Below are 57671 nucleotides of genomic sequence, written 5' to 3' on the forward strand. Positions count from 1 at the left end.
TAAGAATGGTTTGTTTTTACAAGCGCTAACTGAAACGATTCCTGCTTTTAAACAGGAAATTATCCCTGAATTCAAAGGGATAATCCGTACATTACTAAAGAAATATAAAACTAAAAAATCAATCGGTGTGATTGAAGGCGGTATTGGAAAGTACTGTGCGTCTTCTCACGCTCTGGGACAGTTGGCTAAAGCACTAAAATAAAGAGAGTTTAAGGCTGTTTACTGAGGGAGAAAGGCTCAAAGAGCCCATATCCCTCAGTAAACAGCGAAAAACAATAACAGGAAAAAGTGATTCTAGAGATTTCCTACAACAACTTGACACACACGAAAAATAATGCAAATACGCAATTTGGAATTATTTGATATACTTAAATGGAATATAAAATAGGAGGTATATATGACTAGCAAAAAAAGTTCAAGTAATAAAATTGAAGAAGGCTTTGGATTAGCTATCGCCTTTATTATAATTTCTTTAATTTTATTGCTAGACATTGTAAGTTATGATTCCCAAACCCTGAAGTTTGTAATTTCTGCTATTACTGGATCGATAGGCGTAGTTGGATTAGGAGGTCTTGAAATTAATAATTTTACTGGGAAAAGTTTTAATATTGATAATATTACCATTGGATTGTTTTTTGTTGCTCTTTATATATCAGCTTCAAACTTTTTTGATGGTGACATATACCAAACTCTAATCTTGATTTTACTTTTATTTGGTATATACGGATTAGCCACGGGTTGTATAAATTTATTAATGCATCTTGTAAACTCAGAAAATAGTATGAAAAGAAATGTTTATAACTTTACACTTTTTATCATTGAAATTATAGGTGGAATTTCAGCAATCGTCAGCATCGCTGAAATCTTTATTTAAATTTAATTAAAAAATCCCTCATCCAATTAATGGCGAGGGATTTTGAATATTAACTTATCTTTTCTAAAAATTCTAAATAATGTGTTGTCCCCTTTAAAAAATAGTTCAAAAAGAGCTCACTTAATAAGTGAACTCAAAAGATTCATTTTGAAAGAGACTCAAATTTTGAAATCAATTTTTTTTGATATTCTTTAATACCTATTACATTTGGCTTAATAATAAATTTAATCGTTTCGTCTCTTGTTATAATACTGACTCTTCTTATACTTCGACCCGTTACTTTTATGCTCCTAATTTTCTTTAAAGGAATCACTTCTACTGTTTTTTCATCCAACTTAATATCTAACTGAGATAAAGTTAGATTATATTTATCTAGTACTACTATATAATATTTAGGCAGTGGTAAAAAAAACTTTTTATCTTCTTCTACATAACCAGAAAAAGGTTGGAAATTTCCGTATTTGCTTTTTGCTTCCTCTAATGCAGATTTGGTAATCGCAATTTTCATTATATAAACTCCTTCTCTTACTCTCGTTTAGCTCAGATAAATTCTACATCAGCAATTTAAAAAAGTAGGAAATCCGTTTATCCTGACTTTTTTAGCTAATCTTTACTCTGAATAAAAGCGATCAATCCTTTATCAAACGAAGCTGTTCCCTTTTCCATAACAAATTCATTGCTGATCAACGCGATAGGGTACTCAAAACTTTCTTTATCTAAAGTATACTTGAAGCTATTGTCTAATGTTAAATTGCTTAAAGCAGTCAGTCCAATAAAAGAACAGTATTTTTTATCCTGTTCTTTATACAGTGTATAGCTTCCAGGTAAATAAAAACTCACTGTATTGGTTTGGTTAATAAATGATAACTTTGCTATGATTCCTTCAAATCTTGGTTGCAAAACAATCATTATAATACTCAATAGATGGTCCAGCCTTCCTCCTGACCATCCGTATAAAATAATTTGCTCGGCCTCAAATATCTCTGTAGCATATACTAAACTCAATTCTGCATCTGTGTCATCTTTTTCAGGCTCAAAACTGATTATTTTCTTGGAAACTTTTTCTATTATCTTTTTTTCATCTTCTGTTATAGAATCAAAGTCACCCAATGATAGATCGATAGAATAATTATTTTGAGCTAGCAATAATGCTCCTCTATCCACACCGATGTAGTGATCTTGCTCTTTCATCGGAGGCATCGAACGTTGACGATGATCCGGACTACCTAACATAATATGAACATTACTCATTTAATTCACCGCATGCTGCAATTTAGCAATCTGTTCTACAGGGTTTTCTGCTCCATAAATATATGATCCAGCAACAAAAACTTCAGCTCCTGCTTCTTTACAGATTTTTGCTGTTTCAGGTTCAATACCACCATCCACTTCAATCATATATTCGTAATGGTGTTTCTGAATTAATTGGTGCAACTCTCTAATTTTTGCAACCGTTTCGGTTAGAAAACTTTGTCCGCCAAAACCAGGATTGACTGTCATAACGAGCACTAAATCCACCATGTGTAAGACAGGTTTTATCATCTCAATTGATGTTCCAGGATTAATTACAATTCCTGCTTTAACTCCATTTTTACGAATAAGTTGTAGTGCCCCGTGAATGTGATTTGTACTTTCGAAATGAATAGAAATATAGTCCGCTCCTGCTTTAGCAAAATTCTCGATAAAATTTTCAGGATTTTCAATCATAAGATGACAATCAAGCGGTAATGATGTATGAGGTCTTATTGCATCTACGACATTATAGCCGAATGTTAAATTAGGAACGAAGTGACCATCCATAACATCTATATGGATCCAATCAGCCCCCCCTTGTTCCACTAGTGATACCTGTTCTTTGAGTATTGCAAAATCTGCACTTAATATTGACGGAGCTATTTTCATTAAGATTCTCCTTTTCTTCTATATTTTGGTTTCCTCTTTTTTATTTCTTCTAAAAATAACCGATAATTATCGTATCTGTATTCTGGTATCTCACCTTCTAATATTGCTTTTTTCACAGCACAACCTGGTTCGGTCAAATGAAGACAACCACTAAATTTACAATCTGATCTTAATCTCCACATCTCAGGGAAGTATTCTGACAGTGATTCCTGCTCTATTTCATCAAAGGCTAGCAAACTAAATCCAGGAGTATCCGCAATAAGGCTCTCTAATAAAGGAACCAGTTCAACATGACGAGTCGTATGCTTACCTCTACCTAACGATTGAGATGTTTCTCCAGTTTTCAGTTCCAATTCAGGATTTAATACATTCAATAACGTTGATTTACCAGCACCAGACTGTCCCATGAAGACAATCAGGTTATTTTTAAATTGTTCATTAAATAGAATTTCCAACTGTTTCTTTTTTTCTTTATCAGTTTTTTCTATTAGAACCATTTGATAACCAATCTTATTATAATCTTTTTGATATTTCTTGATTTTTATTGTTTCATCATGATCTAACAAGTCCATCTTAGTAATAAATATAATTGGTTTAATATGCTTGGACTCTAACATTATTAAGAACCTATCCAATAATTGGTTAGAAAATTTGGGATCCGCTGCAGACATAATAATGATGCCTATATCTACATTGGCAACTTGGGGTCTAGTGAGTTCATTTTTTCTTTCTAAAAGTTTTTGGATGACGCCTTCATCTTGATTTCCACTTTCAAATTCTACATAATCTCCTACTAGAGGCGTAATCTTTTGTTTTCGAAAAACACCTCTTGCTCTAGTCTGATAGATCGTATTCGATCTATCTGTGACATAGTAAAATCCACTAAGGGCTTTAGTTATCTGACCTTTTTGCAATTACGCCCATCCTTTCTTACCATTATCCTTATTCAGTGAGCCCGGATTCTTCTAGGATTACTTCTCCATCTCTTTCAACTCTGTAGCTTGCAGAATTACCCTCTTCAACAGTGAAAGTAAGAATTTCAGGAGTATTTTCAGTAACTTCATATTCTTTATAAACTGAGTCTAAATCATTTTCTGCATCACCAATGAATATCTTTATCTGATTTGGTATCGGCTTTTGTGTCTCTTCGTCTGCATCACTATCAGGATCTTCAGAATCATCAGGTTTTACATAAGGAATAATGATTCCTTTATCAAATGAACTTACCTTGACTTCTGCAGGTCCTGTTGAAAAGACAACTGAAATTCTACTACCATCGTACACAGTTGTTCCTGCTTCTGGAGATTGCCTACTTACTTGTCCAGCTGGAACTTCTTCATTTGGTTCACTTGTACTAGAGACGGATAAGCCAATATCATTTGCATAGTCAGTTACTCCTGCTTCTGAATATCCACTAAGATCTCTTAAGGTAAAACCTTCCTGTCCCGTGCTTACTGTAAAAGTAATTATCGTTTCACTCGGAACGACTTCTTCCCCGGCGTCAACATCTTGTGCTATTATATTCCCTACTGCTATTGTATCACTACTTTGTTCTTCGCTCTCAACTGTAAAACCAAGTGTAGTTAACTCCGCTCTAATATCTTCGTAAACTTCATTTTCATAATTTTCAACTTTAAAAGGTTCACTCCCACTACTAATAAAAAGTTTAACAGAAGCTTCTTCTCTTAAGGTAGACCCTGAGGATGGGTCTGAACGAATAACTAAACCTTCCTCAACTTCTTCATTATTTTCTTCTTTCACTTCTCCTAGCACAAGATTACGGCTAGACAATTCTTCTATAGCTTCTTCTTGAGTTAGGCCTACAAGATTTGGAACCTCAACTTCTTTTGGTCTGTTGAATAGGAAAATCCCACTGCCAATAAGAATAAGTACAAATATCCCTAGAAATATCCATAACCATTTCCTTTTTTTCTTTTTCTCTTTTGGTTTATTCTTTTTGCCTTTAGCCTGATCCGCTATATCTTGGGACTCTTTAGGAGTATCTTTAGTAGAATGCGAGTCTAATGGTACTGCAATCGGTTCGATTACTCTCGTTTCTTCTTTAGTTGTATCTATCGGTACAAACTTTGCTTCTCCTGCTCGCTCAGGTGACAAAGCTGTCTCCAGATCTTCTTTCATTTCATCTATTGTTTGATAGCGTTGACTTGATTCTTTTGCCGTTGCTTTTAAAACCACATTTTCAAGTGGTTGGGGCATTCGACTATCAATATTTCTGATTGATGGTAATTCCTGTTGGAAATGCTTTAGTGCAATTGAGACCGCGGACTCGCCATCAAATGGCACGTCTCCTGTGAGTAATTCGTAAAGCAATATCCCTAGAGAATAAATATCAGATTGTTTAGTAGCCATACTACCTCTTGCTTGTTCTGGAGATAAATAATGAACAGAGCCCAAAAGAGAATTTGTTTGTGTTATAGAGTTTTGAGAAAGCGCGACCGCAATTCCAAAGTCTGTAATCTTAACATTATCATGAGCATCAATCAATATATTTTGAGGCTTGATATCCCTATGAATAATATGATGCTGATGAGCATAACTAACAGCTGCTAATATCTGTTTCATAATCTCAATTGATTTTTTGTATGGGATTGGATGATAATCGTGAATATATTGTTTCAGATCCGTTCCTTCTACATACTCCATTACAATATAAGGATTTTCATTTTCTCCGACATCATAAATGTTTACAATATTTGGATGAACGAGTTCTGTAGTAGCAAGTGCTTCTCTTTTAAAACGTCTGATACTATTTTCATCATTATGGAAATTATAAGCCATTAATTTAACGGCAACATCACGCTCTAAAATTAGATCGCGCGCTAAATAAACTTTTGCCATTCCACCTGAACCAATACTTCTTATGATTTTATATCTTCCGTTGATTCTCTCACCTGTTTCCATCTGAAGAACCACCTTCCCCAATCGTACTTTCCATATCAATACTTTCTGATGAATTATATTCAATTAAACAGACTGTAATATTATCTGACGCTCCTTGGCTAAGCGCATTTTTGACTAAAAGTTCAACTTTATCCAAGTCAGTTAGTCTTTGAGATAATAATGTTTGAATTTCAGTCTCATTGATTGCATTTGTCAACCCATCAGAACATAAAAGCAAGTTTTGTATTCTAGTATTAGACAAATAAAAGAAATCAATAATTACATTTGATCCTATTCCTAGAGATCGAGTAAGTGTGTTTCTTTTTTCATGTATTAATGCTTCTTCTTCTGTTATTTGACCATTCAATTTTAATTCATTTGCAAATGAGTGGTCTTCAGTTACTTTGTTTAAGGTAGATGCTTCAAGAACATAAGCTCGACTATCTCCTACATTAGCAACCAGAGTTGAATCCTCAAAAATTACCGCTGCTACTAAAGTTGTTCCCATTCCATTTAAATCCTGAAAAACTGTAGCTGCATCATAAATTCTTTTATTTTCTTTGTTTATGTGTTCTCTAAGCCACTGCTCTGCTGAATGGATTTCTTGTTCATTAAATTCAGACTTTTTCCAACTGTTGCCTAACTGCAGCACTGCCATTTCACTTGCAATATCTCCTGCATTATGACCGCCCATTCCATCACAAAGAATAGCTAAAATTTGATTGCTCAAATTTGTAAAAGTAGCAACGAAATCTTGATTTGTCTCCCTTTTACCAATATGAGATTTAATGGTAGCTTTCAGTTTTCCTCACTCCTGATATACAATTAAATATATTTTTATTTCTTAATTGCTATGTACCTGTCGCAGTGACAGGCTCTTATAACTAATAGTATGTCTTATTTTCTTATGATGTACAAGTCTCATTTTGCTTTTGTTAAAGAACAGATAAAGAATCCATCAGTACCATACTGATGTGGATAAAGTCTTAACATATCATCTTCATCTAAATCGATATTATTACTTTCCAGGTAAACAGGTTCGGTAGTATACTCAGGATGGTTACTTAAAAAAGTTTGGATGACTTCTTCATTTTCTTCATGAGTAATCGTACAAGTGCTATAAACTAGGCGACCACCTTTTTTCAAAAGTGATGCTACGTTCACTAAAATATCTAATTGGATTTTTTTAAGCGAAATTAAATCTTCAGGCGTTTTAGAGTAACGAATTTCAGGTTTTCTCTTCATTAAACCCAGACCTGAACAAGGTGCGTCTACTAGTATTTTATGGAATGTTTCATCAGACACTAATTCTTTTATCTTTCTTGCATCAATATTTTGGGTTTTTACAACGCCTTCCACATGCTGTCTTTTTGCATTCTGTTCAATTAGTTTAATTTTATGTGCGTGTAGATCTAAAGCCAAAACTTCCCCACCCTGACTCTGATCAAGATAAGTAGCCATATGAGTTGTTTTGCCACCGGGGGCAGCACAAGCATCCAATATTTTGTCTCCAGGATTAATTTTAAGTGCTGGGGCTACAAGCATTGAACTTTCATCTTGGATAGTAATCATTCCGGTTTTAAAAAGGCTGGATCTAGCTGGTAATCCACTCTTACTAATTAAACCGTAAGGAGAAACTTTACTTTTTTCTACACTATATCCTTCATCCATTAACTGTTCTATAGCCTTTTCAACAGTGATCTGCTTTGCATTAACTCTTAAACTAACTTTAGATTTTTCCAATAAAGACTGTGCATATTTCTCTGTCTCTTCTATACCGATATTTTTTATACTTTGGTCAATGATCCAATCAGGGAGGCTATACATCGTTCCTAACCTAACAATCGGATCTTTTATTTTAGAATAGTCGGGTTTTTCACTACGCAGGACATTTCTCAATACTCCATTGGTCAATCCTGCTATTCCTTTATGACCTCTAACTTTTGCAATATTCACCGCTTCGTTCAATACTGCATGATCTGGCACTCTTTCTAGATAATACAATTGGTATACTGATAAACGTAAAAGCTGTAACACCCAATTTTGGATCTTCTTTTTATTATTTAAATAAGGGTCAAGTATATAATCGAGTGTACGTTTTCTTTGTATAACCCCATATACGATTTCTGTCAACAAGTTACTTTCTTCTTTTGAAAGATTTTCTTTTTCAATTGTCTGACTTAATACAATATTACTAAATGCACCTTTTGAATTTACTTTCTCTAATATCGTCATAGCTAAATATCGGCTGCTTTTTCTAATAGAATTATTCTCCAAATCGTATTCCTCTCTCTAAATGACTACCAGCGCCCGTCAGATAATTCAAACTTTTCATTCTTTGTTTTCCTGACGGCTGGATTTCATATAATGCTAATAAAGTATTCCCTCCACAGGCTACAATAATTGCATCTTTTCTGATTTCTTCAATAACTCCTGGATTTTCCGTGGCTTTTTGTTCAAGGGGTTCAACTGACCATACTTTAAATCGTTTTCCTTCAAGAATTGTATGCGCACCTGGAAAAGGTCTTAATCCTCTTACCATATTATCGATCTGTGAAGCTGTCTTGCTCCAGTTTATTTTTTCTTGTTCAGAATCAATCATTGGTGCGTATGTTACTTCTTCTGTATTTTGAGGTATAGAGTCATTCGATTGATCGAATATAGAAGGAAGTGTTTCAATCAGGCAATCTCTTCCTAAGATACTAAGCTTTTCAAACATTGTACCTACGTCATCTTGTCTAAAGATTGGTATAGAACATTGTGCGATGATATTACCCGCATCCATCTCTTTTTCCATATACATTATTGTGACTCCTGTTTCTTTATCTCCATTGATAATTGCTGAATGGATCGGAGCCGCACCACGATATTTCGGAAGTAAAGATGCATGAACATTAATTGCTTTTAAAGTAGGCGCTTTTAGGAGCTTTGTTGGGACATATTGACCATATGCTGCAGTGACGATAAGATCTGGCTTTAAATCTAAGAGCTCTTTCATCTCTTCAGAACCAGATAGTTTTTCAGGTTGAAATAGAGGCAATTCCAATTCTATAGCTGCTTGTTTAACTGGCGGTGGGGTTACAATCTTTTTACGCCCCACTTTTCGGTCTGGTTGAGTGACTACAGCAACAATCGCTACTTGTTCAAGTGCCGCTAACGCTTCTAATATTGGTACTGAAAAATGTGGTGTTCCCATAAATATTATTTTATACACGTTATCTCTCCTTTAACAAATTATATGAAGTTCATTGGCTGTGAATCAATCGAAATAAACAATCCTTTAGCTTGATCCTTTTGGGTTCTAGCTAATAATTCATGTAGTCGATTTGATAGAGCTTCTTCTTTTTTATACTTTATGATGACTTGAAAGTGATATCGATTATGAGTTCTAGCAATTGATTTTGGTGTTGGCCCTAAAATAATTGCTTTATCACTTAAAACTGGCCTTATGAAATGAATAAACTCTCCAATTTTTTTAGCTGCAGTCATCTCATTCTCATGACTGACAGAGATTCTAACTAAAAAATAATAGGGACTGTAATCACTTAAATGCCGTAAATGCATTTCTCTTTTATAAAAAGAATCATAATCATGTTTTTTTGCATATTGAATAGCATAATGTTCCGGATTAAAGGATTGAACATAGACTTTTCCAATTTTTTCTGCACGGCCTGCACGGCCACTAACTTGTGTCAATAACTGAAAGGTTCTTTCCGCAGATCTGAAATCGGGCAAACCTAAAGAAGTATCTGCATTGATTACTCCTACTAAAGTAACGTCTGGAAAATCTAATCCCTTAGCAATCATTTGCGTTCCAAGCAAAATGTCTGCTTTTTTATCTCCAAAATCTTTTAAAAGCCGCTCATGAGCTCCTTTACGTCTTGTTGTATCCACATCCATACGAATAATTCTTGCTTCTGGAAACAATCCGTTTAGTTCTTCTTGCACTTTTTGAGTTCCTGTTCCAAAATACCGTATACTTTTACTCTGACAATTAGGACAGATTGCTGGGATACCTTCTTCATGGCCACAGTAATGACATTTCATTGTTTTTGTATCCATATGCAAAGTTTGAGAGATATCGCAATTTGGACACCCTAACACAAACCCACAATCCCTACACATGACAAATGAAGAATACCCTCTTCTATTTAACATTAAGACAGACTGTTCTTTTTTTTCGAGACGTTCTTTAATTGCAGCTTGCAGGCTTAAAGAAAAATTACTGCGGTTCCCTTTTTTTGCCTCTTCTCTCATATCAATAACTGAAACTTCAGGCAAAGCTTTTTTATTCGCTCTTTCTTTTAATTCCAGTAAAGTGTAAACGCCTTTACTGGCACGAGCACTAGATTCTAATGAAGGTGTAGCACTTCCTAAGATAACTGGACAATGGTGATATGCGCCTCTCCATATCGCAATATCTCGAGCATGATACCTTGGGTTTTCTTCTTGTTTATAGCTTGTCTCATGTTCTTCATCAATAATGATCAATCCAATTTTTTTAAGAGGAGCAAATACACTGGATCTTGCCCCTACAACAACTGAAGCTTCTCCATTATTGATTTTTCTCCATTCATCATACTTTTCCCCTTCAGATAATCCGCTGTGTAAAACAGCCACCTTTTCTCCAAAGCGACTTTTAAAACGATAAACCATCTGAGGCGTTAAAGCAATTTCCGGTACTAGCATCAATGCCCCCTGATTTTCATCAAGTACTTTAGAGATAGTTTGTAGATAAACTTCTGTTTTCCCACTACCCGTAATGCCTTTTAACAAAAATACCTCATGTACATTTTCAGCCATTTTATTTGAAATTTTATTATAAGCTATTTGCTGATCTGGATTAAGCATTAAGGCAGTCGTTGTCTCAATTTGTACATTTTTAAATGGGTCACGGTAGACTTCTACATCTTTAAGCTGGCACCATCCTTTATTTTCAGCGGCCTTGAGGGTTGATAAAGTAATACCATATTCTTCAGTCAACCATTTAACATCAAGCCATTCTCCAGAGTCGATTGACTGTAAAACATTGATCAAGTCAATTTGACGTTTAGCATTCGCTCTTAATCCTTCTCTAATTTCTTCCAGTTGTTCAAAACTAAGTTTTGAAGTAACTTTTTTTATTGTTTTTTTTGTACGCTTATCTTTTACTTCGTAGTTCACTTCGACTTTTCCTTGTGCTTTGAGTTCTAACATTAACTTCACGAGATCACGATCAATAACTTCTTCCCACGTCAACTCCTGTTTACCCCTGAACACTTCAAATAAAGTTTCTTCTTCTAGATCATCTATTAGAGAAATTTTCTTTTCGTATTTCGCTCTTAAAACTGCCGGCAGCATCGTCTGGTAACAACTAATTCGAAAGCTGAACGTCTCCTTAGCCATAAATCCTCCGAGATCAATCAACTCTGTATTTAAAACAGGCATTAAATCCATTAGTTGATCAATTTTCTTTAATTCGCCATTATAATCTGACGTTTCAAATCGATTTATAACAAAGCCTTGCACTAATCTAGAGCCATTTCCAAAAGGAACTACAACGCGCATGCCTGATACTAGTCGATGTTCAAACTCTTTAGGTATTTCATAGTGAAATGGTTTATTTGTTTGCAGTACTGGAACATCTACAATTACTTCCGCTATATGAGGCATGAATGTCCTCCTTTCAGCCTAATTGTTCAATTACTAATTCAATGATACGTTCAGCAATCTTAGATTTATCAGAAAGTGATATTAAAACTGGATCATCTTGTTTTGAATAAATAACTACTTCATTTTTATTAGAGTGGAAGCCTCTATCTTTTTTGCTTACATCATTTGCTACAATAAAATCAACATTTTTTTCTGTTAATTTCTTCAAAGCATATTCTTCTATATTTTCAGTTTCAGCTGCAAACCCTACTAATAATTGATGCGTCTTCTTTTGGCCCATTTCTTTTAAAATATCTTTTGTTTTCTTTAATTCAATCGATAACTGTTCTGTTTTCTTCATTTTTTGATTTTCCTGTTTCACTGGTGTATAATCAGAAACCGCTGCTGCCATAATTAATACATTTATATTATCAAAATTTGCATCAACTACTTCATACATTTCTTGAGCAGATTCTACCTTAACTTTCTTGATCTGACTATGGACAGCTAACTCACTAGCTGTAACAAGAGTAACTTCTGCTCCTTTTTTCATTGCTGCTTCTGCGATAGCATGTCCCATTTTGCCCGATGAGTCATTCGATATATACCTGACTGGATCAATTCTTTCTTTCGTGCCTCCAGCAGTAACAATTATTTTTTTTCCCTGCAAAGGAAGATTATCACTCTGATTGATTATAAAGCCTTCGATTTCATCAAGAATAACTGTACTATCAGGAAAGCGTCCTTTACCACTATAGCCTTCTGCTAAGAAACCAGTAGCGGGTTCCATAATATAAACTCCACGTTTTTTAAGTATCTCTATATTTGTTTGAGTGGCAGGATGTTCATACATATGCTCATTCATAGCAGGAACAACGAAAATAGGGGTTGTTGTTGCTAAAAGTGCTGAAGTCACAAAATTATCTGCGGTTCCATTTGCTATTTTCGCAATCGTATTGGCAGTTGCTGGTGCAATTATAGATAACTCAGCCCAATCGGCATGGTGGATATGTTGTACATATTTTGGATCATCTTCAGAGAATGTGTCGACATGCACAGTTTGTTTACTCAGAACCTGAAAAGTAAGTGGAGAAATGAACTTCGTTGCTGAAGGGGTCATAGAAACTCTAACTTCGGCACCCAATTTCATTAGTTCTCTCATTAAACTAACCGACTTATAAGAGGCAATTCCTCCTGTAACATAAAAAGCTATTTTCATTTCGTTGAACATGTTTATCCCTCGATTCATTACTTTCTTGTATTTTACCAAGAAAATCCTTTCCTGTCTTTATCTCAATATTTTATGTCTTTTAAAAAACTGATTCACAAGATTCATTTCATAAAAAAACCTCTGCTAATTACTTTTGCTAAAGGAGTGTAGACTTAAGCAACGAATAATTACCTGCAGAGGTTTTTTAAATTGGACTTGATTTATTTACGGACACTATCAGGATCTAAGACAATATCGCCAGATTCTATTTCTTCTAGTGCTTTTCCAACATTTTTTGTTGATACATACTCATCTAATAGTTCTACATTCTTACCATCCTGCATTTCTTTAGCTCGCTTAGCTGCTAAAATGACTAATGAATATTTTGAATCTATTTTATCTAATAATTTATCTTGCGAAGGGTATAATAACATATTACTCCATCTCCTCTATAATTTCTGCAAATTCTTTCAAGTTACGCGTAACTTTCAAGTGCTCACTCTCAATGATATTTCTTATTTTCCTTGCTGCATTATTGACCGTATCATTTTCTACTACATAGTCATAGTATTGAATTAACTTTAATTCTTCTACGGCTTTTGTCATACGTTTTTCAATCATTTCTTGAGTATCTGTTCCACGATTGACAATACGAGAGTTTAATTCTTCTAAATCAGGCGGAGATAAGAAAACAAAAATTCCTTCAGGCATTTTTTCTCTAACTTTTAATGCACCTTGAACTTCAATCTCTAAAAATACATCTCGTCCTTGATCTAGAGTTTTATTAACATACTCTAAAGGAGTCCCATAATAATTACCAACATATTCAGCATATTCAAGCAGTCCATCTTTTTGAATCAAATACTCAAATTGTTCCTTTGTGCGGAAATAATAGTCTACACCATCAATTTCGCCTTCTCTTTGTTTTCTAGTAGTCATAGAAACAGAGTAATCAAAATCATTATTATAATTATCAAAAATGGCTTTTCTAACTGTTCCTTTCCCCACACCGGAAGGTCCAGATAAAACAATCAGTAATCCTCGCTCAGTCATTATTACTTCCTTCCCAAAACAATTCTATCGGTTGAAACCTTATCCTCAATTTTAACACATAATCGAGTCGTTTGGGGAATTATTTAAATTTATTCTTTTATTTTTTTCTTTAAGTATAAAATGTATAAAGCTAACGCAAAAGAAAATGGTTTAATAAATATAATTGTTTTAAATAACTTATCTGGAAATTCGTCATTTGATTGTTCTAACGTTTCCAATATAAAAAGTGTCATATGTCGATTAGAAACAAACGGGATTTTTTCTTTAAATTTTTCTGCCCATTCTTTTCCGCTCAAATGAAATTCAGGTACTAGATCTCCATATAAATTAAATGTTTCCTCTTTCTGTAATCTTTTAACTCTTTTCAGTATTGCTAACTGAAAATTCTCAACGGTATACACTTTTTCAGGTAATATACGAAAAATTCTACCCGCAAGTTCCATCATTGCTAAAGGTAGAGTATTTTTATCTACTTGTTTATTCCATTTATCTGAAAGTTCCTTGATTAAAAGTAATTGATAGTCTTCATCGAAAAATAATTCTAATTTATTCTTCGGATTATTTAAAGTTAATAATTCATTTAATGCGAGATAAAACTTACAATTTTCAGTTTTTATAAGATCTTTTCCAAAAGTATACCAATATCCTTGAAATCGTTCCGCTGACTTCATTGTTTCCAGATATCCTAATTGTATATTTAGAGATGTTCTTTTTTTGTGAAAAAACAGGTAATCTCCTAAAGACCATTCTGTTCTAATCCATAAAGTTGGAACAGTTTCAATATGGTGTTTTGTTCTTAGAAAGCCTGGACCTTGTACATCTACTATAATTAACTTATCTGGATTTTTTTTTAACACCATTTCGTAAGGTATATGATTTAAATACCCACCATCCATATATGGGATTCCTTCAATATAGATTTTTTCCATAGCTGGGTAAAGAGATGAACTAGCAAGTAAGAATTTACTTAAGCTATTTCTAGGAATATCTTGTAGATAAAAAAATTCAATTTTATTTTTTTTACCATTTGTCACTGATAATCCAAACTCAATGGGCGACTGTCGAAGAATCTCTTCGTCATGAATATATTGATTGATCAAATTACTCAAAGGTTCTGAACTGAAGCCTTGCTTCTTAATCGCTTTAATAAGAAAACCACTAATTGTGCGCTGATAATCTTTAAAGCTTTTAATGCTCAAAGGAAACTTATAATCTAGAATTTTAGATCCTTCAATATCAAGCCACATTTTTTCTGCATCTAAAACATTTCCTTGCAACATTAATGCACCATTTAATGCACCCACCGATGTTCCTGTAATTATATCCGGTTTATAATCCAGCTCATCTAGAGCTTTCCATACGCCAACTTCAAAAGCGCCTCTAGCACCACCACCGCCTAGAACTAAAGCAGTCTTCTCACCTTCTTTTATATTAAAAAATTCTTTAGACAATCTCAGTCCCTCCTTATTAGTACAGAACTATGCTTAAAATTATTGATATATTTAGCACGCCCGTATTACATTGTTACAAATAGAATCAGTACCTATGTATGATAAAAAAGGTATCGATAATAATTATCGATACCTTCCTTTAAAAACTATCCCATATCTTTTACTTTCATCAAACGAGTAATGGAAGCACGTTCCGCTTCATCTAATTTCATTTGAATAAAGTAAATTGTCTCTTCAAGTTGTGGAATCGTCATGAATTCAAGTGCATTTACACGACGTCTAGTTTTTTCGATTTCATCTGCCATCAATTGACATGTTTTTTCAATTTCCGCTAATTGAAGCATATCTGGCATTACTTCGATCAAGTATTGAAAAGTCAAATCTAATTCACCATTTGAATTTAAATATCCATAACTTAAGTCTTCGAGATCATCTGCGTTCTCATTATATTGAAAATGCATTTGCGGCACACGAACACTCATAATATTTTTCTGATCAATATTTAAATTAACACTTTGGCTAGGAACAGCCATCAATTCTTCAATAAAGTTTTCATGAAGAAGTGATTTGGCCATTGCAAATGATTGCATTGCTTTTTCTAATTTATCTTCCACTTCGATACGCAATTCGTTATTTTGACGAATCAACGTAATGAAACGTCTCATCAGTTCATCTTGCTTATCTTTGAGGAGTTTATGCCCTCTGGAAGCTAACGAAAGACGATCTTTCAGGTTAGATAGTTCCATTCGAGTGGGGTTGACATTTAACTTAGCCATTTACCTCACTCTCCTTTTGGTAAATATTTGTCCAGCATATCATCTTTGATACGTTTTAGTTCAGTACGTGGTAAGACTTTCAATAAGTCCCATCCTAAATCAAGCGTTTCTTGAATCGAACGATTCGTGTAGTTTCCTTGGTTTACGTACTCTTTTTCAAATTTATTTGTAAATTCAACGTACTTACGGTCACTTTTAGATAAGGCCGCTTCACCAAGTACTGCAGATAATTCTTTCGCTTCTTTACCTTGAGCATACGCTGAGAAAATCTGGTTCATTGTAGCAGCGTGGTCTTCACGCGTCTTACCTTCACCAGTTCCTTTATCTTTCAGACGAGAAAGAGAAGGTAAAACATCGATTGGTGGTTGATAACCTTGGTTATACAAATCACGAGAAAGAATAATTTGTCCTTCCGTAATATATCCAGTTAAATCGGGAATCGGATGTGTTATATCTTCTTCTGGCATTGTAAGAATAGGAATCTGTGTAACAGACCCTTTAGATCCTTCCAGACGACCAGCACGCTCATATAAGGTTGCCAAGTTTGTGTAAAGATAACCAGGATATCCACGACGCCCTGGAACTTCACGCCTAGCTGCTGAGATTTCACGAAGTGCCTCAGCATAGTTGGTCATGTCAGTCATGATTACTAATACATGCATATCTTTCTCAAATGCTAGATATTCAGCTGCTGTAAGCGCCATACGAGGTGTGGCAATACGTTCGATTGCAGGATCATCTGCCAAGTTGACAAACAATACTGAACGATCAATCGCACCAGTTTTCTTGAAATCTTCCATGAAGAATTCAGCTTCTTCAAATGTAATACCAATAGCAGCAAATACAACAGCAAACTTATCATCAGCGTTTGTAACTTTAGCTTGTCTTGCAATTTGAGCTGCTAATTCTTTGTGTGGTAAACCAGATGCTGAAAATACTGGTAATTTTTGACCACGAACTAATGTGTTTAAGTGGTCAATGGTTGAAATTCCTGTCTGGATAAATTCATCAGGATAGTTACGAGCAATAGGATTGATCGCAATACCATTGATATCTAAACTTTTTTCAGGGATCAAGTCTGGCCCACCATCATTCACACGACCCATTCCGTCAAAAGTACGTCCGATCATATCTTCAGATACATCTAATGATAACGGCTTACCAAGAAAACGTACTTTTGTATCTTTCAAGTTAATTCCTGTTGATCCTTCAAATAACTGAACAACAGCATTATCTCCATCGATTTCAAGTACTTGTCCACGTCTTCTTGTACCATCTTGAAGTTCAATATCAACAAGTTCATCATATTTAACCCCTTCAACTCCAGTAACAGTCATCAAAGGTCCTACTATTTCGGAAACTGTTTTATACTCTTTAAGCATCTGACTCTACACCACCTTTTTCAATAACTTGTTGAATTGTTTCTTCTGTCTGCTTACGAATATCAGCAAAACGAGAAAGTTCTTCTTCAGGAATAAATTTAGAACGTCCAATTTTTTCTCGAATTTCATCGGTACCTTCATTGATTTCATCATAATATGCACCTAAGTCCATAGCACGAAGTGCTTTGTCTTGGAAATCAAGAATCGTTTCAATCATTTCAAATTGTTTTTCTCGAGAAGTATACGTATCAACATCATCAAACGCATTTTGTTGCAAGAAGTCTTCACGAATCATACGGGCAATGATTAATTTTAATCTATCGCGTTCTGAAAGAGACTCTACCCCAACTAAACGAACAATCTCTTGAAGTTCAGATTCATCTTGCAGTAATGATTTAACTCTAGTAACTTTTGCAGCCCAATCAACATTCAGCTTTTTGCCTACAAAAGCATTCATATCATTTGAGTAAAGTGAATAAGAGCTTAACCAGTTAATTGAAGGAAAGTGACGTCTCTGAGCAAGTGATGAATCAAGACCCCAATAAACTTTTGCTACACGCAATGTATTTTGTGTAACTGGTTCAGAAGTATCTCCACCTGGAGGTGAAACCGCTCCAATAGCAGTAATACTACCTTCACGACCTTCAGAACCTAAAGAAATAACTTTCCCCGCACGTTCATAGTATTCAGCTAGACGACTACCTAAATACGCAGGATAACCTTCATCCCCCGGCATCTCTTCTAGACGACCAGACATTTCACGCAACGCTTCAGCCCAACGAGAAGTTGAATCAGCCATAATTGCAACAGAGTATCCCATATCACGGAAATATTCAGCGATTGTAATACCGGTATAAATTGATGCTTCACGAGCCGCAACCGGCATATTAGAAGTATTTGCAATCAATACGGTTCTTTCCATGATTGACTTACCTGTATTTGGATCAATCAATTCAGGAAACTCATTGATAACATCCGTCATCTCATTCCCACGTTCACCACAACCAACATAGACAACTAAATCAACATCAGCCCATTTTGCGATTTGGTGTTGCACAACTGTTTTACCAGCCCCGAAAGGTCCTGGTACAGCAGCAGCGCCACCTTTTGCAACTGGAAATAATGTGTCGATAACACGTTGTCCAGTAATTAATGGTTCAACCGGATTTAATTTCTGGCTGATTGGACGACTACGTCTAACTGGCCATTTTTGGATCATTGTAAACCCTTTTTCACCTTCAGGTGTGTCAATAACGTAGAGTGTATCTGTTAGTTTAAAAGTTCCGCTAGAGATAGATTTAACTGTTCCACTAATACCGTTAGGTACCATGATTCTGTGTTCTAATACACTAGTCTCTTGAACAGTTCCTAAGATATCTCCACCTATAACTTCTGCTCCAATTTCTACAGTTGCAGTAAAGTCCCACTCTTTATCTCTATTAAGTGGCTTAATTTCCATACCACGTTCCAAAAAGTTACTATTGGTTTTATCCATAAATTCGTCTAATGGACGTTGGATTCCATCAAACATTTGTGCAATCATTCCTGGAGCTAATTCTACAGATAAAGGTTCTCCTGTAGTCTCAACTTTTTCACCAGGTCCAACCATTGAAGTTTCTTCATATACTTGAATAGATGCAACATCTTCACGCATCTCAATAATTTCTCCAATTAACCCTAATTCGCCAACTCGGCAAATATCTTGTATATTAGCTGACTCCATACCTTTAGCAGTAACTAAAGGTCCTGAAACACTAACAATTGTTCCGTTACTCAAATTCGTACCCTCCTATAAAATATTTTGACCCACAGCTTTTTCGACATTTTCTTGGACACGTTTCTTCCCAATGCCGCGTGAACCAGCATGATTCGGGATCAAAATGACGGCAGGTGTCATTTTAGCATCATATCTTCTAATAGTCTCTGGAATCAATTCTGCCAATTGTTCAGTCAAATAGACAACACCATAATTTTTTTCTGCGAGTTTGTCAATGATTCGTCTAGCCTCTTTTGCTTCTGTAGCAAAATGCACATCAAAGCCGAGCATTCTAAAGGCCAATACTGACTCTCTATCTCCAACAACACCAATATTGTTAGGCATAATTCAATCGCATCCTTTCTCTGATTCCATCGGCAGAAACGCCGTTTTCCTTACCAGAAAGAATAAGTCGCAGGTTTTTTACTTCTGTCTCTTTTGCATAAATGTAAGCTACGATGGGTAGTGGCCCAAAAGCTTTCAATTTAGCATCCTTCATCATTTTCATATAAGCATTATCTGTTTCAAAATCAATTTTCACTGGTGAAATTTCATTTGTTTCAGAATCAACTGAAGCTTCGATGATAGATCTATATTTCGTATTCATTAGAGCACTTGCAGCAGAACTAAGATCTTTAGTAGCAATCTCTAATAATTTTTCTTTAGGTATAGATCCTGAGCTAGATAAAATTGTTAATAAGAAATTACGTGTTCTATTTTGTCTCATTGCCCGTGTCAATGTAGACAGGTTCTGAAAATCAATAAAAGTCTCGACCATTTCTGGAATTTCAGGTTCATTCGTTTCATCAGCAAGAATGCGCATATGAGTGAAATAACGTCGATCTAAAATAATATCTACTGCCTGAGCATTATGATATTGATCATAGTCTTCTTGTACTTCGTGGATGCTATCTAGATAAGGCTGAGGTAAAACATCAGAATCCCCTGTTCTTACTGCTTGTCTCAATTCAGATATGTCATATCGACCAATAGGAATGAATAGGTGATCTAGTTCCTGATCCGTAAACTCTTCTTTAAAAAGAACTTTAAGATTATGATAAGCATAACGCAGTCCGAACAACTCAATTAAAGCTTTGTTCGGACTTATGTTGAATAATTCATCAAAAGTCTGATGTAGTTCGTTCATCAGCATAGTGTCATAGTTCTTATCTTCTTTTATTCGATCAACATCATTTCTATACGGAGTTTCACGCAGTACATTTACAGCATCTTCAAAAGAATTGGCTGCAAGCATGCGATCATACTGTCCCCGATTCAGGAGGTTATTTTCATACACACGAATGAGTACATTACTTGAACCATAAGCGGTATCTTTCAAAATTTTCTCCTCCTTAATCAAATAATTCTTTTGTTATGATTGGAATCAATTCTGACTTAGCATCATCAATCAATGCATCGAACAAGAAATTGTATTCAATTCCATCTTTTTGAACAAGTACTCCTGCTTCATCACTTATAGTCTCATTAGACAATGTAGCCACTAGCTCAGGATCTGTAGTTTCATTGATCCAAGCTTGATCTACAAGATTTACAGTTTTTTCTCCACTAACCAGCGTTATTTTATTTTCATGTTTAAACTGATTCAACACTCCAGCTAAGAAGAGTTTATAATCTGCTTCACTGATGTGGTTCATTTCTTCTTTAACATCCTTGATCACTTTAGAGAGGATATCTTGCTTAGCTGCTAGTACATTATTCCTTCTTTGAATCTCTAAAGTATTTTTACGGATTGTATAATTATTTTGAGCTGTTTCAGCGATTGCTTGTTTACGAGCAATTTTGTCTTGTTCTTCTTTAACACGTGCAGCTTGGATTTCATTTTCAGCATCTTTTTGAGCTTCTTCCACACGTTGACGAATAGCTGCTTTTTCTTTCTCAACAACTCTTTCTGTCAAAAGTTTTAAATCTGCCATGCTAAACCTCCTTAGTAGTTCTTCTTTTCATGGAGAATATAGACCTGTTGAAAAGATCTATATCCGAATTTAAGAAGTGATTTTATTATAGAATTATAAGATAATCATTACTAAGGAAATAACGAAACCTAAAATAGCATAAGTTTCAACCATCGCTGAGTAGATAATCCCTTTTGTTGTATGCTCAGGTTTTTGTGCCAAGATTTGCATAGCTGCAGAAGATACGCGTCCTTGGTTACCACCAGAAGAAAGACAAGTGAATGCAACTGGTAGGCCAGCCACAAACAAGTACCAACCTTCAGAAACTGCTAAATCTGGAGTGATTTGCAAGAAAATCAAGAATCCAATAACGAAACCATAAAGACCTTGTGTCGCTGGAAGCATTTGTAGTACCAATGCACGACCAAATGATTCTGGTTGTTCTTTAGTTAATGCTGCTGCTGCTTCCCCTGCAATTGATACCCCGCGTGATGATCCGATTCCTGAAAAGATAACAGCCATTGCAATTCCTAATCCAGCAAAAATTTGACCTGTGTTATCCCCTAAAAGTGTTTGTAAAAATTCCATTATAATATTCCTCCATTTTTTAATTAATTCTTTTGTTTCAACCAAATATGTTTTTCAAGTGTTTTCAATGGTGTCAACGGCTTCCCGCCACCCTCAAAAAACTTACCGAAGAACTCAACGTACTGCAATCTGGATGAGTGAACATAAGCACTCAAGAATGACAATGCAAGGTTCATTGCTTGTAGTGCAATAATTAGCACCACACCAATTGTAAATCTGAATAACGGTGGTAAATAACCTACTATAAGGTTAAATGCCATAGCAATGTTCGCACTTGCTACACCAAGAGCCATTAGACGGGTATAACTAACGATGTCCCCGACATAACCAGTAACTCCATATAAATTATAAAGTCCCAGACCAAATCCTAGTGCTTTATTTTTACTTGAAATTGTAGAAACGACTATAATTCCAGCTACATTGATTAATGCTAGACCAATACCGATTTGAGTAACTAAAGGAATGCTGAAGACGATTGATCCTAAAACATATATTGCAAGTCCTATAAGCATCATTGCCCAAGCATAACCATCTACATAACTAGATGCTCTCTGTCCCTGACGTCCTTTAATGATACCATTCATGATCAATCCGAAAATTAATTGGATAACACCAATAATGACGGATATAACCATAACGACTATAACGTCATCCTGCAGTGAGAGCACATGGAACGGTAAAGAAATTCCAAAGAAACTTCCAAAGAATAGTCCAAATGCCATTGTCGGGTAGGCTAAAATATGAAGAAACTTCATAAATCTACGAGTTGACCCTTCAACATTGAAAAATCTCAGAGCCACAAAAGTTCCAAGCCACAATAGTAACCCATATCCCAAGTCTGCTCCAATCATTCCAAAGAAAATTAAGAAAAATGGAAACATCAGTGGTGTAGGATCCACTTCGTTATATTTTGGTAAACTGAACATCTCTGTAATCAGTTCAAAAGGCTTAATTAGGCTGTTATTATGCAAGACAATTGGAACTTGATCGAATTCTTCCATCTTGACATCGTCCGTCATAATAACCACAGCGTCTTCACCCAAGTCGGTATTAATTATATGTTTTAAAGAATCAAGTTTATCTTCTTCAATCCAACCACTAGCTATAAATAAATGTTCGCTATTTAATACTAAATCTTTCGCTAGTTCTCTTTGACCAAGATTATAGTTGTATTCTTCTGCCAATTGTAAATCTCTTGACACTGAACGCCAACCTTTTATTTCTTTTTTCAAAGCGGCTTCTTTTTCATGAAGAGATTTCTGATTATTCAAATTTGAATATAAGGCATCTTCAGGTAGAAGCTCGAAAGGGTACTTCAATTCTCTGAAACTTAACTCAGTAGTCAATTTCTTGAATTGCTCTTCCTGCTCTTTAGCAAGAATGATTAGGTAGGCAATTTCATCACTTCTACTAAAAATTTCTTCGTAGTATGCAGTAGATAATTCATCTAATCCTCCAATAAGCATAGGAGCGTGTTCATTGTCTACTGTACCTATATGGACATTCAGAAGTTTCAATCCATTGACTTCAGAAGGATGGAATTTTAATTCACGCCATTTTCTTAAGAATGATTCTTCTTCTTGTAGTGCTTTCTTACGTTCTTCAATGTGATTAAGTTCTTCTTCTTTATCCTGTACCTGACTAATCAAACCTTTAATATCAGTATTTTTAACATTATTTTCTAACTCTTCTAAAGAGAGTACTTCTCTCTTAGTTTTGAGTTTTTCGATCATTCCAGGTTCAGGAATATATTGTTTTACGTAAGATAATGCATGTTTAATATCTTGAAGTTCTGACTTATAGTCCAACGTATCATTATAAACATCAGCAACTTCGAATTGTTCTAATATATCTTCCTCTAAAACATTAGAAAGTGAAATGACTTCAATGCTTTGCATCTCTTGAATCGAGCGCAACAAAGTTTCTTTGTTCTGTTGCTCAGCCATCAAAGTCAATTTTTTCATTTTAGCGATTGCCATATCGACGCACTACCTCCTCTGCTATTCGATTGGCTAGAGCTTGCTTGTTTTCTTGATAAGCCTGTTCGAACCGCTCTGCTTCTCTATCAGCGGATTCATCCATTTCAGCTTGATCTTTATCTAACTTAGCAGAAAAGATCTGTTGTTGTTCGGATTCATATTCTGATAATTCAGCTTCAAGTTTAGATTGAATAGATTCAATTGTCTCAGCTGTTTCTAACTCGATCTGCTTGATTTCATCATCAGCATCTTTCCGTAATTGAGAAGCGCGTGCTTCAGCTTCTTTAACATAATTTATTGCTTCACGGTTCATATCGTGCCTCCTTCCGCCAAAAAGGACGTGACTAACAAGCATCTTCTCACCCCAGAAGATATTTACCTTGAAAGCTCACGCCCAACCGCATTATTATTTATTTCGACCACGTGGTCTATATTACCATACGTTTTCTTTTGTTGTCAATTACGTCTCCTCCCACTTAAATGAGGATAAACGTTGAACAACTAAAGGTTGTGAGCACTTGCAACTTTACTTTATTTACATTATGAATCTATAATCAGACAATATCAGCATCTACTTTATTTTCTTAACATCATTTTCAAAAAAATACTGATTTAAAGCTACTCAACACCTGTATTCTCCTACTATAAAGATTTGTTTCAATAATTAAGTTGAGTACGAATAAATAAGTGCATACTTAAAATAGATAGTTACTTCTCATTTCCAAAACTAAATAGTGCCAAAGAGCCAAATCCAGTATGTGAAGCTATTGTAGGACCATAAGAGGTAATAATAATTTGTTTAAATACCTCTTTACTTTCAAGCAACTTTTTTACATATTCTGCATCTTCAAATACACCGACATGCCCAATAAAAATCGTTTGATTTTCTGGCTTTATGATTCCTGCTAGCGTTTGATCTACTAAAAAATGTAATGATTTTTTTCTTCCTCTGACTTTTGAGTAGGGAACCAGTTTCCCTTCGCTTGTCATAACAATAATTGGTTTGATACTCAATATAGAACCAACCGTTGCTGCTGTAGCTGATATTCGGCCTCCACGTTGAAGATGTTTAATATCATCAACAGTAACCCAAGAATGTACAGAGTTTTTATGTTCTTCTATCCATTCTACCAGCTCATTTAAAGACATTCCCTCTCTCTTTCTCTTAGCAGCTTCATAAACTAATAATCCTTGACCCAATGAGGCTGCTTTAGTATCCACAATTGTAATTTGTACTTCCTTATATTCTTCTTTCAGTATTTCCACTGCCTGGAGGGCATTATTATAGGAACCACTCAATCCAGAAGAAAAGGCCAAATAGAGGACTGGCTTATTTTTCTCAACATATTGCTTGAACTTTTCAATATAAGTATGCACATTAATTTGAGAAGTAGAAGCAGTTGCTCCTTCTTTTAACCTTTTAAAGAAATGAACCTTATCAAACGATACTCCCACATCATCAACCAGCTCTTCGCTTTCTATAGAAATAATAAAATTAAACACTTCTATTTGATACTCTTCTATTATCTCTAAAGGAAGATCGCAACAAGAGTCTGTGATGATCTCATACTCCATAATCTCAACTCCTTTCTATGAATTCTATCATCATTATACTGATACAATATTAAAATAGGAAGAGATTGATCCTTTATTTCATACTTAAATATTTAAAATAAAAATAGAGCAATTAACAAATGCAGGAGTAGTCTTAGCATTATGAGGGTTTATTATCAGATTAAAATTGAATATGAAAATTAGTAAAGAAAAAAAAGAATAACTTGGTTGTCTTTTTATCTTATCGTATTTATTTGGGATTAATTAATACCCAAATTGATACAGTATTTATTTAATTTTTAATTAGTGTTGACATTCTGAATGTTTGTTCGGTATAATAAGTTTAAACAAATGTTCGGGGAGATGAAAGTATGGAAAAATTGGCAATTGAAAAAAGTACAATTATGTCTTATTTCAAAGAAAATTATTCGAATTACATCAAAGGCAGTCCTTTTTCTCTTCAAAAGCAAATGCCTGTAATGCAATTGAGACACTTTATCAAACAAGCAGTCCGTAAAAAAAACTCAATTACTATTCAGTTGAATCCAACTTTTAATCAAACAACTGTTTCAGAATGTACAGGAATCGCCACATTTTCTCCTTATTCTAGCCAGCTTATTTTAACTAGTCTGGATAATAAAACAATTCATTTAATCAACAGTGAACAAATTAGACATATTCGCTTAAATCCTAACTCTAAATAATTCAAAAACACCAATGCTGCTTATCTCTCTGCAGGATTGGTGTTTTTTTGATCTTATAATATAGGAGAGAATAACCGACTAAACTGTTGTTTAAATAATTCCCACTTTGAATAGTTTTTTATGATATCTTCTGTGAGTTGATAAGAAACCTCTATATCCTTCTTAAAAATTTCAACCTGTTGTTTTGCTAGTATTCGATCGTACATAAATGTATTCACTTCAAAATTCAACTTAAAACTTCTAATATCAAAATTTGCCGTACCAACTGATAATATTTCTCCATCGATTACAATTGTTTTAGCATGAAGAAAGCCAGCGTCATAAATATAAACCTCAACCCCATTGTTCACCATTTCCTCTACATAACTTAAAGTTGCACGATATATAAATGGATGATCTGGTTTGTTAGGGATCATCAGCTTGACATCAATGCCAGATAAACTTGCAATTTTTAATGTTTCCATAACTGCTTCATCAGGAATGAAGTATGGAGTCTGAATATAAACGGAGTGTTTTGCCATGCTAATCATTTTCAGAAGCCCTTTTTTTATCGCATGGACTTCATTATCCGGTCCACTAGAAACAATTTGAAGATCAGTTGTTCCTACAAACGATGAAACTGGAAAATAGCTTTCTTTATAACGTACAATTTGATTTTTTACAGAAGCATTCCAATCCATTAAAAATCTTGTCTGTAAAGGAAGTACCCCATTCCCTTTTATTCTAAGGTGCGTGTCTCTCCAATAACCCATCTTTTCATATAGTCCTAAATAATCGTCCCCAACATTAAAGCCGCCGGTATACCCAATTTTTCCATCTATAACGACTATTTTCCTGTGGTTACGGTAGTTAAGTCTAAAATTCAGAATATGTTGCTTTGCACCCAAAAACGGTTCGGCTTGTCCGCCTAGTGATTTCAAATGGTCAAAAAAATGCGCTCCAACAACTCTGGCTCCGATCGGATCATAGAGCACTTTTACTTCTACACCTTTTGCTGCCCGTTCTTCTAAAGCCTTTAGCAGTCGAGTGCCAATCCCATCAGCTTTAAAAATATAGTAGGTGACATGTATGTGATGTTTCGCTTTTTGGATGTCTTTAATTAGTCTATCAAATTTTTCTTTTCCATCTATGATAATATCAACTTGGTTTCCCTTAGTCAGAATTGATTCATTACTCTCTAGGAAAAGTGAGACTAATTCTAGTGTAGTATCCAAATGTTTAGTTTCCGGTAAATCAAGATTTTCTGTTTCAATCAATTGCTTTTGAGCTTCAACAAGTTGATTCATTCCGATTCTTTTCTGAGAACGAATATCGAAAATATTTTCTTTTGAAATTTTTCGTCCTAAAAATAAATAGATAATGAATCCAAACCCTGGTAGCATCGTAATAACCAGCAGCCAAGCCCATATAGCTGCAATATCTCGTTCTCTTTCTCTAAATACAGTAAATAATGCTAACCCTGAATTAATAAAAATAAAAAGCAAAAAAATGATTCTAATAATTTCCATCTCTATCTCCTTATTACTTTCGTCTCAAAATGTTATAAAATCAATTATTATTGAGTTTCACATCTAGTGTACACTATAGCTGGTTTCCTCGTCCACTTATATTTTTCATCCTTTTCATACTCCATAATCTCAATATAATAACTATGTGTAATATTCAAAAAACAATAAACCAGTCTCTAGTGTTTAGAGACTGGTTTATTATTTTTGATTTGAAATTTTAATTCTTGGTTTTCGGAATAAACATTGATGGCGCTCGGTTAAATAATAAAATTAGTACTACTATTGTAACTGCAACTGTTGAGAGCATGCTCGCACCATTGAAAAGTAGTGAGAAAGTAATTGGATCAAGTCCCCATACTGCGTATTCTCCCCAGAAAAATACTCCCGCTACAAAATGCCAAAACCAACGGGCTAATGAGCCGATAAAAGTGGTTATAATAAGATATTTTCTAGCAGTTTGCATAGAATGGCTTTTTATACTATGACTAATTTTCTTGCTATAATATCCAGCAAATCCAATAGAGGTAAATGCAATGGTATATTCAATAAAAAATTGATATACATTTAATATATAAGCTGTTCCACTTACCACATGTAAGATTCCCCATAAAAATCCAGAAAATAGTCCAGGCAACATTCCTCTTCTAATAGCAAAGAATGTTAAAGGAATTGTTCCCAGAGATATACTATATGATGATCCGATTCCTGTTGGAATCATTGACAAAATCATTGCTATAGCTGCAAATAGTGTCCCTTCTAAATAAACTCTTAATTTTTCGTTCTGCATAAAAACTCCTCCTATAGTTTCTATATATACTAGAGGAGGAGTAAATTGAGTTAATCACAGCAAAAAAGCATAATATATATACTTATATACCGAGTTTAGGTACTCTCCCTACGCACGTATGAACGTACAGGTTCAAAGGGTCTAGACTTATAGTCTACTCTCAGCCAATTGAATTGGCTCCCCTAGTACAATATAGTTTAATAATAACAACTCAATCAATATTTAATTGAATCGACGGTTTTGGTTCACTTCCATTATAACAGGTAAAATGATTGGACGTCTACGAGTTTTTTTGAATAAATGATTCCCTAACTCTTCTCGAATATCTTGTTTGATAGATCCCCAGTCAAAGTCATTATGATCTAAGTTTTTACGGACAACCTGTTTCACAATATCATTAGATTCGTTGATCAGATCTTGGCTCTCTTTAACAAATACAAATCCTCTTGTCACAATGTGTGGTCCAGAAACAACCGTTCTTTTTTTTCTGTCAATTGTTACAACAGCTACAAAAATACCATCTTCTGACAACAATCTACGATCTCTAAGAACAATATTTCCGATATCACCAATTCCAATTCCATCGATCAAAGTATTGTCCGCAGAAACTTGGCCCGTTTGGTTCATTTTACCTTTTTCATAGTTTAAAACATCACCATTACTTAAAATAAAAATGTTTGTATTTGATATACCAGTTTCATTAGCAAGATCTGCATGAGCTGCTAACATACGATATTCTCCTTGAATCGGAATGAAATATTTTGGTTTAAGCAAGTTAATCATAAGTTGTAAATCATTTGGTGTAGCATGACCGGATGCTTTCATATTATCAGAAATATGTTTAACAGTTGCTCCTGCACGATAAATTAAATTTTCCGTTTCCGCAACTGTTACTTCCATTGAAATAGAAGGACTTGTAGCAATAAATATTAAATCTCCAGACTTAATATTTACTTGCCCGTGACTTCCCGTAGCCATACGATTCAATGTTTTGATCGGTTCACCAGAAGCTCCTGTTTCGAGAACTAAAATCTGTTCATCATCATATTGATCAATTTTGTCTACAGAAACAATCAGGTTTTCATCGGGTAGATTTAATTTATCAAGTTTGATAGCTGTTTCAATAATCGCTTCAAGGTTACGGCCAGTTATAAATACTTTTCTACCTGAGTCTTGAGCAGCATTTAGGATTTGTTGAATTCTTAAGATATTACTTGCTACTGCTGCTACAATAATACGGCTATTTGTATCTTGAAAAATATCCAATACTTCTTCTTGAACTTTCTTTTCAGAAACATTTTCTAATACACTTTCTGCTTCGTTTGAATCACTTAATAGAGCAAGTACACCTTCTTTGCCAATCTCTGAGATTTGAGAAAAGTCAGTATGGTAATTGTCGTTTGCACTTTGGTCAAATTTAAAGTTTCCTGTATAAACAATATTTCCTTCTTCTGTTTTAACAGATATCCCCATTGAATCAGGAATAGTATGGGTTGTTCTAAAAAATTTCACTAAATTCCCATGAAAATCTATCTCAGTATGTTCATCAATAACATGATAATCATCGAATTCAGTACCAAGATTAGTTTCTTTGACTATAAGTTTTGCCAAAGCAATCGTCAATTCTGATCCGAACACTGGTACATTGAATGTGTTCAAGAAATATGGCAAAGCTCCTATAGCATCTTCATGTCCATGAGATAAGAAGACTCCCGCAATACGGTCTTTATTTTCAAGCAGATAACTAAAATCTGGAATGACAGCATCAATTCCATATAAATCATCTTCCGGATACATTAATCCACAATCTAGGACAAACAGGTCTTCCCCAGATTCCACTACATATAAATTTTTTCCATTTTCTCTTACTCCTCCAAAAGGAATAATCTTAATATTACTCAAATTTCTCACCTCTAAAAGTTGATTTTACGTATAGTTCATTTCACATTTATCATTATGACATTTATTCATATTACGTCCGTTCAATCTACACTAATTTTAGTATAGCATAGAAATCAGGTATTTCCTACTGGTATAAAGTCGACTTTTATTCTTAAGAACTGTATACTAACTAATTGATAGAACTGATTTTTTATAGAAAGGAATGCTCAGATGGATTTAGACAAAAGAAAAATCATGTTATTAGATTATTTAAACAATATATATCCTCATAGTGAAACAATACAAAATCTGATCTCCATTACTTCTTCAGATCTAGAAACATTACTTTTACTTATAAAAGAATTAATAAGCGAAAAAATGCCTGTCATTCAAATACGACAAGAAATCAGATTGCTTTATCCTGTTTTATCTATACCCGCAATAAAGTATGGGTTAAATACTCACTCATTAGGAGACCCATTATTCTTATTCCAGACAATTCCTTCTACTAATAATTATTTAAAGCATAATTTAAACACTTTAGAGAGTGGTTCACTTGTCCTAGCTCACAAACAAAGTCAGGCTAAGGGACGTTTAGGTAGAGCCTGGTCTTCCCCTGCTGGAAGTACAATCTCTATGAGTCTCTTACTGAAACCCGAAAAAACTAAGTTAAATTATGCACTATTAACTCAATTAACTGCTGCAGCTATAGTTAAGACGTTAGCCCTACAAAACACAAATGCTGAGATTAAGTGGCCGAATGACATACTAGTTGTACGCAAAAAGATTGCAGGTATATTGACTGAAACTGAATATTCAGGAGATACACTTGAAGGAATTATTCTTGGTATTGGAATTAACACCAACATGGACGATAACGATATCCCTATAGATATTAGAAATAAAGCCACTTCATTGAAATCAGTTGCAGGCATAGTAGACCCAAATTCTCTCGTTTCAAACTTTTTAAATGAATTCGAAAGACTGTATGATAATTGGATCATGACTCATGATAGTAAGCCATTTTTAGATATCTGTCGGAATCATTCCGCATTGATTGGAGGAGAATACTGGATTGAAGAAAATAAAGGATTAGAATCTACAAGACGAAAAGCCAAAATTGAAACAATTAATGATGTAGGAGCACTTGTTGTTACCTATCTTGATACATTTGAAACATCGACTTTGCTTTCCACAAACTATTCGATTCGAGGAAATCATGGATATATATAACCTGTCAATTTATCTGCAAAAAAAGAGTAGCCCCAAAGACTGAGCTACTCTTTCTTAATTATTTAGTTTCTTTATCTGATTCTGAATTATCGGCTTCAAGTACAGCTTTTCTGGATAAGTTAACTCGGCCCATTTTATCAACCTCTGTAACCTTAACTTTCAAAATATCCCCGACAGAAATAACATCTTCTACGTTTTTGATATATTTATCTGACAGTTCAGATACATGTACTAATCCGTCTTTTCCTTTGACAATTTCAACAAAGGCTCCAAATTTTTCAATTCGTTTGACGGTTCCATTGTAAATTTTCCCAATTTCTACTTCTTCAGTCAATTCTTCAATAATTTCGATTGCACGTTTGATTCCATTAGCATCTTGACCGTAAATTGAAACATTTCCTTCTTCGTCAATATCAATCTTCACACCTGTTTCAGCAATAATGCCATTGATAGTGTCGCCACCCTTACCAATAACAACTTTAATTTGTTCAGGCTTAATTCTGATTGATTCGATTTTAGGCGCATACTCACTTAATTCTGCGCGAGGATTAGAGATAGCGGCTTCCAGATTATCAAGAATTTCTAAGCGCGCTTTCTTTGCAGAAGTTAAGGCTTCTTCTAAAATTTCTTTAGTGATTCCTTCGATCTTAATATCCATTTGCAGAGCAGTAATACCTTCTCTTGTACCAGCAACTTTAAAGTCCATATCTCCCAAATGATCTTCTAGACCTTGAATATCAGTAAGAACTGTATAGTCATCACCCTCCATGACTAATCCCATTGCAATACCGCCAACTGGGGCTTTAATCGGTACGCCGGCATCCATCAATGCTAATGTTCCAGCACAGATACTCGCTTGTGATGAAGAACCATTAGATTCAAGTACTTCTGCTACCAGACGAATTGTGTACGGGAAATCTTCCTCACTTGGAATAACTTGGGCTAACGCTCTTTCACCTAATGCCCCGTGTCCAATTTCGCGACGACCTGGACCTCTTACAGGACCAGTACTTCCAACTGAAAATTGAGGGAAGTTATAGTGGTGAATGAATCGTTTTCTATCTTCACTACCTAGACCGTCAATAATCTGATATTCATTTAAAGGTGCTAATGTAGCGACTGACAATGCTTGTGTCTGTCCACGAGTAAACAGACCTGAACCATGGACTCTTGGCAATATTGAAACTTCTGACTCAAGTGATCGGATCTCATCGACTTTACGTCCATCAGGTCTTACGTTTTCTTGAGTAATCAAACGACGTACTTCATCTTTTTCCATATCAGAAGCGATTGCTTTGACATCTTTCATTATGCTTTCTTTATCTTCATGATCTTCAAATTTTTCTGCATAAGTGTTGATAACTTCTTCTTTTACAGCTTCTGTTTTTTCTGCGCGTTCTTGTTTGTCGAAAATTTGGATAGCGGCTTTCATTTTATCATTGAATACACTTGTAATTTCCTCTTTCAACTCTTGATTAGGAACTGAAAGCGTAATTTCCATTTTATCGTGTCCAATTTCTTCAACAATTTTTTCTTGAAAAGCTACTAATTCTTTAATTGCTTCATGACCGAAGAGTAAAGCTTCAAGCATATCTTCTTCTGATACTTGTTCTGCTCCACTTTCAACCATATTGATTGCATGTTTTGTACCTGCTACAGTTAGATGAATATCTGAAACAAGATTTTGCTCTACTGTTGGATTGATAATCAATTCTCCATTTACTCGACCTACATTAACGCCGGCAATTGGCCCATTAAATGGGATATTTGAAATGCTCAAAGATAAAGAAGAGCCTAGCATTGCTGTCATTTCCGGAGAATTATCAGGATCTACAGACATCACTGTATTCGTGATCTGCACTTCATTACGAAATCCTTCAGCAAACATTGGACGGAGCGGTCTATCAATCAGGCGTGCCGTTAATGTTGCATTTTCTGAAGGTCTTCCTTCTCTTTTAATGAACCCTCCTGGGATTTTCCCTACTGAGTACATTTTTTCTTCGTAACTAACCATTAATGGGAAAAAGTCACGATCACTGGCATGGCTGCTTGCTACTGCAGCAGTTAATACCACCGTATCTTCATATCTTAGCAAAGCAGCTCCATTGGCCTGTTTAGCCATTTGGCCGATTTCAGCCGTTAATGTTCTACCGCCAATTTTCGTTGTAAATATTTTTTTCTCTGACATCATTTTCTCCTTTAGGTGTGATTATCACAGGAAGTCCGATCTACTAAACAAATGTCATTTTTAAGCTATGTAAAAAATCACATTTGCATAGTAGAGAATTGAATCTTCCTGCCAATTTACTTTTGTATCTAATCAGTTACTACGCTTCATCTAGTACAATTAGTACCATAAGCCTGCTTCCCTTTAGTCAGAGGCATAACGGATTTGTACCTTACTGCGTTGAAACAACTCCGTCAACTCGATTCGAACGGTCCAAGTTCGGTTACTACGCCTACTACTATGCCCGTAATTTTGCTTTGCTTCGAACGGTCATAGCAAAGAAAGCGAGATTCAAAAGAATCCCGCTTTTTATTATACATAAAATCCAGCATATAAATCCAGATTTGTTATTTAGATTTATTCAGGCTTTTATACCAGACCCGCATTCCATCTAAATAATAACTAAGCGGTTTATATAGCCTTTTATTAACGACGTAAACCTAGTCGTTGGATTAATTCACGGTAACGAGTAATATCTTTATTACGAAGATATGCTAACAAGTTACGACGGTGTCCAATTTTTTTCATTAGTCCACGCATAGAATGAAAATCTTTTTTGTGTACTCGTGCATGTTCATTCAATTCATTTATATCAGCTGTTAGAACAGCGATTTGAACTTCTGGAGAACCTGTATCTCCTTCATGACGAGCATATTCAGTCATAATTCTTGTTTTTTCTTCTTTACTTACTGCCATTTTACTACACCTCTTCCTCATTTTTTGAATCCAATTACTGAGACAACGCTGGTGAAACGTCTATCCAAGTAATGGTCTGTGTCTATCAAGTAGAAGTCCACAATAAATGCAAACTTTATCTAATAGCACTTTACAATAGTACAGTATATCGCTATGAAAATCAAGTATCACTGCCAACTTTTCGGATCATTTTTCCACTGTTTTAAGCGATTTATATCCTCATTTTTTATCACTCCAGCTTGCAAAGCAACTTCGATAAGATCCGTATAGTTCGTAATGGTCTTAAGCTCTACTTGTAATTCATTAAATGCATAATAACTAATCGGCAACTCGTAAGTGAATATTGCGGCAACGCCTAATACATGAGCACCTTCTTTCTCTGCTTCTTGCAATGCATTGATGACACTGCTGCCAGTGGATATCAAATCTTCAATAATAACCATTTTTGCTCCAGGTTCAAATATACCTTCAATTTGTTTCCCTTTACCATGCTGCTTTGTCGAACTTCTAATATATACCATGGGAAGATTCATTTCTTGTGCAATCCAAGCTGCATGGGGGATACCCGCAGTAGCTGTACCAGCAATCACTTGTACTTGAGGATAATATTCTTTTATAAGTTTTACAAAGGCTTTGATTACTTTACTTCTAACTTCAGGAAAACTCATTGTAATGCGATTATCACAATAAATGGGGCTTTTCAGTCCGCTTGTCCAAGTGAATGGATCATTAGGTTGTACAGACACTGCCCCTATATTCAATAATTCTCTAGAAATTTCAATTGATTGACTCATTTCATTCTCCATTCCATTGTTTTAAGACTTCTAAATACGTATGAACCGGATCTTTTGATTGTGTTATGGTACGACCTACAACTATATGAGAAGCTCCTAGTTTTCGAGCTTCATTTGGTGTAGCAATTCTTTTCTGATCATTATTCTCATCTTGATTCAATCTAATGCCCGGAGTCACAAGCAAAAAAGATGCACTAAACTTTTTCTTTATTCTTTCTGCTTCTAATGCTGAGCACACAACCCCATCCATTCCAGATTCACTTGCCAGTATAGCATAGTCCAATACACTTTCCTCAATTGAACTATTTATTTTTTGTTCCTGTTTAATCATTTCTTCTGTAGTACTAGTCAGTTGGGTAACAGCAATAAGCGTGGGTGTTTTTCTACCATTTTGAGTACCTGAAATTAGACCATCTTTGGCTGACTCCATCATTTTTCTACCACCAGCTGCATGTAAATTAACCATATCTACACCCATTCCGGCAATTCCTACCATAGCTTTTTTAACTGTAGTAGGAATATCATGCAATTTAATATCTAAGAATACATCATGTCCATCATTTTTTAATGTATATAAAATCTGTGGTCCCTGTTGATAAAATAATTCCATACCAACTTTTAAATTTAATTTTTTATTTGGAAAATAATTTAAAAAAGCACTAACTTCTTCTAATGTAGAAAAATCTAAAGCAATAATCGGTTTTTTATCCATTCTTTCTTGCCTCTTTCACTTCTGCAATAAGACTTTCAATTGAGTCGATTCCCAATTCATCCAATCGAGCTGGTAGTTCTTCTATAATTTGATTCATGACAAGCGGATTTTTATATGTTGCAGTACCGATAGCGACTGCCGATGCGCCAGCTAGAAACATTTGAATAACGTCGTCTGTTGACTGAATGCCTCCCATTCCGATGATTGGTAAATCTACCGCTTGAGAAACTTGATAGACCATACGTACAGCTATCGGGAAAATACTTTCTCCAGATAATCCACCTGTCACATTTCCTAAAACTGGTTTTCTAGTCTTAACATCAAAATTCATACTCAATACCGTATTAATAAGACTGATTCCGTCAGCACCACCAGCTTCAGCTGCTTTTGCAATTGAAACAATATCTGTAACGTTAGGAGTTAGTTTGACATATATTGGTACTTTTGCTATTTTTTTAACTTTTTCAGTAATCAATTTGACCGTTTCAGGATCAGTCCCGAAAGTAAGACCACCTTCCTTGACGTTAGGACAGGAAACATTAATTTCCAAAGCTGAAATCACATCAGACTGATTCAACTTCTTAGTCACTGTAACAAACTCTTCTACAGTTTCTCCAGCAACACTTGCTATGATCGGTGTCTGATAGTGTGTTAACTTAGATATTTTATCAGTAAGAACTTTGTCGACTCCAGGATTTTTCAGTCCAACAGCATTGAGTACACCGTTTTTTAGTGAAAAGAATTTAGGATCTTCATTTCCAACTCTAGCTCTTTCAGTAGTCGATTTTAATACAATCGCACCCAATTTATTATAATCATATAAATCGTGGTACATATCCCCAAACCCAAAAGTTCCGCTTGCTGGCATGACTGGATTTTTCATTTTTAGACCAGGTAACTTTACTGATAATTGTTTCATTTCGTTTCCTCCGTTTTTATTTGATTTTATAATGTGATCGTTGAAAATGATTTTGATTCTAGAACACTCAAAATTGCCGATACCGTGTCTAATGATGTCATCAAGGGAATCCCTTTTTCAATCGAAGCTTTCCGAATGTAGAAACCGTCATTGATAGCTTCAACATTTTTGCCCATGGTATTGATAACTAAATCAACTTGATTCATCTGTATAAGATCCAGTATATTTTTTTCTTCACTAAGTGAATGTTTTACAAGTGTTGACTGAACGTTTATATCTTCTTCTTTTAAAGCTTTTGCAGTGCCCGATGTTGCGATCAGTGAATAGCCGATTTCATTGAATCGTTTAGCTAGTTCAATTCCTTCTGCTTTGTCCTCATCTGTCAGCGTAAGCAGAACTTTGCCATGATCTGGCAAATGCATATTGCTGGCTTCAAATGCTTTGTAAAGAGCTTTTTCTAGCGTACGATCACTCCCCATAACTTCTCCAGTTGATTTCATTTCTGGACCGAGCGTAGCATCTACTTTATGAAGTTTGGAAAAACTGAATACTGGTGCTTTGACATGGACAGTTTCTGGAATCTTGTGAAGTCCACTTTCATATCCCTGCATTTTCAATGATTGTCCAAGAATAATTTTTGTAGCTACCTGAGCCATCGGGATATTTGTTACTTTACTTAAGAAAGGTACTGTTCTGCTGGCCCTTGGATTGACTTCAATAACGTAGACCACTTCTTCATGAATTACGAACTGAATATTCATGAGACCAATACAGTTTAAGCCTACACTTAGTTTTTTTGTATAATCCACAATTGTATTAATTAATTCGTCGGATAAATTTTGAGGTGGATAGACAGCCATCGAATCACCAGAATGAACTCCTGAACGTTCAATATGTTCCATAATCCCTGGAATTAAGACAGATTCACCGTCACAAATTGCATCAACTTCCACTTCTTTACCTACAAGATAACGGTCAATCAATACTGGATGATCTGATGAAAGTTTAACTGCACTGTTCATATAAACTGTTAAATCTTTAGCGTTGTCTACAATCTGCATACCTCGTCCACCTAAAACATAGCTTGGTCTTACCAGTACCGGATAACCGATTGTTTCAGCGATGTTTAACGCTTCCTTCTCTGTACGTGCTGTATCGCCTTTAGGTTGAGGGATTGACAATTTTTTTAAAGCTTTCTCAAAAAGGTTTCTATTTTCTGCTCTGTCGAGATCCTCTACTGTCGTCCCTAAAATCTTCACACCCAGTTTTTCAAGAGGTTCTGCTAAATTAATTGCCGTCTGGCCGCCGAACTGAACGATAACACCGAGCGGGTTTTCAAGTTTGATGACGTTCATAACGTCTTCGACAGCCAACGGTTCAAAATACAACTTATCTGAAATAGAGAAATCCGTTGAGACTGTTTCAGGATTATTGTTCATAATGATCGCTTCATACCCTAGTTGCTGAATTGCTTTAACTGAATGAACAGTAGCATAATCAAATTCTACCCCTTGTCCAATTCTGATTGGTCCTGATCCTAAGACAAGAATAGATTCTTTTTCCGTTACCATACTTTCTTGTTCTTCTTCATAGGTGCTGTAAAAATATGGCGTTGCGGAATCAAATTCTGCTGCACAAGTATCTACAGTTTTATAAACAGGAGTAATTTCTTTTTCTTCTCTATACTGCGAAATTTTTTGCCCATCAGTTGCCCAAATTTTCGCAATAGTCTGATCCGAGAACCCATATTGTTTAGCATAGCGTAACTGGTCTTCATCGAAAGGTGATGCGTGCAGTGTCTGTTCAATTTCTACTATATGCAATAATTTGTCCAAAAAGAATAAATCTATCTTGGTTAGTTGTGCCAGTTCTTCAATTGGATATTTCCTTCGTATGGCCTCAGTTAGATAAAACAGTCTGTCATCCTCTGCTTTAACAATTTTATCAATTAGTACATCATCACTAACGTCTTTACATTCTTCCAATTCAATATGATCGACTCCTATTTCGAGTGAACGCACAGCTTTCAGAAGACTCTCTTCAATCGTTCGCCCAATAGCCATGACTTCTCCTGTTGCTTTCATTTGCGTAGTCAGTTTTCTGTCTCCTGTTTCGAACTTGTCAAACGGCCATCTGGGGATTTTTGCAACAACGTAGTCTAAAGTGGGTTCAAACTGCGCATAGGTTGTTTCTGTGACCGGATTCTTCATTTCATCCAGTGTTAATCCGACTGCTATTTTAGCAGCTAATTTCGCAATCGGATAACCTGTTGCTTTGCTCGCTAATGCAGAGGAACGACTGACTCTAGGATTAACTTCAATAATATAGTAGTTAAAACTATGGGGATCTAAAGCAAGTTGAACGTTACAGCCTCCTTCGATCTCAAGGGCGCGAATGATTTTCAACGAGGCATCTCTGAGCATTTGATACTCTTTGTCCGTTAAGGTCTGACTAGGCGCTAACACGATTGAATCTCCGGTATGTATACCGACGGGATCAAAATTTTCCATATTACATACAACCATTGCATTGTCATTATGGTCGCGCATCACTTCGTATTCTATTTCTTTATAACCCGCGATACTTCTTTCGATCAGACACTGGTGTACTGGAGAAAGCTTCAAACCATTTGCAACAATTTCTCTTAATTCCGCTTCGTTGTCGCATAACCCACCGCCAGTACCGCCCATGGTAAACGCCGGACGAACGATAAGAGGATACCCTATATCATTTGCGAATGAAACAGCTTCATTAATAGTATGAACAATTTCACTATCAGGCACAGGCTCATTTAGTTCGCGCATTAAAGATCTGAATAGATCCCTATCTTCTGCTTTATTGATTGCAGATAACTTAGTTCCTAGTAATTCAATGTTCAGCTCTTCTAATATACCGCTGTTATCCAACTCTATCGCCATATTCAAGCCCATTTGACCTCCTAAAGTAGGTAAGATGGCATCTGGATTTTCTTTCCTCAAAATTTTAGAAACGAATTCCAACGTTAAGGGTTCCAGATAAACTTTATCTGCTACTTCTCTATCCGTCATAATCGTTGCAGGGTTAGAATTGACTAGCACAACTTCATAGCCTTCTTCTTTAAGTGCTAAACACGCTTGCGTTCCCGCATAGTCAAATTCTGCTGCTTGTCCAATAATAATTGGACCTGATCCTATTACTAAGATTTTATTAATATCTTTTCTTTTAGGCATAATCGTTCCCTACTTTCCATGATTCCATTAATTCAGTAAATTGGTCAAACAAATCAGCAGCATCATGGGGACCTGGTGCAGCATCTGGATGATACTGTACACTGAAAACCGGATAATGACGATGTCTTAATCCCTCAACCGTATGATCATTGATTTCTATATGAGTGACTCTAAGTTGCTCGGTATCTATAGAATCGGCTGCTACTGCATATCCGTGATTCTGGGAGGTAAACGCAATTTTACCAGTAGCAATTTCTTTTACAGGATGATTAAATCCTCTATGTCCAAAATTCATTTTATACGTCTTAGCTCCATTCGCCAGCGCAATCAACTGATGCCCTAAGCAAATACCGAATACAGGAACTTTTCGTTGTAGATCTTTAATCATTTCTAGCACTTGAGGTAAATCAGTGGGATCTCCTGGTCCGTTTGTCAACATAACCCCATCCGGATTTAAATTCAGAATTGTTTCCACTTTTGTATTATATGGAAGAACCGTCACATGACAGTCCCTTTTATTCAATTCATGTAATATGCTGTGTTTAAGCCCAAAGTCAATCACCACTACTTTACGACCATTCTGTGGACTGACATAAGGTCTTGTTGTCGAAACTTGTGCAACATGATCCCTTCTAAGTATTGTTTTTCTGAGTCTCTCAAGGTTTTCTTCTATCGAATACGTATCATTTGTCAGCATAGCTTTCATAGCGCCATGTTCTCTAATAACTTTAGTGAGCCTTCTAGTGTCTACACCTGTTAAACCTGGTATATTTTTTTCTTTTAAGAACTCATCTAAATTCATTCGACTGCGCCAGTTAGAAGGAACTCTAGCGTATTCCTTTACAATAACAGCTTTAGTTGTCGGAAAAATTGATTCATAATCATCACGATTTATCCCGGCATTTCCTATAAGTGGAAAGGTAAACGTCAAAATTTGACCGTTGTATGACTGGTCTGTAATTGACTCTTGATAGCCAGTCATACCAGTATTAAATACGATTTCTCCGATTGTTTCTTTTTCCGACCCAAATCCATATCCTTTAAACACATTTCCATCTTCTAAAATCAATAGTCTTTTCTGCACTTAATTTTCCTCCTGATAAATGACTTGACCATCTACTATTGTAAAGTAGATATCTCCATAAATTTTCCATCCGATAAATGGCGTATTAGAAGATTTTGAGTGCAACATTTCTTTTGAAATTATTTTTTTGTTTTGCAAATCAAAACACGCTAAATCAGCAGGTGCTCCAACTTCGAGCCTACCAGTATACATATTGAAAATTTCAGCAGGTTTGCTCGTTAACCATTCCACTAACTGTTCTAAAGTAACTCTGCGAGTTTTAACTAGGTTAGTATAGAGTAAAGAGAAAGCTGTCTCGCTTCCGATTATTCCAAAAGGTGAACCAATCATTGATCCTTGTTTTTCTTCATCACTATGTGGTGCGTGGTCAGTGGCAATCATATCGATTGTTCCGTCTAGTAGCCCTTCCAGTAAAGCTTCCTGATCTGCCTTGCTTCTTAAAGGAGGATTCATTTTAAACAAGCTGTTATCAGAAAGGATATCTTCTTCTGACATTAATAGGTGATGTGGTGTAACCTCTGCTGTTACATTAATTCCGGCTTTTTTCGCATCTCTGATTACGCGCACACTTTCTTTAGCAGAAACGTGGCAGATATGATAATGTACACCAGTAGCTTCTGCCAGCAAAACATCTCTTGCAATTTGGGTAGACTCTGTCAATTGAGACATACCTGGTAAGTTAAGTTCTTTATTTCTTTTGCCCTCATGCATCACTCCACCGTCAAACAGTAAAGAGTCATCTTCTGTATGTGCAATAATAGAAACCTTATTCTTAGCAGCTTCTTTCATAGCTAAATACATGGTCGCTGCTGTTTGCACCCCTACACCGTCATTAGTGAAAGCAAAAGCTCCTGCATTAACCAAAGCTCTTTGATCAGTTAATCGGTCACTTGTCAGCTGTTCTGTAATCGGTGCATACTGTTTAACTTTTACCTTTGCGCTTTTTGAAATCAATCTTTGTATATTCTGCATCTTTTTTACACTGTCTGGAGCTGGATTGACATTGGGCATCGCACAAATGGTAGTAAATCCACCTCTTGCAGCTGCTGCAGTTCCGGTTGAAATCGTTTCTTTATATTCAAATCCAGGTTCTCTTAAATGAACATGTACATCGATCAGACCTGGCGTAACCAATTTCCCTTTTGCATTTAAGATCTTTTCAGCTGAAACTTTCAAATCCATGCCTATTTTTTTGATTGTGCTATCTTCTATCAGAATATCTGTGGGAAAATCATGATTTCCTATAATTCGTGCATTTTTTATTAAAAGTTTCATTTTTGTCCTCCTGCATTTAATTTATAACTGAATCAATTATTGCCATTCTCGCATAAACACCATTTTTCATTTGAGTAAAAATTCTAGACCGTTTACTTTCCACTAGTTGGGAAGCTATTTCTACTCCTCGATTCACGGGAGCAGGGTGCATGATTATGGCACTTTTTTTCATAGTGTTCTCTCTTTCGATAGTCAATCCATATTTTTCAAGATATTCTTCTTTAGAAAAAATTTTATCTTTTTCAATATGTCTTTCATGCTGTACTCTCAGTAACATCATAACGTCTACTTTTCTTGCGAGTTCATCGATTTTTGCATACTCCCCATATATTCCAAATGATGGATCCAACCATTCTTTTGGACCTGTATAGAAAACTTCAGCACCAAGTCTATTTAAAATCTGCACATTACTTTTAGCTACTCTAGAATGTGAAAGATCTCCTGCAACTGCAACCTTCAGATTCTTAAATGTACCGAATTCTTCATATATAGTCATTAAATCTAATAATGACTGACTGGGATGCTGACCTGCTCCATCTCCTCCGTTTATGATTGAGCTAGTTAAATTCGGACTGCTAATCAACTTTTTATAAAAATCTTCTTGGCTATGTCTAATCACAATCAAATCCACTCCAATGGATTGAAGTGTCATTATAGTGTCATATAAACTTTCACCTTTTCGGATGCTACTTGTTGAAGGTTGAAAATCCATTACTTGCATACCTAATTTTCTTTCTGCCATTTCAAAACTTTTATGAGTTCTTGTACTATCTTCAAAAAAGCAATTGATTGCATAATGTTCATGAAAATTATTATTAATTTCTCCATGTTTGTATTGCAATGCATTTTCGATCAAATGATAGATTTCTTCATTACTTAAATCATTTAGCGTAGTAAAATGTTTAACTAAGTTTTGAGCAACATTTTTCAAGATAATATCCTCCTTATACTATTATGATTGATATAAAAAGACCTCATGTCAGAGAGACATCAGGTCTAAGGATTATGTAAAACAACTGTAATTAGTATGAGTGAATCACATAATTAAATAGTAGCTATCTAACTAGGCTGACTCATATAATAACAAGTTATTCCCTTAGTGACCTTCTGTGTCTCTCTGGACAGCATTTAAAGTTCACATTTTATTTAGTTGGTTTCAGGATCGTTACAACATCTTTTCCGTCAACTTCTTCTAATGAAACTTGAATTGATTCCTCTTTAGAAGTTGGTATATTTTTTCCTACAAAATCAGCTCTAATTGGAAGCTCTCTATGCCCCCGATCGATCAGAACAGCTAAATAAATTTTTTTAGGTCTACCGTTGTCTATCACTGCATCTAAAGCGGCTCTAATCGTTCTACCCGTATAAAGTACATCATCTATAATTACTACTTTTTTCCCTTCAACCACACTTCCAATTGTTGGCGTAAAACCTGAAGTATGCAAATGGATTTCTTGGTCGTCTCTATAGTTAGAAATATCTAATTCAGTAGCTTCTACTCTTTCTCCTTCCAGTTGCGAAATTCTTTCTGCAATTCTCTGAGCAAGATAAACCCCTCTTGTTCTAATACCAATTAATACTAAATCTTGAATTCCTTTGTTCTTCTCAATAATTTCATAAGCGATTCGTGTTAAAGCTCGTTTTATTGCAACTTCATTAATGACTTCAATTTCCTCATTATTTTTCATACATATTCCCCCAAAATCTTTTAGTCTTTAATTCTAAAGTTAATTTATCCAGCTGAATCAAAGGACCTGTAAGTATACAAAAAAGCCCTCTTATCCATGTAAGAATAAGAGAGCTTCCTAAAATATTCATTAGGGTTAGGGGAATAAAACACACTTTCCCACTACTTAATTCCTAGAATCTACTGTATATAGTCCTATACATCAGTTTCATTCTAAGAAATTTCTGCTCCTTATTAGCCTCACTGGACTACTTGTTAAAGGATATCTATTAACTTTAAATATACTTTACAGTTCTGTTATCAAAAAGTCAATACAGATTATCTTATTTAGAAAATTTGGTTTTAATTTCCATAACAACATCTCGTAGTTGGGCAGCTCTTTCAAAATCAAGTTCTTTAGCTGCTTGTTTCATTTCAAGTTCCATTGTTTCAATCAATTGTCTTCGCTCTTCTCTAGATAGTTTTTTCACTGTAGCTTCTGTTAATTCTTCTCCATCTTCTACCACCGTAGAGATCTGGATAAGATCTCTCACTTCTTTCTTAATAGTCATAGGTGTAATTCCATGTACTTTATTGTATTCCTCTTGAATTTCACGTCTACGTTCAGTTTCTTCAATAGCATTATTCATTGAATCTGTCTGTCTATCTGCATACATGATCACTCGCCCATTTTCATTACGTGCTGCACGACCCATCGTTTGAATAAGAGAACGTGTACTTCTTAAAAACCCTTCTTTATCGGCGTCTAATATGGCAACCAATGATACTTCTGGCACATCTAATCCTTCACGAAGTAAATTGATCCCAATTAAAACATCAAATTTACCAACTCTAAGGTCTCGGATAATTTGTGTTCTTTCCAACGTCTTGATATCACTATGAAGATATTGAACTTTTATTCCGACCTCTTTCAGATAATCGGTTAAATCTTCTGACATTTTTTTGGTTAAAGTTGTAATAAATACTCGTTCATTTCTTTCGACTCTTAAATTGACTTCCTCAATCAAATCATCAATCTGTCCTTGAATAGGACGAACTTCGATAATCGGGTCTAATAATCCTGTAGGTCTAATAATCTGTTGCACAACTTGTGAGGCTCTTTCCATTTCATAATCTGCTGGTGTTGCAGAGATATAAGTGATTTGGGGCACTCTCTCTTCAAATTCTTCTAATCTTAAAGGTCTATTGTCCAATGCACTAGGCAGTCTAAAACCATGTTCTACCAGTTGCTGTTTTCTTGCACGGTCTCCATTATACATACCTCGTATCTGAGGCATTGTAATGTGCGACTCATCTACAATAAATAGAGAGTCTTTTGGAAAGAAATCCAAGAGCGTATATGGTGCTTCACCAGGTTTTCTACCATCCATATGTCTAGAATAATTCTCAATTCCTGAACAGTAGCCCATCTCCATAAGCATCTCAATATCATAGTTTGTCCGTTGTTCTAATCTTTGTTCTTCAAGTAATTTATTATCTTCTTTCAGTTCTTTTAACCGACCATCTAGTTCAGTTTTAATTGATTCGATTGCTGACCTTGTTTGTTCATCATTAGATACAAAGTGAGTAGCAGGAAAAACTGCTACATGAGATAAATCAGCTTTCACTTCTCCAGTCAAAACATCTACTTCTCTAATTCGATCAATTTCATCTCCAAAAAATTCAACGCGAATCGCTTCGCTTTCTCTTGATGCTAGAAAGATCTCAACAATATCGCCTCTTGCTCTAAATCTTCCCCTTTGGAAATCAATATCGTTTCGCTCAAATTGCATATCTACTAATCTACGTAATACTGCATCTCTGCTAATCTCCATCCCCGCTCTTAAAGAAAGCACATGATCTCTATAGTCTTCGGGGTTAACTAGTCCATAAATACAAGAAACAGAAGCTACGACAATCACATCTCGCCTCTCAAGCAAAGAGCTTGTAGCAGAGTGTCGAAGTTTATCAATTTCATCATTAATAGAAGCATCTTTTTCAATAAAGGTATCTGTCGAAGGAACATAAGCCTCTGGTTGATAGTAATCATAATAACTAACAAAATATTCAACAGCATTTTCAGGGAAAAATTCTTTAAATTCAGAATACAACTGACCTGCTAGCGTTTTGTTATGTGCAATCACTAATGTCGGTTTATTCACTTGTTGAATAACATTAGACATAGTAAAAGTTTTTCCAGTCCCTGTAGCACCTAAAAGGACTTGTTCTTTCTGTCCTTCCTCAATTCCTTTTACAAGGTTTTTAATAGCATTAGGCTGATCCCCACTAGGTTGGTAAACTGAATTCAATTGAAATTTATTTTCAGACATTGATGTACCCCTTTCAAAAACTAAACATACATTCGTATATAATCATACCATAAAAGCATAAAAAAAAGCTCTTCCTTTTGACTTTTGTCAAAGAGGAAGAACTTTCTTCTAACAGCCTACTATCCTAATTTACTAGATAGACGTGATTTATCACGAGCAGCTTTATTTTTGTGGATCAAGCCTTTTGATGCTGCTTGGTCAATAGCTTTAGCAGCTACTTTATATAATTCAGCTGAGTTGTCTTGTCCGTTTTCAACGGCAGTTAAATATCTTTTCTTAGCGCTACGCATAGCAGATACTTGCCCAACGTTATTTGCATTCTTTTTAACATCTTGACGTTGACGTTTAATAGCCTGTACCATGTTTGGCATTTTGAAAACACTCCTTTATAAGAATTTCTTTCAATCCGGTAAACTCATTACAAACAAGAATTAAATTGCTTATTTTAGAATTTTTACCTTCTCTTTTCAGTTGATTTTCAACATTCTCCATTGTACATCATTACCAAACTATTTGCAATATTACAATTACGAAACTTTAAGAGTTCTTTTGTAATTCGGGATTTTGATCAGAAAATTTCAATATAAAAAGTTCAACTTGCATTTCTGGATTTGCCTGACCAGATTTAATTAAAAAATCAGCATCAATTAATTCATGATGAGCTTTTGATAGTGTTTTTTGTTCAAACATTCTTTCTTTTTGCAGTGCAAGCTTGACTCTAAAAGGATGAACTTTTAAAATTTTCGCAATATCTGCTTGTTGGTAGCCTTTTTTCTTTAAAATTTTCACTTGCAGCAACAGTCGAAATTGTCCTATCATTAAGGCAATTATCTTAATTGGATCTTCCTTCTGTATTAAAAGGTCTTGATATAGCTCAACAGACTGCTGTACTTTTTTATTCAAAACTAAATCATTTAGTTCAAAAATATTCTGTTCAAGCGTTTTAGGAACCAATTCTCGAACAGTTGCCAACTCAATATGTCTATCTTCTTGATGAAAGATCATTAATTTCTCTAATTCTTTCATACTCTTTGATAAATTACGATCTGTTAAAATCAGTAATTCATCAAGTGCCAGATTATCAATTGAGAATTGCTTACTTTTACAGTCAGTTTGAACAAATGATTTTATTTCTTTTTCACCTATTGGATCTACATTTATAATTTCAGCTTGTTTTAATAGGATCTTGGTTAGCTTTTTTCTTTTGTCTAATTTTTCATACGGAGCCAAAAATACTAAAACTGTAAAGTCTGGAGGGTTTAGTAAATATTGCTCTAAGTAATCAATGTCATGATCAGGTCCACTGGATGATATTTTACCTGTCAAAAAATAAGGGTTTTGAATAAACAAAAGTCTTTGATCGCCAAAAAAAGGGAAAGTTTCTGCTTCTTGAAGTGCAGCATCAATGGTGACTTCTCGCATATCAAACTGACCAAAATTTAAATCAGTGACATCATTTCCGAGAATAGAATCCATTAAAGCAATCTTTACTTTTTCACTTAGATACTGTTCGGTTCCTTGGATTAAATAGATCAAGGAATGGTTCCCTTGCTTTATCTTTTTAAGTTGTTTATCTAATTCACTCATACAGAACTCCTAACTAAACTCAACTTTATTTATTTTCTTTTTTACTGATCATATCTTCCACTATATTATTTGTAAAAGGAATAGGAGTATACTGATATAATACCGCACCTGACTGGTCAGTACGATAAGTTTTTACATTTTTTTCTTTTAGCCTTTCGATTACTTCTTGATTTGGATGTCCATATAGATTATTTTCACCACTTGATATCCATCCAATTGAAGGGGCAAGTTGTTCAAGAAAAGTATCCTGTGTAGAACTTTTACTACCATGATGGCCTACTTTTAATATGTCTGTGTTTAATTTGGGATAGTGTTTTAAAAGTATATCTTCTCCAGCAGCTTCTAGATCTCCTGTAAACAGCCACTTCTTATTCCCAATCTTTCCAAACAATACTAAAGACTGGTTATTTTTGCTATCTTTCAATTCCGGTCCAGGTGAACTAAAGGGATATAAAATATGCAAATTTGGGCCTGCTTTATTTGATTTAGAGTAATGAATTGGGGATAATTCAACATGTTGACTAACAAATAACGGCCATAAAGTTTTTAGTGAGGGATCAAGAAATGTTTCTGGAGTAGCAATAATCTCTTTAGTTTTTATTTCTTTAACGATTTCTTCTAACGCCCCTACGTGATCTGTATCCGCATGTGTAAGAATAATTTGATCTAATTTTTTAACACCTAAAGCTTTAATGGATGGAACAACTACATCTTTTCCAATTGAATAAGGCGACTCTGGTTCTGCCCACTCTTCTGTTTCCTTCCACTGTGAGAGTCCACCAGTATCAATAAGGTAGTTACCTTTCCCCCATGGCTCTTTAATCAAGAATGCATCTCCTTGTCCAACATCCAACATAACGACTTTTCCTATCGGGGAATGTCTTTCAGACATTATTCCTGTAAATACAAGAACGATGCCAATTAAAAGCATACTGAATGGTTTCCGATTACTTTGAATATCCAAATATAAAAATACCAGCACTATCCCAAAGCACACTAAACTCATACCAATAGCGGAAAGTCTTCCAGTAACGAACGTAAAGGAACCTAAAGAGTTTATTTTTTCCACTAAATTTTCAAGTAAAATTATAAATGTATCTGCGAATGTCACTGAAATTCTAATATTAAATAATCCATATAACAATATTGCAATTATAAATATAGAAGTCAATAAGGGCAAAAGAACTATTGAAAAAACAGGAATAAATATTATATTTAATAGAACCACTACCCATGAAAACTCATAAAAATGATAACTTAAAACTGGTATACTGACTAGGGAAATCAGAATATTTAAGCATATTCCCATTTTAAATCGAGGTAAATTTCTTATCCACTTTTGCTTACTCAATATGATCATAACACTGCTTAGAAGATAGCTAAGTTGGAATCCAACAGAATAAATTTGATAAGGATTAATTAACAAAGCTATAAAGAGAGTGAAAGACCAATTATCTAAAGAAACTGTTTTTCTTTTAAATAATCTAGATCCTATAGAAAACATTGACTGGATAATAGCCCTAAAAACACTAACCTTGAATCCTGCAAGTATTCCATAGACTGGCAAGGTGAAAAAAAGTATCCTGTTAGTTATCTCTTTCGTGAGTCCAACTCTCAACAAACTTTTTTCAACCATTACAATCAGAAATTGAATATGTAACCCAGAAATACTTAATAAGTGTATTATTCCTAAAGCTCGATAATTTTCTAAATTTAAGTCAGATAGATCCCTTTTATCTGCAAATAACAAGGCTTTTAGGTAAGTTCCTGTCATTCCTCCTATTCCTTTATCAATTTGATTAAAAAGCACTGATCTCAACCTATCAGTCTTATAACTAATGGAAAGTTCTTTAAAAGCTTTTTGCTTTTCTAATTTTTCAGCAGTTAGTTTATAGAATATCTCATCTTTTAACAAATAATCTTTATAGCTAAATTGATGGAAATTAACAGACTCATTGGGTCTTGTCAATCTCCCTTCTATTTTCAAAAAAGAAGGCACACCCTTCTCTTCAAAGACATTTTTTTCTTCTTCTGAAGCTAGTTTATAAGAGACAATTACTTCTTCCTTATCATCTTTTTCACTAACTAATAATCCTTTAAAGCGTAAAATTTGACCATCAATCTCTACTGTTGTTGATTTAACAATAATATTAAAAGTTTTCTGATTTTCCATCAGGATAGACTCTGATTTATGTGGCCTGATAAGCGTCATTGTCAATAGTAGGATACCCATCAGTAAAGATACCTTGATGATTTTTTTGTTTTTAGTAGCTAGTATTCTAAAAAAAATGAAAATCATTATCAAAATAGTTAATGGGGAGAATTTTTCTAACACAGCTATAACGACTGCTAAAGAAAAGAGGACCGGAAATAAAAAGTACCCTTTCAAATTTTAATTTAACTATCTAACGTATCAGAAATTAGATCAGATTTATAATACTCTCCTATATTTTGAAATAAATCTTCAGGAACAGCCACTTGTTCTACATTAATATTAGCTTGTTCTAAAAGTTTTATAGCATAAGAATGATTATGGTAGTTTTTTAAATAATATATTTTTCGTATACCTGCCTGGATAATAGTCTTTGTACACTGGAGACATGGAAAGTGAGTCACATAAATATCTGCTCCTTCAGTTTTCACTCCAAACTTTGCACATTGAAGCAATGCATTCATCTCTGCATGCACTGTTCGTACACAATGGCCATCAATCAAATAACAGCCATGATCACTGCAATGTACATCTCCGCTTACTGACCCATTATAACCACCAGATATTACCCGCTTTTCTCTAACAATCATAGCTCCAACTGATAGTCTAGTACAAGTACTTCTCATGGCAAGTAACATACTCTGTGACATAAAATATTGATCCCAAGGAATTCTATCTGTCATTTTATTATTTCCTTTCAAAATTCAAATTATTTCTTTAGATAATTGTGTTTATAGTATACAAGAGTGTTACTAACGAATCAATTGCTCCTCATTCAATCTACCATAATACTATCTTTAATATTTTCAAATATTATATCTCCAATACCTGATACATTTTTTATATCTTCTAATGATTTAAATACTCCATTCTCTTCTCTATAATCTATAATCGCTTGTGCTTTAGCTTGTCCAATTCCATGTAGTTCAATTAATTCCGCCTGTTCTGCTTGGTTGATATTAATCTTACGCTTATTCTCTTCCGTCGTTGGAACATCAGTGTAACTTTCCTCTATAACTTCTTCTCCTTTTTCAGGTATATAAATCATCATCTGATCTGTTACTAATAACGCTTGATTAATTGTTCGATCATCGGCGTTTTCCAAAAACCCGCCTGCTTGAGTGATAGCATCACTGACGCGATCTCCTGACTTAACTTCGTATATTCCAGGATGAACAATCGCCCCTTTTAATTCAATCACTATTTTACCTTCATTTTTTTCTAACACTTTTTGTTCATCTTCATTTACTATATCTGTATCCATTACTTTTTCATTTTCTGAAATCAATTGTTCGATTGTATCCTCATTAGAATTCCCTTTATTAGGTAATTCTAACAGTAGGTACAATACCACTATTAAGATCAATACGGTTGAAACTCCAAAATAAACGGTTAATAACAGGTGTTCTTTTATCCATCCTATAACTTCTGCCATATCCTCCCTCCTCTTATTTATTTCTTCCAATACTATATATACTGTTTATTATTTGAAATCCTGATTATTCTCATAAAAAAGCCAGCAAAAGAATAGATATTCTTTTGCTGGCTACAATTTAATTGTTTTATGCTGCTAAATTAACTTGGCTCTGTTCTGGCTCAAATCGAGAGCTAACAGGACTTAATTGTTCCAGATATTCTATTGCATCATTAAAGGATTTAATTGGAACGATTTTCATTTTTGTGTCAATATCTTCTGCTGCTTCAACTGCAATTTCATAATTAGATTTATAATCCGGATATTCACCTTTTAAATCAGGATCAATTTCATCATCTGGAGCAAAAAAGATTGTAGCACCTTCTTTATCTGCAGCTATAACTTTTTTATCTATTCCACCTATTGGCCCAACCGTTCCATCTTCGGAAATTGTTCCAGTACCTGCAATTACATGACCGGCTCTTAAATTTGTATTTGTAATCATAGAATATACTTGTAGTGAATACATTAATCCAGCCGAAGGTCCTCCTATTTCTCCTGAATGAATGACCACTTCCGGATCTGTTTCTACCGTAGACTGGTCCACAAGTGAAATTCCTATTCCCGTTTCACCCGTTTCTTCCAGTTTAATTAAGTCTCCTTCAGATTTATATTCAGTACCATTACGTTCATATTTAATTGAAACGGTCTGTCCAACTTCTAGATCTTTAATATAATCAATAAACTCTTCCGTATTCTTAAATTTTAAATTGTCTACTTCAGTAATTGTATCTCCCATTTGTAAAACTCCAGCAAAATTCGAATTATCTGTAACACTCATCACGTATACACCTTTGTAATCCAAATTATACGGTAATCCCGCTGCATCAAAAGCTGCTACCACCGCTGAATGAACTGAACTTTCCATATAATAGCGCTGCAAAGTATTATATTCTTCATAATCATCTATGTCCCCGAATAATTCTGCCTCAGATACAATATCATTATATGGAAGAAATTGGAACAAATAAGTAAAAGGCGTTGCTTGAAGGATTTCAACAGTTGTCATCATAAACTTCCCAGGTTCTTGAGCATAATTACCATCCACCTCAATCATTGGATCCAAATCTTCTGCACTACCAGGACGCTCAATATAATAAGGGATCGGTCTCAAAAATATAAAATAGAGCACTATGATTAGTAGTAGACCTTTGATCCAAAATGAGATTTTTTTCAATCGTTTTACCTACTTTCTATTTTTCATAAATCTTTTTCATTTCATAAAGTATATCCGCAGGAACTAATTCTTTGACATCTCCTTCAAATTTAACAACTTCTTTTATTAGAGATGAGCTAATAAATCGATACTTTTCATCTGCCATCAAGAAAATTGTCTCAACATCTGGAGCTTGAATTTTATTCATTGCTGCAATATCCATTTCATATTCCATATCCTTTACTGAACGGATGCCACGTATCATTGCATTTGCGTTCAGTTTCTTTGCCAAATTAACCGTTAATCCTCCGTTATGTTTGATAACTTTAATATTTTTCTTTTCAGTATTGTTTATAACTTGAGTAATCATATCAACTTTATGCCCCATACTAAACAAGGATTTTTTTGATATATTATCGCTTACTACAATAATAACTTCATCGAATAGCTCGGATGCTCGCAAGGTGATATTTAGATGCCCAAAAGTAAAAGGATCAAAACTTCCGGCATATACTGCTTTCCTTTTCACTGAATTCCTCCTTTTTGATACACTGTAATTTTAGTTGTACCATAGAGTTTCTCCTTGATCATTTCGACATCAGATAAACGGCTTGGTAATTCAACTAATTTGTCGGTTTCACACATAATCATTGCGTTTGAACGGAGTAATGACTGTTTATTCAGATTTTCAATAATCGAAGTAATTTCTTGTGTAGCATAGGGTGGATCCAGTAATACAAGGTTAAATGTCTTATTTTGTTCCTTTAATTCTACTATAGCTTGATGATCTTTTTTTTTCAAAACTATGAATTTTTCTGGTTCTTTTGTTATCTCAATATTCTCATTTATAACTTTAATTGCTTTATAATTCATGTCTACTAAGACAGCTTCATCCATTCCTCTAGAAACTGCTTCAATTCCAAGCGATCCACTTCCCGAATATAAATCTAATACACTTCCCCCATCAAAGTAAGGACCCAGTATATGAAAAACTGCTTCTTTAATTTTATCTGTAGTGGGTCTTGTTTTATTTCCTGGAACAGCTTTTAATGGTCTACCACCATATTCTCCTGATATCACACGCATAAATTACCTCAGTTCCAGTCAGAAGAAAGTTGGTTGAATATTGAGATTTCTTTACTCTCTTCTTCTTTTTTTCTTTGTTTAGCCAAGACTTTAACCTCATCTAATACTCCATCATAAGTTTTGGGAAGATCACATTGGTAACATTCTTCAACTTTACGAACAAAATGCTGTTTAGCCAGACTAGACTGTACTGAATCTTTATCTTTTTTATCTACATAAAGAATTGCATAATTCATTTTTTTTGAAATATAGTGGACCAATCCATATCTTTTTAATTTATTTATATATTTAGTTGTATAAACCCAGACTACTATTCCGGTTCTTTCATTTTCAGATTTTAACATTTTAACTCTCTCCTCAAATCATATCATTTCACTTATTATAACAAAAAAATCCACTCAAAATGAGAGGATTTCCAACAGATACAATCTTATCTTTAAATTCTTTCATCGAAAGCATCGCTCAAAAGATCATTGAGGTGTTTTTCCAATTCACTTAACATAAGATGACCTTCTTCTTCTTTAATCATTTTCATTTTAATCGCAAATTCAATTTTCTTTGAAAAACCAAACATTTGTGTATCAACTACTTCTTCAAAAGCAGGGCATGTAATACAGAGGTGTTTTTGGCTTTCAATCAGTTGCGATATTTTATTAGCATCTTCGAGCAAAATATCTTTTGCAAGTATGTTTTCTATATGACTCACCGATTAGCCCCCTCTATTATGTAGAATAATTGTATTATATCACAAAAACATGTTTAGACAACCGGTCTCAATAGTAAATTGCAATTTGGAATAATTAAAAAACATATAAAAATAGCAGATTTAAAGGGATAATCCTTCTATCTGCTATTTCTGTATTTAAAATTTATTTAGATTTTTTACCAGCTTTTTCACGTAAGTTTTTATCTAAAATTTTCTTACGTAATCGAATTGACTCAGGAGTAACTTCGCAATACTCATCCTCAGCTAGGAATTCTAGTGATTCTTCAAGCGTTAAGATACGAGGACGTTTGATAACGTTTGTCTGATCTTTATTCGCAGAACGGATATTTGTTTTTTGTTTTTCTCTAACTACGTTAACAGAAAGGTCATTATCACGGTTATGTTGTCCAACAATCATTCCAGCATATACTTCAGTTGTTGGTTCAACAAAGATTACACCACGGTCTTCTAAGTTCATGATACCATATGTTGTAGCAGAACCATTTTCCATAGATACTAGAGCTCCTTGACGGCGCTCTCCAGCTCCACCGGCAACCATCGGTAAATATTCTTCGAATGTATGGTTTAAGATACCGTATCCACGAGTCATAGAAAGGAACTCCGTTGTAAATCCGATTAGACCACGTGCAGGGGCAGAGAAAATCAAGCGTACTTGACCATTTCCAGTGTGGACCATATCTTGCATTTCAGCCTTACGTTGTCCAAGGTTTTCAATAATTGACCCCATATATTCTTCTGGGGTATCAATTTGAACGCGCTCAAACGGCTCGTGTTTTTTACCGTTGATTTCTTTGATGATTACTTCCGGACGAGATACTTGTAACTCGTATCCTTCACGACGTAAGTTTTCAATCAGGATAGACAAGTGTAACTCACCACGACCTGAGACGATCCATGCATCTGGAGAGTCAGTCGGATCGATTCTTAGAGAAACGTCTGTCTGTAATTCCATATTCAATCTTTCGTTTAACTTACTAGAAGTAACCCATTTACCTTCGCGACCTGCAAAAGGAGAATTGTTAACTAAGAAAGTCATTTGTAATGTAGGCTCATCGATACGTAAAATTGGTAATGGATCTACATGGTCAACAGGTGTAACGGTTTCTCCAACAAAGATATCTTCAAAACCAGATACTGCAATCAAGTCACCTGCTTTAGCAGACTGAATTTCGACACGACCTAAACCGAAGAAACCAAATAGTTTTGTTACACGGAAGTTTTTAGTTGATCCGTCTAATTTACTTAATGTTACGTTGTCTCCAACTTTGATTGTACCGCGGAATACACGACCAATACCGATACGTCCAACATAGTCATTATAATCTAATAGAGAAACTTGGAATTGTAATGGCTCGTTACTGTTATCCACAGGTGCAGGAATTTCAGAAATAATTGTTTCCAAGACTGGGTTCATCGTATTTTCTTGATCATCTGGGTTGTCAGAATAACTACTTGTCCCATGCAATGCTGAAGCGTAGATTACCGGGAACTCTAACTGTTCTTCATCTGCATCTAATTCAATCAATAAGTCTAATACTTCATCCAAAACTTCTTTAGGACGAGCAGAAGGTTTATCGATTTTGTTTACAACAACGATTGGACGTAATTTTTGTTCTAATGCTTTTTTCAATACGAAACGCGTTTGTGGCATCGTACCTTCATATGCATCAACAACCAAAATTACACCATCAACCATTTTCATGATACGCTCAACTTCACCACCGAAATCGGCGTGACCAGGTGTATCCAAGATGTTGATTTGAGTATCTTGGTATTTAACAGCCGTATTCTTAGCAAGAATTGTGATTCCACGTTCTTTTTCAAGATCATTTGAATCCATTACTCGTTCACTAAACTTGTTGTGCGCTTCCAGTGTATCTGACTGTTTCATTAATTCATCAACCAGTGTGGTTTTACCATGGTCAACGTGGGCAATAATTGCAATATTACGAATATCATTTCTAATTTTCATTTAATCGTTCACTCCTTAATTACTACGGTGATAACTTCTCTATTTATACTACAGTTTTGAATCATCCAACTCTTGGAATGCAAAGAATCTTTTTTATAGTTCATTCATTATTATAATTATAGATTTTTCACACAAAAAAACACCTATTCTTGGTGTGACTTCGACGCAAGAATAAATGCTTAAGTCATTGGACCTGTTTGTTCCACTTCTTATTATAACAGTAATTTTCAGAAAAACACAATCTTTTTTCAAACTATTTTGAATTAACCGTCACAATTTCGTCGAAGGCTTTTCCTGTAGAAAAAATTGTTTTATTTTTATTTAATAAATCAATTGACGAACCGTCAAATTGTGATACTTTAAATCCTACTTCTTCTACCATTACCTTTCCAGCCGCGATATCCCAAGGACTTAATTTAGAAGCCATGTAAGCAATCACATTACCTTTAAGTAATTCAATAACTTCTAAGCCAGCCGAACCTAACATTCTGACTCCCATTGATTGATCAGCTATTTTTCTATAATCACTATACTTGTCTTGTGTCATTAACTGACTATTAGTGGCAATCAAACCTTCTGAAAGTGACTTATTTTTTGGTGCTTCCATTTGTTGGTCATTACAAAAAATTCCTTGGCCCTTAATTGCAGAATACAAATTATCTTTCACTACATCATAAATGTATCCTTGAACTCCAATCCCTTCTTCATAAACGCCTATCATCACAGCAAAATTTTCTTGTTGCAAAACAAAATTAAGTGTACCGTCAATGGGATCAACAAACCAAACCGTTCCTTTTAAATCCTTCAAATCATCTCCATAACCTTCTTCTCCACAAATGCGGTCTTCAGGAAATTCTGCTCTAATTTTACACGACAATTCTTCTTCAATTTTTTTATCCATATTTGTTACTAAATCATTTCGTGCAGATTTTTCTTCAACTTTTAAACTATCTTCTTTTGCAGATTCAATTGATTCAGCAGCATCTTTAATCCACTGTTTAATTAACTTGTCGCGTTTTAGTATTTCAGACATATTATTATCCCCTTTTATTATTGTCCTTTTCATTGTATAAGATATCGAAATAGGTTTCAAAGTATATGTCATTGCTTCAATATGTATAAAGAAAAATCGAGTGAGGAATATATCCATCACTCGATTGAACATTAAGACTTAATTACATATGAATAGGCATGCCTAAAGCTGCTTCAGCGGCATCCATTACAGTTTCACCTAATGATGGGTGACCATGAATGGTTAAGGCGATATCTTCAGCATTCATACCACTTTCAACTGCTAATCCAAGCTCAGCAATTACATCTGATGCGTTGATTCCAGCGACTTGAGCTCCAACAATTACATTATCTTCCTTAGTAGTAATTAGACGAACAAAGCCTTCTGCTGCATCAAGTGATAATGCACGACCATTTCCAGCAAGAGGGAATTTAGATGCTTTAACCTGCA

Annotated in this window: 54 protein-coding genes, 1 riboswitch and 1 other annotated feature (1 of these 56 running past the window's edge); of the genes, 4 read left to right on the forward strand and 50 right to left on the reverse strand. The window is 34.8% G+C overall.

Annotated features, from left to right (window positions below; genetic code table 11):
• Together BLT22_RS12265 and BLT22_RS00010 are read left to right on the forward strand one after the other, a co-directional pair.
• Nucleotides 1-202: hypothetical protein (locus BLT22_RS12265; RefSeq protein WP_218127220.1), on the forward strand; the 202-nt coding region annotated here is incomplete at its 5' end.
• 195 nt (nt 203-397) lie between these two features.
• The gene (locus tag BLT22_RS00010) at nt 398-874 is read left to right on the forward strand and encodes a hypothetical protein (RefSeq protein WP_091759266.1); all 477 of its coding nucleotides are present in this window, start codon (nt 398-400) and stop codon (nt 872-874) included.
• 142 nt (nt 875-1016) lie between these two features.
• On the opposite strand, the gene BLT22_RS00015 is transcribed toward BLT22_RS00010, so the two are convergent.
• From BLT22_RS00015 to BLT22_RS00125, 23 genes are all read right to left on the reverse strand, one after another.
• Nucleotides 1017-1382 (reverse strand): hypothetical protein, encoded by a 366-nt coding sequence (locus BLT22_RS00015; protein ID WP_087058548.1) that lies wholly within the window; start codon nt 1380-1382, stop codon nt 1017-1019.
• 95 nt (nt 1383-1477) lie between these two features.
• Nucleotides 1478-2125 carry a thiamine diphosphokinase gene (locus BLT22_RS00020; protein ID WP_091759269.1) on the reverse strand — a complete coding sequence of 216 codons (648 nt, stop codon included), beginning with the start codon at nt 2123-2125 and terminating at the stop codon, nt 1478-1480.
• Nucleotides 2126-2776 carry a ribulose-phosphate 3-epimerase gene (gene rpe / locus BLT22_RS00025; protein ID WP_087058552.1) on the reverse strand — a complete coding sequence of 217 codons (651 nt, stop codon included), beginning with the start codon at nt 2774-2776 and terminating at the stop codon, nt 2126-2128. It abuts the gene before it with no gap.
• Entirely contained in the window at nt 2776-3690 is a 915-nt protein-coding gene (gene rsgA, locus BLT22_RS00030; RefSeq protein ID WP_087058554.1) for a ribosome small subunit-dependent GTPase A, read from the reverse strand. The genes rpe and rsgA overlap by 1 nt, the downstream gene beginning before the upstream one ends.
• A 28-nt stretch (nt 3691-3718) precedes the next feature.
• Nucleotides 3719-5698 carry a Stk1 family PASTA domain-containing Ser/Thr kinase gene (pknB, locus tag BLT22_RS00035; RefSeq protein WP_091759272.1) on the reverse strand — a complete coding sequence of 660 codons (1980 nt, stop codon included), beginning with the start codon at nt 5696-5698 and terminating at the stop codon, nt 3719-3721.
• Complete coding sequence (locus BLT22_RS00040; RefSeq protein WP_091759275.1) at nt 5685-6479, reverse strand: Stp1/IreP family PP2C-type Ser/Thr phosphatase; 795 nt, start codon at nt 6477-6479, stop codon at nt 5685-5687. Before BLT22_RS00040 ends, pknB begins: the two co-directional genes overlap by 14 nt.
• A gap of 119 nt (nt 6480-6598) precedes the next feature.
• On the reverse strand, nt 6599-7954 hold the full coding sequence (gene rsmB, locus BLT22_RS00045; protein WP_256333872.1) for a 16S rRNA (cytosine(967)-C(5))-methyltransferase RsmB: 1356 nt from the start codon (nt 7952-7954) through the stop codon (nt 6599-6601).
• Entirely contained in the window at nt 7944-8891 is a 948-nt protein-coding gene (fmt, locus tag BLT22_RS00050; protein WP_091759280.1) for a methionyl-tRNA formyltransferase, read from the reverse strand. Before fmt ends, rsmB begins: the two co-directional genes overlap by 11 nt.
• A 20-nt stretch (nt 8892-8911) precedes the next feature.
• Nucleotides 8912-11329, reverse strand: coding sequence for a primosomal protein N' (priA, locus tag BLT22_RS00055; protein WP_091759283.1), 2418 nt, complete (start codon nt 11327-11329; stop codon nt 8912-8914).
• Between the two features lie 13 nt (nt 11330-11342).
• Nucleotides 11343-12578, reverse strand: coding sequence for a bifunctional phosphopantothenoylcysteine decarboxylase/phosphopantothenate--cysteine ligase CoaBC (coaBC, locus tag BLT22_RS00060; protein ID WP_307723864.1), 1236 nt, complete (start codon nt 12576-12578; stop codon nt 11343-11345).
• Nucleotides 12579-12739: 161 nt separating this feature from the next.
• Nucleotides 12740-12952 carry a DNA-directed RNA polymerase subunit omega gene (rpoZ, locus tag BLT22_RS00065; RefSeq protein ID WP_087058564.1) on the reverse strand — a complete coding sequence of 71 codons (213 nt, stop codon included), beginning with the start codon at nt 12950-12952 and terminating at the stop codon, nt 12740-12742.
• Between the two features lies 1 nt (nt 12953).
• Nucleotides 12954-13571, reverse strand: a complete 618-nt coding sequence (gene gmk, locus BLT22_RS00070; RefSeq protein ID WP_091759286.1) for a guanylate kinase — start codon at nt 13569-13571, stop codon at nt 12954-12956.
• An 89-nt stretch (nt 13572-13660) separates the two neighbouring features.
• Nucleotides 13661-15022 carry a patatin-like phospholipase family protein gene (locus BLT22_RS00075; protein WP_176935236.1) on the reverse strand — a complete coding sequence of 454 codons (1362 nt, stop codon included), beginning with the start codon at nt 15020-15022 and terminating at the stop codon, nt 13661-13663.
• A 146-nt stretch (nt 15023-15168) separates the two neighbouring features.
• A complete protein-coding gene (locus tag BLT22_RS00080) occupies nt 15169-15798 on the reverse strand; it encodes a V-type ATP synthase subunit D (RefSeq protein ID WP_072694646.1) in 630 nt (209 codons plus the stop codon).
• Between the two features lie 5 nt (nt 15799-15803).
• Nucleotides 15804-17180, reverse strand: a complete 1377-nt coding sequence (locus BLT22_RS00085; protein ID WP_087058570.1) for a V-type ATP synthase subunit B — start codon at nt 17178-17180, stop codon at nt 15804-15806.
• Nucleotides 17173-18957, reverse strand: coding sequence for a V-type ATP synthase subunit A (locus BLT22_RS00090; protein ID WP_091759292.1), 1785 nt, complete (start codon nt 18955-18957; stop codon nt 17173-17175). Before BLT22_RS00090 ends, BLT22_RS00085 begins: the two co-directional genes overlap by 8 nt.
• 12 nt (nt 18958-18969) lie before the next feature.
• Nucleotides 18970-19281, reverse strand: coding sequence for a V-type ATP synthase subunit F (locus BLT22_RS00095; RefSeq protein WP_087058575.1), 312 nt, complete (start codon nt 19279-19281; stop codon nt 18970-18972).
• Nucleotides 19274-20275: a V-type ATP synthase subunit C gene (locus tag BLT22_RS00100; protein ID WP_087058577.1), complete on the reverse strand. Its 1002-nt coding sequence runs from the start codon at nt 20273-20275 to the stop codon at nt 19274-19276. Before BLT22_RS00100 ends, BLT22_RS00095 begins: the two co-directional genes overlap by 8 nt.
• 13 nt (nt 20276-20288) lie before the next feature.
• Nucleotides 20289-20870 carry a V-type ATP synthase subunit E family protein gene (locus BLT22_RS00105; protein ID WP_091759295.1) on the reverse strand — a complete coding sequence of 194 codons (582 nt, stop codon included), beginning with the start codon at nt 20868-20870 and terminating at the stop codon, nt 20289-20291.
• Between the two features lie 93 nt (nt 20871-20963).
• Nucleotides 20964-21437, reverse strand: coding sequence for a V-type ATP synthase subunit K (locus BLT22_RS00110; RefSeq protein WP_087058582.1), 474 nt, complete (start codon nt 21435-21437; stop codon nt 20964-20966).
• A 23-nt stretch (nt 21438-21460) separates the two neighbouring features.
• A complete protein-coding gene (locus BLT22_RS00115; protein WP_091759298.1) occupies nt 21461-23416 on the reverse strand; it encodes a V-type ATP synthase subunit I in 1956 nt (651 codons plus the stop codon).
• Complete coding sequence (locus tag BLT22_RS00120) at nt 23403-23729, reverse strand: hypothetical protein (RefSeq protein ID WP_091759300.1); 327 nt, start codon at nt 23727-23729, stop codon at nt 23403-23405. Before BLT22_RS00120 ends, BLT22_RS00115 begins: the two co-directional genes overlap by 14 nt.
• A gap of 40 nt (nt 23730-23769) precedes the next feature.
• Nucleotides 23770-23816: a sequence feature (sodium ion sensor (DUF1646 type); this cis-regulatory element may regulate processes involved in with the transportation of sodium ions), on the reverse strand.
• Between the two features lie 308 nt (nt 23817-24124).
• Nucleotides 24125-24991 (reverse strand): DegV family protein, encoded by an 867-nt coding sequence (locus BLT22_RS00125; protein ID WP_091759302.1) that lies wholly within the window; start codon nt 24989-24991, stop codon nt 24125-24127.
• A 350-nt stretch (nt 24992-25341) separates the two neighbouring features.
• Between BLT22_RS00125 and BLT22_RS00130 the strand changes: the two genes are divergently transcribed.
• Complete coding sequence (locus BLT22_RS00130; protein ID WP_091759305.1) at nt 25342-25674, forward strand: hypothetical protein; 333 nt, start codon at nt 25342-25344, stop codon at nt 25672-25674.
• A gap of 53 nt (nt 25675-25727) precedes the next feature.
• Here BLT22_RS00130 and cls read toward each other — a convergent pair whose 3' ends face one another.
• The 3 genes from cls to BLT22_RS00145 form a co-directional block, all read right to left on the reverse strand.
• On the reverse strand, nt 25728-27182 hold the full coding sequence (gene cls / locus BLT22_RS00135; protein WP_091759308.1) for a cardiolipin synthase: 1455 nt from the start codon (nt 27180-27182) through the stop codon (nt 25728-25730).
• A 217-nt stretch (nt 27183-27399) separates the two neighbouring features.
• Entirely contained in the window at nt 27400-27969 is a 570-nt protein-coding gene (thiT, locus tag BLT22_RS00140) for an energy-coupled thiamine transporter ThiT (RefSeq protein WP_091759311.1), read from the reverse strand.
• Between the two features lie 87 nt (nt 27970-28056).
• Nucleotides 28057-28163: riboswitch (TPP riboswitch) on the reverse strand.
• Nucleotides 28164-28191: 28 nt separating this feature from the next.
• Complete coding sequence (locus tag BLT22_RS00145; RefSeq protein WP_087058597.1) at nt 28192-29871, reverse strand: ribonuclease J; 1680 nt, start codon at nt 29869-29871, stop codon at nt 28192-28194.
• 210 nt (nt 29872-30081) lie between these two features.
• On the opposite strand from BLT22_RS00145, the gene BLT22_RS00150 reads away from it, so the two are divergent.
• Nucleotides 30082-31083: a biotin--[acetyl-CoA-carboxylase] ligase gene (locus BLT22_RS00150; protein WP_091759314.1), complete on the forward strand. Its 1002-nt coding sequence runs from the start codon at nt 30082-30084 to the stop codon at nt 31081-31083.
• A 58-nt stretch (nt 31084-31141) separates the two neighbouring features.
• Here BLT22_RS00150 and pnp read toward each other — a convergent pair whose 3' ends face one another.
• From pnp to lpdA, 24 genes are all read right to left on the reverse strand, one after another.
• On the reverse strand, nt 31142-33271 hold the full coding sequence (gene pnp / locus BLT22_RS00155; RefSeq protein WP_091759316.1) for a polyribonucleotide nucleotidyltransferase: 2130 nt from the start codon (nt 33269-33271) through the stop codon (nt 31142-31144).
• Nucleotides 33272-33736: 465 nt separating this feature from the next.
• Entirely contained in the window at nt 33737-34006 is a 270-nt protein-coding gene (gene rpsO / locus BLT22_RS00160) for a 30S ribosomal protein S15 (RefSeq protein ID WP_091759319.1), read from the reverse strand.
• 167 nt (nt 34007-34173) lie between these two features.
• Entirely contained in the window at nt 34174-34800 is a 627-nt protein-coding gene (gene pyrE / locus BLT22_RS00165; RefSeq protein ID WP_091759322.1) for an orotate phosphoribosyltransferase, read from the reverse strand.
• Nucleotide 34801: 1 nt separating this feature from the next.
• The gene (gene pyrF, locus BLT22_RS00170) at nt 34802-35512 is read right to left on the reverse strand and encodes an orotidine-5'-phosphate decarboxylase (protein WP_091759325.1); all 711 of its coding nucleotides are present in this window, start codon (nt 35510-35512) and stop codon (nt 34802-34804) included.
• Nucleotides 35505-36431, reverse strand: a complete 927-nt coding sequence (locus tag BLT22_RS00175; protein WP_091759328.1) for a dihydroorotate dehydrogenase — start codon at nt 36429-36431, stop codon at nt 35505-35507. Before BLT22_RS00175 ends, pyrF begins: the two co-directional genes overlap by 8 nt.
• A gap of 26 nt (nt 36432-36457) precedes the next feature.
• Nucleotides 36458-39640, reverse strand: a complete 3183-nt coding sequence (gene carB / locus BLT22_RS00180; RefSeq protein ID WP_091759331.1) for a carbamoyl-phosphate synthase large subunit — start codon at nt 39638-39640, stop codon at nt 36458-36460.
• Nucleotides 39633-40724: a carbamoyl phosphate synthase small subunit gene (locus BLT22_RS00185; RefSeq protein ID WP_091759334.1), complete on the reverse strand. Its 1092-nt coding sequence runs from the start codon at nt 40722-40724 to the stop codon at nt 39633-39635. The genes carB and BLT22_RS00185 overlap by 8 nt, the downstream gene beginning before the upstream one ends.
• On the reverse strand, nt 40725-41999 hold the full coding sequence (gene pyrC / locus BLT22_RS00190) for a dihydroorotase (RefSeq protein ID WP_091759337.1): 1275 nt from the start codon (nt 41997-41999) through the stop codon (nt 40725-40727).
• 16 nt (nt 42000-42015) lie between these two features.
• The gene (locus tag BLT22_RS00195; RefSeq protein ID WP_091759340.1) at nt 42016-42930 is read right to left on the reverse strand and encodes an aspartate carbamoyltransferase catalytic subunit; all 915 of its coding nucleotides are present in this window, start codon (nt 42928-42930) and stop codon (nt 42016-42018) included.
• A 211-nt stretch (nt 42931-43141) separates the two neighbouring features.
• Nucleotides 43142-43687: a bifunctional pyr operon transcriptional regulator/uracil phosphoribosyltransferase PyrR gene (gene pyrR, locus BLT22_RS00200; RefSeq protein ID WP_091759343.1), complete on the reverse strand. Its 546-nt coding sequence runs from the start codon at nt 43685-43687 to the stop codon at nt 43142-43144.
• A 322-nt stretch (nt 43688-44009) separates the two neighbouring features.
• Nucleotides 44010-45995 carry an excinuclease ABC subunit UvrB gene (gene uvrB / locus BLT22_RS00205; protein WP_087058624.1) on the reverse strand — a complete coding sequence of 662 codons (1986 nt, stop codon included), beginning with the start codon at nt 45993-45995 and terminating at the stop codon, nt 44010-44012.
• Between the two features lie 119 nt (nt 45996-46114).
• Complete coding sequence (gene rpsT / locus BLT22_RS00210) at nt 46115-46366, reverse strand: 30S ribosomal protein S20 (protein ID WP_072694621.1); 252 nt, start codon at nt 46364-46366, stop codon at nt 46115-46117.
• Between the two features lie 166 nt (nt 46367-46532).
• Nucleotides 46533-47582, reverse strand: a complete 1050-nt coding sequence (gene holA, locus BLT22_RS00215) for a DNA polymerase III subunit delta (protein WP_091759346.1) — start codon at nt 47580-47582, stop codon at nt 46533-46535.
• A 25-nt stretch (nt 47583-47607) separates the two neighbouring features.
• Entirely contained in the window at nt 47608-49755 is a 2148-nt protein-coding gene (locus BLT22_RS00220; RefSeq protein ID WP_176935238.1) for a DNA internalization-related competence protein ComEC/Rec2, read from the reverse strand.
• A 224-nt stretch (nt 49756-49979) separates the two neighbouring features.
• A complete protein-coding gene (locus tag BLT22_RS00225; protein WP_091759352.1) occupies nt 49980-50477 on the reverse strand; it encodes a ComE operon protein 2 in 498 nt (165 codons plus the stop codon).
• A 92-nt stretch (nt 50478-50569) separates the two neighbouring features.
• On the reverse strand, nt 50570-51229 hold the full coding sequence (locus tag BLT22_RS00230; protein WP_091759357.1) for a helix-hairpin-helix domain-containing protein: 660 nt from the start codon (nt 51227-51229) through the stop codon (nt 50570-50572).
• 127 nt (nt 51230-51356) lie between these two features.
• Nucleotides 51357-52445: a SepM family pheromone-processing serine protease gene (locus BLT22_RS00235; protein WP_236048733.1), complete on the reverse strand. Its 1089-nt coding sequence runs from the start codon at nt 52443-52445 to the stop codon at nt 51357-51359.
• Between the two features lie 16 nt (nt 52446-52461).
• A complete protein-coding gene (gene coaD / locus BLT22_RS00240; RefSeq protein WP_087058634.1) occupies nt 52462-52953 on the reverse strand; it encodes a pantetheine-phosphate adenylyltransferase in 492 nt (163 codons plus the stop codon).
• Nucleotides 52950-53510, reverse strand: coding sequence for a 16S rRNA (guanine(966)-N(2))-methyltransferase RsmD (gene rsmD / locus BLT22_RS00245; RefSeq protein ID WP_087058636.1), 561 nt, complete (start codon nt 53508-53510; stop codon nt 52950-52952). The genes coaD and rsmD overlap by 4 nt, the downstream gene beginning before the upstream one ends.
• A gap of 8 nt (nt 53511-53518) precedes the next feature.
• Nucleotides 53519-53854, reverse strand: a complete 336-nt coding sequence (locus BLT22_RS00250) for a YlbG family protein (RefSeq protein ID WP_087058638.1) — start codon at nt 53852-53854, stop codon at nt 53519-53521.
• Nucleotides 53855-53946: 92 nt separating this feature from the next.
• Nucleotides 53947-54216 carry a DUF1507 family protein gene (locus tag BLT22_RS00255; protein ID WP_087058640.1) on the reverse strand — a complete coding sequence of 90 codons (270 nt, stop codon included), beginning with the start codon at nt 54214-54216 and terminating at the stop codon, nt 53947-53949.
• A 163-nt stretch (nt 54217-54379) separates the two neighbouring features.
• Nucleotides 54380-56209 carry a translational GTPase TypA gene (gene typA, locus BLT22_RS00260; RefSeq protein WP_091759360.1) on the reverse strand — a complete coding sequence of 610 codons (1830 nt, stop codon included), beginning with the start codon at nt 56207-56209 and terminating at the stop codon, nt 54380-54382.
• 253 nt (nt 56210-56462) lie between these two features.
• Nucleotides 56463-57242 (reverse strand): inositol monophosphatase family protein, encoded by a 780-nt coding sequence (locus BLT22_RS00265; protein WP_091759364.1) that lies wholly within the window; start codon nt 57240-57242, stop codon nt 56463-56465.
• A gap of 142 nt (nt 57243-57384) precedes the next feature.
• On the reverse strand, nt 57385-57671 hold the 3' portion of the coding sequence (gene lpdA / locus BLT22_RS00270) for a dihydrolipoyl dehydrogenase (protein ID WP_087058872.1). The gene runs 1120 nt beyond the window's last position; the window shows 287 of its 1407 coding nt (coding positions 1121-1407); its start codon lies beyond the right edge, outside the window; the stop codon is at nt 57385-57387.

Origin of the sequence: Marinilactibacillus psychrotolerans (assembly GCF_900101525.1) — a bacterium.
Lineage (GTDB): Bacteria > Bacillota > Bacilli > Lactobacillales > Carnobacteriaceae_A > Marinilactibacillus > Marinilactibacillus psychrotolerans.

Bases quoted from the DNA above. Each gene is read 5' to 3' on its own strand.
- BLT22_RS00010 (WP_091759266.1), top strand. From the start codon at position 398: ATGACTAGCAAAAAAAGTTCAAGTAATAAAATTGAAGAAGGCTTTGGA.
- BLT22_RS00015 (WP_087058548.1), bottom strand. From the start codon at position 1,382: ATGAAAATTGCGATTACCAAATCTGCATTAGAGGAAGCAAAAAGCAAA.
- BLT22_RS00020 (WP_091759269.1), bottom strand. From the start codon at position 2,125: ATGAGTAATGTTCATATTATGTTAGGTAGTCCGGATCATCGTCAACGT.
- rpe (WP_087058552.1), bottom strand. From the start codon at position 2,776: ATGAAAATAGCTCCGTCAATATTAAGTGCAGATTTTGCAATACTCAAA.
- pknB (WP_091759272.1), bottom strand. From the start codon at position 5,698: ATGGAAACAGGTGAGAGAATCAACGGAAGATATAAAATCATAAGAAGT.
- priA (WP_091759283.1), bottom strand. From the start codon at position 11,329: ATGCCTCATATAGCGGAAGTAATTGTAGATGTTCCAGTACTGCAAACA.
- rpoZ (WP_087058564.1), bottom strand. From the start codon at position 12,952: ATGTTATTATACCCTTCGCAAGATAAATTATTAGATAAAATAGATTCA.
- gmk (WP_091759286.1), bottom strand. From the start codon at position 13,571: ATGACTGAGCGAGGATTACTGATTGTTTTATCTGGACCTTCCGGTGTG.
- BLT22_RS00080 (WP_072694646.1), bottom strand. From the start codon at position 15,798: ATGGCTAAGTTAAATGTCAACCCCACTCGAATGGAACTATCTAACCTG.
- BLT22_RS00085 (WP_087058570.1), bottom strand. From the start codon at position 17,180: ATGCTTAAAGAGTATAAAACAGTTTCCGAAATAGTAGGACCTTTGATG.
- BLT22_RS00095 (WP_087058575.1), bottom strand. From the start codon at position 19,281: ATGCCTAACAATATTGGTGTTGTTGGAGATAGAGAGTCAGTATTGGCC.
- BLT22_RS00105 (WP_091759295.1), bottom strand. From the start codon at position 20,870: ATGGCAGATTTAAAACTTTTGACAGAAAGAGTTGTTGAGAAAGAAAAA.
- BLT22_RS00110 (WP_087058582.1), bottom strand. From the start codon at position 21,437: ATGGAATTTTTACAAACACTTTTAGGGGATAACACAGGTCAAATTTTT.
- BLT22_RS00115 (WP_091759298.1), bottom strand. From the start codon at position 23,416: ATGGCAATCGCTAAAATGAAAAAATTGACTTTGATGGCTGAGCAACAG.
- BLT22_RS00120 (WP_091759300.1), bottom strand. From the start codon at position 23,729: ATGAACCGTGAAGCAATAAATTATGTTAAAGAAGCTGAAGCACGCGCT.
- BLT22_RS00125 (WP_091759302.1), bottom strand. From the start codon at position 24,991: ATGGAGTATGAGATCATCACAGACTCTTGTTGCGATCTTCCTTTAGAG.
- BLT22_RS00130 (WP_091759305.1), top strand. From the start codon at position 25,342: ATGGAAAAATTGGCAATTGAAAAAAGTACAATTATGTCTTATTTCAAA.
- cls (WP_091759308.1), bottom strand. From the start codon at position 27,182: ATGGAAATTATTAGAATCATTTTTTTGCTTTTTATTTTTATTAATTCA.
- thiT (WP_091759311.1), bottom strand. From the start codon at position 27,969: ATGCAGAACGAAAAATTAAGAGTTTATTTAGAAGGGACACTATTTGCA.
- BLT22_RS00150 (WP_091759314.1), top strand. From the start codon at position 30,082: ATGGATTTAGACAAAAGAAAAATCATGTTATTAGATTATTTAAACAAT.
- pnp (WP_091759316.1), bottom strand. From the start codon at position 33,271: ATGTCAGAGAAAAAAATATTTACAACGAAAATTGGCGGTAGAACATTA.
- rpsO (WP_091759319.1), bottom strand. From the start codon at position 34,006: ATGGCAGTAAGTAAAGAAGAAAAAACAAGAATTATGACTGAATATGCT.
- pyrE (WP_091759322.1), bottom strand. From the start codon at position 34,800: ATGAGTCAATCAATTGAAATTTCTAGAGAATTATTGAATATAGGGGCA.
- pyrF (WP_091759325.1), bottom strand. From the start codon at position 35,512: ATGGATAAAAAACCGATTATTGCTTTAGATTTTTCTACATTAGAAGAA.
- BLT22_RS00175 (WP_091759328.1), bottom strand. From the start codon at position 36,431: ATGAAACAATTATCAGTAAAGTTACCTGGTCTAAAAATGAAAAATCCA.
- carB (WP_091759331.1), bottom strand. From the start codon at position 39,640: ATGCCTAAAAGAAAAGATATTAATAAAATCTTAGTAATAGGATCAGGT.
- pyrC (WP_091759337.1), bottom strand. From the start codon at position 41,999: ATGAAACTTTTAATAAAAAATGCACGAATTATAGGAAATCATGATTTT.
- pyrR (WP_091759343.1), bottom strand. From the start codon at position 43,687: ATGAAAAATAATGAGGAAATTGAAGTCATTAATGAAGTTGCAATAAAA.
- uvrB (WP_087058624.1), bottom strand. From the start codon at position 45,995: ATGTCTGAAAATAAATTTCAATTGAATTCAGTTTACCAACCTAGTGGG.
- rpsT (WP_072694621.1), bottom strand. From the start codon at position 46,366: ATGCCAAACATGGTACAGGCTATTAAACGTCAACGTCAAGATGTTAAA.
- holA (WP_091759346.1), bottom strand. From the start codon at position 47,582: ATGAGTGAATTAGATAAACAACTTAAAAAGATAAAGCAAGGGAACCAT.
- BLT22_RS00220 (WP_176935238.1), bottom strand. From the start codon at position 49,755: ATGGAAAATCAGAAAACTTTTAATATTATTGTTAAATCAACAACAGTA.
- BLT22_RS00225 (WP_091759352.1), bottom strand. From the start codon at position 50,477: ATGACAGATAGAATTCCTTGGGATCAATATTTTATGTCACAGAGTATG.
- BLT22_RS00230 (WP_091759357.1), bottom strand. From the start codon at position 51,229: ATGGCAGAAGTTATAGGATGGATAAAAGAACACCTGTTATTAACCGTT.
- rsmD (WP_087058636.1), bottom strand. From the start codon at position 53,510: ATGCGTGTGATATCAGGAGAATATGGTGGTAGACCATTAAAAGCTGTT.
- BLT22_RS00250 (WP_087058638.1), bottom strand. From the start codon at position 53,854: ATGTTAAAATCTGAAAATGAAAGAACCGGAATAGTAGTCTGGGTTTAT.
- typA (WP_091759360.1), bottom strand. From the start codon at position 56,209: ATGAAAATTAGAAATGATATTCGTAATATTGCAATTATTGCCCACGTT.
- BLT22_RS00265 (WP_091759364.1), bottom strand. From the start codon at position 57,242: ATGTCTGAAATACTAAAACGCGACAAGTTAATTAAACAGTGGATTAAA.